Source organism: Polynucleobacter sp. AP-Capit-er-40B-B4 (assembly GCF_018882245.1).
In the GTDB taxonomy this organism is placed as follows: Bacteria; Pseudomonadota; Gammaproteobacteria; order Burkholderiales; family Burkholderiaceae; genus Polynucleobacter.
In genome coordinates this window covers 915,797-972,614 of record NZ_JACVOV010000001.1, presented here as the reverse complement: position 1 = coordinate 972,614, position 56,818 = coordinate 915,797, and the positions used below count along the sequence as shown (strand labels likewise).

General features: G+C 43.8%; 60 protein-coding genes, 1 tRNA gene and 1 pseudogene (2 of these 62 cut by a window edge). 28 read left to right on the top strand and 34 right to left on the bottom strand.

The annotated features are described in order from the left end of the window. The 3 genes from ICN19_RS04970 to ICN19_RS04960 form a co-directional block, all read right to left on the bottom strand. A protein-coding gene (locus ICN19_RS04970) for an MFS transporter (RefSeq protein ID WP_216245976.1) crosses the window boundary here: on the bottom strand, nt 1-678 show its 5' portion. 510 nt of this gene lie to the left of the window's left edge; 678 of the gene's 1,188 nt are visible here — the first part of the coding sequence; its start codon is at nt 676-678; its stop codon lies beyond the left edge, outside the window. Nucleotides 679-989: 311 nt separating this feature from the next. After that, complete coding sequence (locus ICN19_RS04965) at nt 990-1,775, bottom strand: hypothetical protein (RefSeq protein ID WP_216245975.1); 786 nt, start codon at nt 1,773-1,775, stop codon at nt 990-992. Between the two features lie 444 nt (nt 1,776-2,219). Beyond that, on the bottom strand, nt 2,220-2,657 hold the full coding sequence (locus tag ICN19_RS04960; RefSeq protein ID WP_216245974.1) for a DUF4118 domain-containing protein: 438 nt from the start codon (nt 2,655-2,657) through the stop codon (nt 2,220-2,222). A gap of 94 nt (nt 2,658-2,751) precedes the next feature. Between ICN19_RS04960 and ICN19_RS04955 the strand changes: the two genes are divergently transcribed. Then, nucleotides 2,752-3,570: a carboxylesterase gene (locus ICN19_RS04955; RefSeq protein ID WP_216245973.1), complete on the top strand. Its 819-nt coding sequence runs from the start codon at nt 2,752-2,754 to the stop codon at nt 3,568-3,570. Between the two features lies 1 nt (nt 3,571). Here the strand turns inward: ICN19_RS04955 and ICN19_RS04950 are convergent, their stop codons facing one another. Next, on the bottom strand, nt 3,572-4,363 hold the full coding sequence (locus ICN19_RS04950; protein WP_216245972.1) for a MipA/OmpV family protein: 792 nt from the start codon (nt 4,361-4,363) through the stop codon (nt 3,572-3,574). Between the two features lie 64 nt (nt 4,364-4,427). On the opposite strand from ICN19_RS04950, the gene ICN19_RS04945 reads away from it, so the two are divergent. Further along, nucleotides 4,428-4,892, top strand: a complete 465-nt coding sequence (locus ICN19_RS04945; protein ID WP_216245971.1) for a DUF2147 domain-containing protein — start codon at nt 4,428-4,430, stop codon at nt 4,890-4,892. A 252-nt stretch (nt 4,893-5,144) separates the two neighbouring features. Here the strand turns inward: ICN19_RS04945 and ICN19_RS04940 are convergent. From ICN19_RS04940 to ICN19_RS04920, 5 genes are all read right to left on the bottom strand, one after another. Beyond that, nucleotides 5,145-5,220: transfer RNA gene (locus ICN19_RS04940), tRNA-Phe, on the bottom strand. 203 nt (nt 5,221-5,423) lie between these two features. Then, on the bottom strand, nt 5,424-5,708 hold the full coding sequence (locus ICN19_RS04935; protein WP_216245970.1) for a hypothetical protein: 285 nt from the start codon (nt 5,706-5,708) through the stop codon (nt 5,424-5,426). Nucleotides 5,709-5,726: 18 nt separating this feature from the next. After that, entirely contained in the window at nt 5,727-5,891 is a 165-nt protein-coding gene (locus ICN19_RS04930; RefSeq protein WP_216245969.1) for a hypothetical protein, read from the bottom strand. Between the two features lie 2 nt (nt 5,892-5,893). Beyond that, nucleotides 5,894-6,040 (bottom strand): hypothetical protein, encoded by a 147-nt coding sequence (locus ICN19_RS04925; RefSeq protein ID WP_189241313.1) that lies wholly within the window; start codon nt 6,038-6,040, stop codon nt 5,894-5,896. A gap of 45 nt (nt 6,041-6,085) precedes the next feature. Then, on the bottom strand, nt 6,086-6,526 hold the full coding sequence (locus tag ICN19_RS04920; RefSeq protein ID WP_216245968.1) for a DUF6641 family protein: 441 nt from the start codon (nt 6,524-6,526) through the stop codon (nt 6,086-6,088). Nucleotides 6,527-6,910: 384 nt separating this feature from the next. Between ICN19_RS04920 and ICN19_RS10145 the strand changes: the two genes are divergently transcribed. The 4 genes from ICN19_RS10145 (at nt 6,911) to ICN19_RS04900 (ending at nt 9,836) form a co-directional block, all read left to right on the top strand. Further along, the gene (locus tag ICN19_RS10145) at nt 6,911-7,366 is read left to right on the top strand and encodes a hypothetical protein (protein ID WP_216860614.1); all 456 of its coding nucleotides are present in this window, start codon (nt 6,911-6,913) and stop codon (nt 7,364-7,366) included. A 309-nt stretch (nt 7,367-7,675) separates the two neighbouring features. After that, the gene (locus ICN19_RS04910) at nt 7,676-8,242 is read left to right on the top strand and encodes a site-specific integrase (protein WP_216245967.1); all 567 of its coding nucleotides are present in this window, start codon (nt 7,676-7,678) and stop codon (nt 8,240-8,242) included. A 246-nt stretch (nt 8,243-8,488) separates the two neighbouring features. Further along, nucleotides 8,489-9,442, top strand: a complete 954-nt coding sequence (locus tag ICN19_RS04905; RefSeq protein ID WP_216245966.1) for a hypothetical protein — start codon at nt 8,489-8,491, stop codon at nt 9,440-9,442. A 79-nt stretch (nt 9,443-9,521) separates the two neighbouring features. Then, nucleotides 9,522-9,836 (top strand): hypothetical protein, encoded by a 315-nt coding sequence (locus tag ICN19_RS04900; protein ID WP_216245965.1) that lies wholly within the window; start codon nt 9,522-9,524, stop codon nt 9,834-9,836. Here ICN19_RS04900 and ICN19_RS04895 read toward each other — a convergent pair. The 3 genes from ICN19_RS04895 to ICN19_RS04885 all read right to left on the bottom strand — a co-directional run bounded on the left by ICN19_RS04895 (nt 9,833) and on the right by ICN19_RS04885 (nt 13,324). Beyond that, nucleotides 9,833-11,047: a tyrosine-type recombinase/integrase gene (locus tag ICN19_RS04895; protein ID WP_216245964.1), complete on the bottom strand. Its 1,215-nt coding sequence runs from the start codon at nt 11,045-11,047 to the stop codon at nt 9,833-9,835. The two genes, ICN19_RS04900 and ICN19_RS04895, sit on opposite strands and share 4 nt — an antisense overlap. A gap of 91 nt (nt 11,048-11,138) precedes the next feature. Further along, on the bottom strand, nt 11,139-12,266 hold the full coding sequence (locus tag ICN19_RS04890) for a CsgG/HfaB family protein (RefSeq protein WP_216245963.1): 1,128 nt from the start codon (nt 12,264-12,266) through the stop codon (nt 11,139-11,141). A 353-nt stretch (nt 12,267-12,619) separates the two neighbouring features. Beyond that, the gene (locus ICN19_RS04885; RefSeq protein WP_216245962.1) at nt 12,620-13,324 is read right to left on the bottom strand and encodes a hypothetical protein; all 705 of its coding nucleotides are present in this window, start codon (nt 13,322-13,324) and stop codon (nt 12,620-12,622) included. Between the two features lie 112 nt (nt 13,325-13,436). Between ICN19_RS04885 and ICN19_RS04880 the strand changes: the two genes are divergently transcribed. Both ICN19_RS04880 and ICN19_RS04875 read left to right on the top strand, forming a co-directional pair. Then, nucleotides 13,437-14,129, top strand: coding sequence for a TetR/AcrR family transcriptional regulator (locus ICN19_RS04880; RefSeq protein WP_216245961.1), 693 nt, complete (start codon nt 13,437-13,439; stop codon nt 14,127-14,129). Between the two features lie 109 nt (nt 14,130-14,238). Beyond that, the gene (locus ICN19_RS04875) at nt 14,239-14,427 is read left to right on the top strand and encodes a cysteine-rich CWC family protein (protein ID WP_216245960.1); all 189 of its coding nucleotides are present in this window, start codon (nt 14,239-14,241) and stop codon (nt 14,425-14,427) included. A 23-nt stretch (nt 14,428-14,450) separates the two neighbouring features. On the opposite strand, the gene ICN19_RS04870 is transcribed toward ICN19_RS04875, so the two are convergent. From ICN19_RS04870 to ICN19_RS04850, 5 genes are all read right to left on the bottom strand, one after another. Then, nucleotides 14,451-14,903, bottom strand: a complete 453-nt coding sequence (locus tag ICN19_RS04870) for a hypothetical protein (protein ID WP_216245959.1) — start codon at nt 14,901-14,903, stop codon at nt 14,451-14,453. Further along, nucleotides 14,878-15,564, bottom strand: a complete 687-nt coding sequence (locus ICN19_RS04865; protein WP_216245958.1) for a hypothetical protein — start codon at nt 15,562-15,564, stop codon at nt 14,878-14,880. Before ICN19_RS04865 ends, ICN19_RS04870 begins: the two co-directional genes overlap by 26 nt. After that, nucleotides 15,564-16,310, bottom strand: a complete 747-nt coding sequence (locus tag ICN19_RS04860) for a TIGR04255 family protein (RefSeq protein WP_216245957.1) — start codon at nt 16,308-16,310, stop codon at nt 15,564-15,566. Before ICN19_RS04860 ends, ICN19_RS04865 begins: the two co-directional genes overlap by 1 nt. 542 nt (nt 16,311-16,852) lie before the next feature. Then, nucleotides 16,853-16,999 (bottom strand): hypothetical protein, encoded by a 147-nt coding sequence (locus ICN19_RS04855; protein WP_179945968.1) that lies wholly within the window; start codon nt 16,997-16,999, stop codon nt 16,853-16,855. A 47-nt stretch (nt 17,000-17,046) separates the two neighbouring features. Continuing rightward, nucleotides 17,047-17,487 (bottom strand): DUF6641 family protein, encoded by a 441-nt coding sequence (locus ICN19_RS04850; RefSeq protein ID WP_071539888.1) that lies wholly within the window; start codon nt 17,485-17,487, stop codon nt 17,047-17,049. A gap of 144 nt (nt 17,488-17,631) precedes the next feature. On the opposite strand from ICN19_RS04850, the gene ICN19_RS04845 reads away from it, so the two are divergent. Continuing rightward, nucleotides 17,632-17,973, top strand: a complete 342-nt coding sequence (locus ICN19_RS04845) for a hypothetical protein (protein ID WP_216245956.1) — start codon at nt 17,632-17,634, stop codon at nt 17,971-17,973. A gap of 372 nt (nt 17,974-18,345) precedes the next feature. After that, on the top strand, nt 18,346-18,687 hold the full coding sequence (locus ICN19_RS04840; RefSeq protein ID WP_216232156.1) for a hypothetical protein: 342 nt from the start codon (nt 18,346-18,348) through the stop codon (nt 18,685-18,687). 8 nt (nt 18,688-18,695) lie between these two features. On the opposite strand, the gene ICN19_RS04835 is transcribed toward ICN19_RS04840, so the two are convergent. After that, nucleotides 18,696-19,697 (bottom strand): HD domain-containing phosphohydrolase, encoded by a 1,002-nt coding sequence (locus ICN19_RS04835; RefSeq protein ID WP_216245955.1) that lies wholly within the window; start codon nt 19,695-19,697, stop codon nt 18,696-18,698. A gap of 350 nt (nt 19,698-20,047) precedes the next feature. Between ICN19_RS04835 and ICN19_RS04830 the strand changes: the two genes are divergently transcribed. After that, the gene (locus ICN19_RS04830; protein WP_216245954.1) at nt 20,048-20,632 is read left to right on the top strand and encodes a site-specific integrase; all 585 of its coding nucleotides are present in this window, start codon (nt 20,048-20,050) and stop codon (nt 20,630-20,632) included. 124 nt (nt 20,633-20,756) lie between these two features. Here the strand turns inward: ICN19_RS04830 and ICN19_RS04825 are convergent, their stop codons facing one another. The 9 genes from ICN19_RS04825 to def form a co-directional block, all read right to left on the bottom strand. Continuing rightward, complete coding sequence (locus ICN19_RS04825; protein ID WP_216245953.1) at nt 20,757-21,443, bottom strand: hypothetical protein; 687 nt, start codon at nt 21,441-21,443, stop codon at nt 20,757-20,759. A gap of 44 nt (nt 21,444-21,487) precedes the next feature. After that, entirely contained in the window at nt 21,488-22,702 is a 1,215-nt protein-coding gene (locus ICN19_RS04820) for a tyrosine-type recombinase/integrase (protein WP_216245952.1), read from the bottom strand. A 331-nt stretch (nt 22,703-23,033) separates the two neighbouring features. Further along, on the bottom strand, nt 23,034-23,717 hold the full coding sequence (locus ICN19_RS04815; protein ID WP_216245951.1) for a response regulator: 684 nt from the start codon (nt 23,715-23,717) through the stop codon (nt 23,034-23,036). A gap of 2 nt (nt 23,718-23,719) precedes the next feature. After that, on the bottom strand, nt 23,720-26,029 hold the full coding sequence (locus ICN19_RS04810) for an ATP-binding protein (RefSeq protein ID WP_216245950.1): 2,310 nt from the start codon (nt 26,027-26,029) through the stop codon (nt 23,720-23,722). Beyond that, the gene (locus tag ICN19_RS04805; protein WP_255536930.1) at nt 26,026-26,607 is read right to left on the bottom strand and encodes a DUF4390 domain-containing protein; all 582 of its coding nucleotides are present in this window, start codon (nt 26,605-26,607) and stop codon (nt 26,026-26,028) included. Before ICN19_RS04805 ends, ICN19_RS04810 begins: the two co-directional genes overlap by 4 nt. After that, nucleotides 26,604-27,920, bottom strand: coding sequence for a 16S rRNA (cytosine(967)-C(5))-methyltransferase RsmB (gene rsmB / locus ICN19_RS04800; RefSeq protein ID WP_216245949.1), 1,317 nt, complete (start codon nt 27,918-27,920; stop codon nt 26,604-26,606). The genes ICN19_RS04805 and rsmB overlap by 4 nt, the downstream gene beginning before the upstream one ends. A 1-nt stretch (nt 27,921) precedes the next feature. Next, nucleotides 27,922-28,788 (bottom strand): zinc metalloprotease HtpX, encoded by an 867-nt coding sequence (gene htpX, locus ICN19_RS04795; protein WP_216245948.1) that lies wholly within the window; start codon nt 28,786-28,788, stop codon nt 27,922-27,924. A gap of 2 nt (nt 28,789-28,790) precedes the next feature. Continuing rightward, on the bottom strand, nt 28,791-29,789 hold the full coding sequence (gene fmt, locus ICN19_RS04790) for a methionyl-tRNA formyltransferase (RefSeq protein ID WP_216245947.1): 999 nt from the start codon (nt 29,787-29,789) through the stop codon (nt 28,791-28,793). A gap of 8 nt (nt 29,790-29,797) precedes the next feature. After that, the gene (gene def, locus ICN19_RS04785; protein WP_216245946.1) at nt 29,798-30,313 is read right to left on the bottom strand and encodes a peptide deformylase; all 516 of its coding nucleotides are present in this window, start codon (nt 30,311-30,313) and stop codon (nt 29,798-29,800) included. A gap of 71 nt (nt 30,314-30,384) precedes the next feature. Here def and dprA point away from each other — a divergent pair, with 71 nt between their 5' ends. Next, complete coding sequence (dprA, locus tag ICN19_RS04780; protein ID WP_216245945.1) at nt 30,385-31,086, top strand: DNA-processing protein DprA; 702 nt, start codon at nt 30,385-30,387, stop codon at nt 31,084-31,086. Between the two features lie 196 nt (nt 31,087-31,282). After that, nucleotides 31,283-33,961, top strand: a complete 2,679-nt coding sequence (locus ICN19_RS04775) for a DNA topoisomerase III (protein WP_216245944.1) — start codon at nt 31,283-31,285, stop codon at nt 33,959-33,961. Here ICN19_RS04775 and mnmC read toward each other — a convergent pair. From mnmC to rpmH, 7 genes and pseudogenes are all read right to left on the bottom strand, one after another. Then, nucleotides 33,931-35,022 (bottom strand): annotated as a pseudogene (gene mnmC, locus ICN19_RS10200) (FAD-dependent 5-carboxymethylaminomethyl-2-thiouridine(34) oxidoreductase MnmC); the annotation flags it as partial. The gene ICN19_RS04775 and the pseudogene mnmC overlap by 31 nt on opposite strands. 48 nt (nt 35,023-35,070) lie before the next feature. Continuing rightward, nucleotides 35,071-36,936 carry a phosphoenolpyruvate carboxykinase (GTP) gene (locus ICN19_RS04770; RefSeq protein WP_216245943.1) on the bottom strand — a complete coding sequence of 622 codons (1,866 nt, stop codon included), beginning with the start codon at nt 36,934-36,936 and terminating at the stop codon, nt 35,071-35,073. Nucleotides 36,937-37,026: 90 nt separating this feature from the next. Then, a complete protein-coding gene (gene mnmE / locus ICN19_RS04765; protein WP_216246049.1) occupies nt 37,027-38,388 on the bottom strand; it encodes a tRNA uridine-5-carboxymethylaminomethyl(34) synthesis GTPase MnmE in 1,362 nt (453 codons plus the stop codon). A gap of 42 nt (nt 38,389-38,430) precedes the next feature. Next, nucleotides 38,431-40,104 (bottom strand): membrane protein insertase YidC, encoded by a 1,674-nt coding sequence (yidC, locus tag ICN19_RS04760; protein WP_216245942.1) that lies wholly within the window; start codon nt 40,102-40,104, stop codon nt 38,431-38,433. A gap of 10 nt (nt 40,105-40,114) precedes the next feature. Beyond that, the gene (yidD, locus tag ICN19_RS04755) at nt 40,115-40,336 is read right to left on the bottom strand and encodes a membrane protein insertion efficiency factor YidD (RefSeq protein WP_216861292.1); all 222 of its coding nucleotides are present in this window, start codon (nt 40,334-40,336) and stop codon (nt 40,115-40,117) included. Between the two features lie 19 nt (nt 40,337-40,355). Further along, nucleotides 40,356-40,673 carry a ribonuclease P protein component gene (gene rnpA / locus ICN19_RS04750; protein WP_255536929.1) on the bottom strand — a complete coding sequence of 106 codons (318 nt, stop codon included), beginning with the start codon at nt 40,671-40,673 and terminating at the stop codon, nt 40,356-40,358. Between the two features lie 8 nt (nt 40,674-40,681). Next, nucleotides 40,682-40,816 carry a 50S ribosomal protein L34 gene (rpmH, locus tag ICN19_RS04745; protein ID WP_011903922.1) on the bottom strand — a complete coding sequence of 45 codons (135 nt, stop codon included), beginning with the start codon at nt 40,814-40,816 and terminating at the stop codon, nt 40,682-40,684. 222 nt (nt 40,817-41,038) lie between these two features. On the opposite strand from rpmH, the gene dnaA reads away from it, so the two are divergent. The 15 genes from dnaA to ICN19_RS04670 all read left to right on the top strand — a co-directional run. Further along, a complete protein-coding gene (dnaA, locus tag ICN19_RS04740) occupies nt 41,039-42,463 on the top strand; it encodes a chromosomal replication initiator protein DnaA (RefSeq protein WP_255536928.1) in 1,425 nt (474 codons plus the stop codon). 263 nt (nt 42,464-42,726) lie between these two features. Then, the gene (gene dnaN / locus ICN19_RS04735) at nt 42,727-43,842 is read left to right on the top strand and encodes a DNA polymerase III subunit beta (RefSeq protein ID WP_216245940.1); all 1,116 of its coding nucleotides are present in this window, start codon (nt 42,727-42,729) and stop codon (nt 43,840-43,842) included. A gap of 11 nt (nt 43,843-43,853) precedes the next feature. Next, nucleotides 43,854-46,352, top strand: a complete 2,499-nt coding sequence (gene gyrB / locus ICN19_RS04730) for a DNA topoisomerase (ATP-hydrolyzing) subunit B (protein ID WP_216245939.1) — start codon at nt 43,854-43,856, stop codon at nt 46,350-46,352. Between the two features lie 2 nt (nt 46,353-46,354). Then, nucleotides 46,355-46,849, top strand: coding sequence for an SET domain-containing protein (locus tag ICN19_RS04725; protein WP_216245938.1), 495 nt, complete (start codon nt 46,355-46,357; stop codon nt 46,847-46,849). 8 nt (nt 46,850-46,857) lie between these two features. Beyond that, entirely contained in the window at nt 46,858-47,073 is a 216-nt protein-coding gene (locus ICN19_RS04720; protein WP_216245937.1) for a DUF3717 domain-containing protein, read from the top strand. A gap of 106 nt (nt 47,074-47,179) precedes the next feature. Beyond that, nucleotides 47,180-47,947: an ABC transporter ATP-binding protein gene (locus ICN19_RS04715; RefSeq protein WP_216245936.1), complete on the top strand. Its 768-nt coding sequence runs from the start codon at nt 47,180-47,182 to the stop codon at nt 47,945-47,947. Further along, nucleotides 47,944-48,648 (top strand): ABC transporter ATP-binding protein, encoded by a 705-nt coding sequence (locus tag ICN19_RS04710; RefSeq protein WP_216245935.1) that lies wholly within the window; start codon nt 47,944-47,946, stop codon nt 48,646-48,648. The genes ICN19_RS04715 and ICN19_RS04710 overlap by 4 nt, the downstream gene beginning before the upstream one ends. 22 nt (nt 48,649-48,670) lie before the next feature. After that, complete coding sequence (locus tag ICN19_RS04705) at nt 48,671-49,897, top strand: ABC transporter substrate-binding protein (protein WP_216184962.1); 1,227 nt, start codon at nt 48,671-48,673, stop codon at nt 49,895-49,897. A 16-nt stretch (nt 49,898-49,913) separates the two neighbouring features. After that, nucleotides 49,914-50,834, top strand: coding sequence for a branched-chain amino acid ABC transporter permease (locus tag ICN19_RS04700; RefSeq protein ID WP_068320040.1), 921 nt, complete (start codon nt 49,914-49,916; stop codon nt 50,832-50,834). Between the two features lie 2 nt (nt 50,835-50,836). Next, nucleotides 50,837-51,766 (top strand): branched-chain amino acid ABC transporter permease, encoded by a 930-nt coding sequence (locus ICN19_RS04695; RefSeq protein ID WP_216245934.1) that lies wholly within the window; start codon nt 50,837-50,839, stop codon nt 51,764-51,766. A 124-nt stretch (nt 51,767-51,890) separates the two neighbouring features. After that, a complete protein-coding gene (locus ICN19_RS04690; RefSeq protein ID WP_216245933.1) occupies nt 51,891-52,628 on the top strand; it encodes a TSUP family transporter in 738 nt (245 codons plus the stop codon). Nucleotides 52,629-52,734: 106 nt separating this feature from the next. Then, nucleotides 52,735-54,657: a tRNA uridine-5-carboxymethylaminomethyl(34) synthesis enzyme MnmG gene (gene mnmG, locus ICN19_RS04685; protein ID WP_216245932.1), complete on the top strand. Its 1,923-nt coding sequence runs from the start codon at nt 52,735-52,737 to the stop codon at nt 54,655-54,657. Further along, a complete protein-coding gene (gene rsmG / locus ICN19_RS04680; RefSeq protein WP_216245931.1) occupies nt 54,650-55,318 on the top strand; it encodes a 16S rRNA (guanine(527)-N(7))-methyltransferase RsmG in 669 nt (222 codons plus the stop codon). Before mnmG ends, rsmG begins: the two co-directional genes overlap by 8 nt. Nucleotides 55,319-55,336: 18 nt before the next feature. Next, nucleotides 55,337-56,107 carry a ParA family protein gene (locus ICN19_RS04675; RefSeq protein WP_216245930.1) on the top strand — a complete coding sequence of 257 codons (771 nt, stop codon included), beginning with the start codon at nt 55,337-55,339 and terminating at the stop codon, nt 56,105-56,107. Nucleotides 56,108-56,130: 23 nt separating this feature from the next. Continuing rightward, nucleotides 56,131-56,818: the 5' portion of a ParB/RepB/Spo0J family partition protein gene (locus tag ICN19_RS04670; protein ID WP_216245929.1), read on the top strand. The gene runs 203 nt beyond the window's last position; the window shows 688 of its 891 coding nt (coding positions 1-688); its start codon is at nt 56,131-56,133; its stop codon lies off the right edge, out of view.

Here is a 56,818-nt window from a genome sequence, read left to right as displayed (position 1 = left end):
ATTGGCTAACGCAAAGATACCAGCCACCACAAGGTATCTTTTAAATTGATCTGGCATACCCTGAAGAGACCAGCTAAATTTACTGGCTTGAGGAACGGCCTCCTTTTGCGGCTCTTTGATACACAAAGCTAGCGTAAAAGTAATGATTGCCGGAACTATGGCCCAAAGAAAAATGTCTTTAAGTGGTGTGCCTATGGATAGAAATATTGCGGCCAATAATGGTCCAATCACTGCTCCTGCGTTATCCATCGAGCGATGTAAACCAAAAGTAACACCTCGTTGATTCTCATTCACACTTTCTGCCAACAAAGCATCTCGAGGAGAACTTCGAAGACCCTTACCCATGCGATCAGTAAAGCGAATTGCTAACACCCATATCCATGAATTGGCGATTGCAATCAAAGGCCTGCCAATACCAGCAAGTGTGTAACCTAAAACAATCCAAGGTTTTGCTTTCTTGGTGCGATCAACAATGACGCCTGAAACTAATTTGAAAATGCTAGAAGTAGCTTCGGCAATACCTTCAATAATGCCAAGTGCTTTTGGCCCTGCCATTAAGACCGATGCTAGATATAAAGGCATTAATGGATAGAGCATCTCGCTGGCAGAATCATTCACCAAACTAATCAGACCAATAAGCCAAACTGCGCGAGGAAGGGCGAGGATTGTTTTAAGCATTACACACTCAATTTACTCTTGTTTTGTCGTTTTAAACGACATCAACTGACGCAGGGATGAATAATTGATTCGTCCTTATAAAAGACATTTTGCGAACTAGATACCCCAGTCCAGACACAGAGCGGCTGAATCCTGATTGACGGATTAAATCATTGGGGAGAGACTAACTACCCTAGGCACAAGGTCTAAGCACCATTAGACACTTCTAATAAAAATAGCCCAAGCAGTGGGCCATTTAGATTCTTGGTGGCCTGGGGCAGAATCGACCAGGATCCAGGACCTCAGATCCTTATATTCAAATAGAGTAGCAATTACGGCAAGGGAATAGACAAAATTGCCTTGAGTGTTGTTTGGTCAGCGCCATGGCTAATACCCTTACCAATACCTGCCTGAAAGGCAATTGGTTTGCCATCAAAATACATCATGGCATAAATCACGTTATTCATATTAGGATAGACAATCGGCTGATTTACTTGATTCATATTGGTGTAGAGTTCGCTCCCTAAGGCCCAGTCGGTAGTGACATTACGCGATACTCTCGTAGCCGTAGCAAATATTGGCCCCTGATGTACCTGAGGCTGAGATAGTGCCTGGTCAAAAATAGGGTTAAAAGCTACTAACCATTCATCAATATGCTTACCAACAATAAATCGCACTTCTCCGTTGTAACGCGATGGTTCGTAAGGATATGGCGTATCTGCAACCTCAAAATTAATGCCAGCAAAAAATGGATCGCCCTTTTCCTCTTGATAAGGCAACCATTTAAGCCTTGCTTTGACGCCAGCGTAATTAAATGAATTATTGTTATTTGAGTAGCTCAAATAAAAGCCCGCCTCAAGATCATGTCCCAAACCATAGGCAAGCTCAGGCGTCACGCGAGTATTGTTGTTATTCACAACCTCCCCTGGATAGCTTTGTTGCTGATTGCCTCTTGGGGTCGTGTTTAGATGTAACTCAAGACTATATTCACCCTTAGCATTAATTTCATCATCGTAAATTTGAATTTCATCTTGTAGGTATGCGTAAGCAATGGAAGGGACTAAAAGAGCGAATACACATAGCATTGTGGGCGTCAATATGACGCGGTGAATTTTCATTTGAAGCAATCATAAACAAATACCTGCGCGTTTGTATGCCACGCCACTTGTTTTGATTAATGAATCGCCTTCGTTGGGACAAATGAAAAAACCACCCGAAGGTGGTTTTGGTGTTTCTTGGTGGCCCGGGGCGGAATCGAACCACCGACACAAGGATTTTCAAATATCCTCCGATAGACCGCTTTCGCTTTGATTTCAAGGGCTTGAGTCACCAGTTTGGACTTGTCTAAAAATTGTGCGTCCTTGTGCTGGTCAAATTTAGCAATGAAATCAGAATCTTGCGAGGGGCAATTTTTCTGTGTGTACGGATTGTGTTGCCATTCCTACGCCAACAACCATAGTGTCTTGTAATGTCGTTTTAAACGACGCTTAAGTTAATTTGTTGTCATGGGCGGCTAACGACCCATAGCAGTCTTAGGTGCGGCATGCCTCAGCCCTGAGACTTTAAGCTAGTGGTTTTATACCGGCACTTAATTTCGCCATTATTTGCATTCTTGAATCAGAAACTCTGGCAATCAGTACAGCCCTGTATCGCTCACGTTGTAATTTTTCAATTAAATAAATAACCGTAATGAATAGAAGCGAATAGATACTGAGATTTAGAATATCGAGTAAGGAAGGTAACTCAAAACTATTAAATGGCGGTATAAAAAAATAATAGGCCAATATCATCCCAATAATGGCGCTCATCGATGCTGGCTTCCAGCCGAACTTGTAAACAATCAAAGTAGTGTTAAACAGAAAAAATAATATTGGGAACTGGGCCTGCATTAATGGATGGAATTGATAGCGCATGAAAAATGCAGCCAGGGTTCCAAGCAATGCATATCCATAGACAGAAGGAATATTAGGCGCCCATGCCCGTGAATTTTTTATTTGCATTTGGATTACACTCTTTTAAAGCTAACTACCAATTAAAACCATGTCCAATGAAGTGAATGATCTTTTCGAGGAGTTTACCCTAGGAACTTCAGGTATGGCAGTAGTATTCCTGCCTGGCCTTCAGGGCTCCATGTTGGAGTTGGGATCGATCCCCAAAGCAATCAAAAAATTAGGGCATACCTCTTGTATTCCCAGAATTCATGGCTACTCTGCTCAAAGTGGCTTTGATACATTTGATATTTGGCTCTCTGAATTAGATACGGTAGTCAATTTACTGCTTGAAAACCACGATCAAGTTTGTTTAATTGGCTTGAGCATGGGTGCAACACTAGCAATAGCCTACGAGGCTGATTATCAAAAGGGTATACCAGTAGTCGCCCTCTCACCCGTTTTTGCTTTTGATGGTTGGAGCGTACCCTGGTACTACCCACTACTTTATATTGTCTTCAAACTTGGCATTACGAATTGGCACTATAAAGAATCTCAACCTTACGGCTTGCGTAACCCTGAAGTGCGTCGTCGTGTTGCCAAACAAATTTTAGAGCAAGAAACTACAGAAGTGGGATCAGCCTCGCTCTCAGCAAAACATTTATATCAGTCCTTACGCCTGATTGAATTTGCAAAAAAAATTCTTCTTGATTTTCGATCTGACTTAAAAATCATTTGCTCTATTGATGATGATGTAGTTGCACCAACAACCATTGATTGGCTCTCTAAGAGCATCAGATCTTCAACTTGTAAGATTATTTGGCTTGGCGGCTCTTACCATATCATCACTTTAGATAACGAGCGTGAAATAGTAGTTAATGAATCCGTAGAATTCATTCAAGAAGCATTTTTTAAGCGCAAGGCAATAGTTGAGTACAGCAACGATGCTAAACAATTAATAATTCGTGCTCGCATCATTGATTAATCTATTTAAAACGATAGGCAAGCGCCATAAACACCGTATCCTGAAATGAACGAGTGAGGACTGGGCTGTTATTGACTCCAGAACCTAGCCATTTTCGTTTTCCGTATAAATTAACGTACCAATCATCTGCTACTGGTATTTCAAGTAAAAAACCTGCCAATGGGTTATTTGAAGCAGAGGCTGTATATGCTCGATACCCAGTAATTTGAGCCTCCCCAGGTGTAACACCATAGTAGTAGTTCGCAAAAGAGCCTGACTGGCGCTCCATGCCTACTTGTGGGTAGAGGACTACTTTGCTAATCAATTCGATTTCTGCAAAATAATTAACCTCAAGGAGATTGCCTTTCGATTGACCAAAGTCATGATAGGCATTCAAAAAGAATGCTCCAATAGGTGTATCTTGAAATGTTCCTAGGCCAATAGGTACTTGGTAACCTTTGTTAATCGTTTGACTGTTAATGGTTGACTTGACCTTAAAGGAATCAGGATCTACCTTACCTACGATTTCAAGAAACCCAAATCCGACAGGCAAAGTTTTAAAGGCCAACTGATCTATGCGCATGGCAAAGCGCTGGTAGTCAAAAAATCCATAGGGCAAGGCCATTGATTGGCTACCAGAGCTACCAATATTCAGATTAGTGCTGTACACAGCAGCTCCGATATCACCCACAATACGATCTGGAATCCCGTTTGGAATATCAGAATCTATACTGTTTGCAGAATAAGCTACAGAAATGCTTGATATAAAACAAAGTAATATCAGGTTTGCGGTTAGTTTTACAGATTTAATCATGGCGTCAATCTAACATGAAAGACGGCTATCTGTACTAGTAGCTAAACCACTCAATGGAAGTAATATGACTAACCCATTACAAATCGTTACAAAATTTGCCCAATACATAGTGTTGAGCGCTTTTCTTTTTGTAAGTTATGGCAATGCACAATCGACAGACCCAGTAATTGGGGTTTGGAAAACGATTGATGAGAAAACAAATCAACCCAGTTCATTAATTCGATTGGAAGAAAAAAATGGTGAATTAATCGGCACCGTTACTGAGCTAATTCCTACCCCTGGCGAAACGCTAGTAACCCACTGCAACTTATGTAAAGATGAGCGAAAAGGTAAACCCATAATCGGTATGATGATTATGAAAGGCCTCAAAAAATCTAGTCCAGGGGTTTGGTCGGGTGGAGAAATTCTAGATCCCGAAGAAGGTGAGATTTATAAGGTAAAAATTAACATGGTCAACGATAAAACTTTGGATGTAAGGGGCTATATTGGCATCCCACTGTTGGGCAGAACTCAAACTTGGGTTCGCTGAGGTACTTTTCAAGCCCCAAAAAATCTCTTGAGGTCTGGCACCTCCATTGCTTAAAGTCTACTGTTGGCCGTTAGCAGACATTGGATAGGCATTATTAAAAAGAATTGTTTTGTCGTTTTAAACGACATCAACTGACGCAGGGATGAATAATTGACGTGTCCTTTTAAAGGACGGTTCATGATGGGGGTATCTGAGACTAGGGGGGTCCAAGCCACAAATAAAAAACCACCCGAAGGTGGTTTTGGTGTTTCTTGGTGGCCCGGGGCGGAATCGAACCACCGACACAAGGATTTTCAATCCTCTGCTCTACCGACTGAGCTACCAGGCCAAGACTTGGAATTATAAATGAAACTGAAAGTGGGCTTGTTAAATGTGCCTACTGTTGCCAACTCTGCTTGATTTTGCTGGACTCTACGGTGAGTGGGGATGTTCTATCCTGCCGACGGTGGCGACTGGTAGAGATATGGGAATCCTCTGCTCTATGAGCTTTGCAAAGCCTTGAATTTAGTTTAAGGCCTTATGAGCCAACTACTAACCCTCAATTCTTCCCTCAAAAGTCTCGTTTGATGAATCTAAAAAGACCTCCTCTACGCCTAAATCATTAGACGCCAAAATATCAAATAATTCCGCATGCAATTCTTCATTGCCAATAAAGCAGTCGATAAACTTCTTTTGCGAGCTTACATCAACATCCTCGCATCGCCCTTCCTCCTGGACGGACTCAATTTCCGCCTTTATTCGCTTCCAATTAGAGGCATTGAGATCAATCTCAATTTCATTAACTGAGGCGACGATTTTAGAAACTATTAATTTCATGTTTTAAGCCCTTAAAAGTCATAGCTCAACTTTACCAAGTTCTTGCTGTCCAGCCTTTATCTTTTGCCTCACACGCTCAGCTTTTACAGCCTCTTGATCTCGCTTGACACGATCCCGCATTGATTTAAGTCTTGCTTGCTCGGGGCTTAGGGCTTTAATTGGGGCTATTTCATCGAATCTCATAGTTAACCAATCTGTAGTGGTTGATGTGGAACATTACCGCTCCCGAAGATTGCCTTGAAGAGTGCATAGGCTTGAGCTTGATTCTGTGCATAGAGAATTGTCTCTACCCACATTCCTGCTGCATTGACTGTTGCCTTATATCGCTTCATACAAGTATTTAGCGTCCAGCGTCTAGTAGCTGGACGCTTATGTTGCTATCGCTTAAATCCACTCCTCAAGCTAGCACTAGCTGTTTCTATTTGGGCGTCGAGCTCGCCAGCTTCAACAGCCGTCTTAATAGATTCCAATGCTTTGACAAGTTCTGCTCCGCTAGCCACTTCCACACTGGGTTTGCCTTTTGCCAGCTCAATAGTCCAACTTCCGTATTTGACTGAAACGCAGACTTTGCCTTGTTCTGACTGAAACCACCAAGGCTTTAGTCGTTTGGGCATCTCTACTTGTTTGCGTAAACCTGTTTCTTTGTCTTTAATGGTTTTGAACTTGGTAACAACAAAGGGCGTTCCGTCCATCTGACTCTTTGCTAACTGGATTTGCTCCCATAGCTTGCTAGAAAGCTTATTCCTACGAACCACGATTGCAGGCATATGGGTTGGTTTTTTAACTGCTACTAGTTTTAAGCTACTTAATGCGCTCATTGTTTTCTCCTATTAGTTAATGGGCATAAGCAGTTTGTTTTCGATCTCTTTATCTGGTCGACCTCTTTTTGCCAAATCACTTCTTTTGCCGCATTTTGGACAGGAAATTAGCGGTTTTTCTTTAAGAGAGATAAATATTTTTGCGAGTTGCTTGGTTACAAAGTAGATGTCGCATAAAGAAAAAGAAGTTGCAAGGTTGAGTTTGAGTAGTTGCTAGCTAGTTACTCGTAGTGGCAAATGAGTAACTCTGACTAAGCAACACAACTTCGTAACTTCTCTTTTGAGATCTGCGACTTTTACTGCAACTGATCTCTTCTGATCTCTCTTGTAACCAACAAAGCAACTAGCAACGAGAACTCAATTTAGAACACAAGGAGAATAAAAATGAGAGAAATAGCAATCAGAGGTTTTATCAATGAGAAGTACAACACCCCATTTGGCAAAGGCTTGTTTAGACGAGCCATCTATAACGGATCGGTAGAACTTCATAATCCAAACCAAAAGTATCTAGTGGACTTTTACGAATATGAACAATTTCAACATACTGCCAAATCAGACGATCAAATAAGAATACTTAAGAAATTAGATGCCTGCGGCATAGGCAGTACGCCAGATTTAGTGATTTCGTGGATTGTGCATTACGAACCCTTAACCAAATCTAAGGAACTAGTTGATGGTTATTGCATCTACTTACAAACAACAGGCGAAGTACATATTGAAATTAATGACGTTCTAAATGGAACAAAAGATGACTGGGACTTAAAAGCCTATCACTGCAAAGCTATAGGCGCCAATAAGCCCGTATTTGTTGCAAGCAATGTAGATCTAAATACCAGGTAGTTGTTAAGTAAAGTCGGTTCAAATCAGCCCTACAAGCAACGGTCTTCAAGCTTCACAGCGTCTAGTTGCCGGACGCCAATCAAACAGCGTGTAGGGCTTTTTTGACCCCAAACCCCAATTTGTCGTCTATTTCCCACGAAATACTCATAAATATTAATAACGCAAACCACATAAGAAAATCATACTTTTCTTATGTGGAGGCGTAAGTCATTGATTTTTGGAAGATCTTGTTTTGGCAAATTTTGGTCGACCATTTGGCAATAAGAAAACACACTAATAGAGCTTTTTTATTTATGAAAGGTTTTACAAATGGCTCAAGCAAAAACCCTTACCCAAGCAGAACTAGATCAAGTGCTGCGCTATGTATCTACCAAAAAATACCCCGAACGCGATAGGGCACTACTCATGACAAGCTTTCTTGCAGGACTTCGTGTTGCGGAGATTGCATCACTAACAATGGGTGATGTTTTAAATACAGATGGCACAGTCAAGGCAGAAGTTCGTCTATCTGCCGAACAAACCAAAGGCAAATATCCGAGGACAGTTTTCTTATCTACTAAATTACGCGCCGAACTGGAGGAATACTTAAAAACACGTCATGCCAAATATCCGGACATTCCACTCTTCCACACCAATACACGCCTAAGATTTACCGCCAATTCATTATGTCAGTGGTTCTATCACACCTATCGTAATGCGGGAATTAGTGGCGCAAGCAGCCACAGCGGAAGAAGGAATTTTCTAACCTCCTTAGCCTCAAAAGGTGTCGGTGTTCGTGTACTTGCTGCATTAGCAGGACATCGTAATATTGCCGTCACGATGAAATACATCGATGCTTCAGATGAAATGAAACGAAATGCAGTGGAATTAATTTGATAAAAAATCTAAGAATTAAATGGCTGCATTTTTTTAATCGTAAAAATGCAGCCATTTTTTACAAAAATATAATCGCCCGCAAAGCCTTTATTTATATGGCTCTAATTTTTCGTATTTTTGTGTCAAGGAAATAAAACAACGCGGTGATTTGTTCGAAAAATCGCAAAAATGTACAGTGACTCCATCAACAAAGCAAACAGACAATTTCGTCACTAACGCCAAGTTGATTTTTAAGGAGTTGTAAAAATGGAAAAAGTAATTGAAGTAAAAAAACAGTTGGCAAATCAATCAACAAATGAGGTATCCACACCCTCTGTTGATATTCGCAAGATGAATGCCAATATCATCACAGAAGATTCATCAACTTTTGATGAGGTATTTGAGGTGGAAGGCGAAGTAAAACCCTCGCCAAAATCTGTTAGTACAAGTCTTGTTCAGTACGAGCGCAAGCTCAGCTTGGAGGCTGCCACAGCAGATACAACAGCAATCATTCCAAAAGAGCGCAAAGAATATGTATCTGCGTTCAAAGCTGGTGTGGAGAAAACTGCTCGAAGTACTTTAGAGATGTGTCGCGTAGTATATGAAGCAGAGCAATCGCTAGATAGGTTTCAATTTAAAACCTTCTGCGAAGAAGTGGGGCTTAAGGACTACAGCAGTACTGTTCGTAAGTTCTCTGCTATTGGTCGGGTATATCCACGCTTTATTCAATATGTGGATCAGCTACCAGCAAGCTGGACAAATATCTACCTAATTACTCAAATTCCAGCAGATGCATTTGAGGAATGCCTAAAAAAAGGTTATGCCTTAAATAAGCTGACAGGCGCAAAGCTAGATGAGCTAGTCAAAAGCACAAAGGACATCAACAAGATTGAAGAGCCCCTAAGCTTTGATAGCAAAAACTCTGGGTATGTATTTGCCAAGCTCTTGTTTACCAAAAAACCTGATGACACTGATTGGCGTGCGATGGAAAAAGCATTAGCTGAAATCTCCGCCCGCCTACCAATCAAGTTTGTTATCAACAAAGAAGCTGGGGAGTTTGTGCAAGCTCGTCGTGAACAACGCTATGAGCAAATCAAGCAAAGCAGCAAAAATGTTGATCTCAAGCCTGATTTATGGGATCTAGGTGCAGAAGCTAATGCCGTTTATAAAGTCGCGGAACGTGTAACCAAGCCCGCCGACAAGGCGGTTATTACAGTTTAAAAACGACCGCTACCACTGCAGGGGTAGCTGTTGTTCCAAATAGAACAATTTCCTCAATTCAATTAAGAAAGAAATTCAAATGAAAAAACTATCTACAACCATGATTCCACACACATCAACTAAAGCTCAAGTAAGTAAGCTACAACATGTCCAAGATGTCTTTGCCATTGAGGTTATCAATGCCATGTATCGGGGCGCCAAATTTAGCGGTGTGATTCAACTGGTCAACGGCTCAGACAGTATTCGTAAGTTCAAAGGTGCTTATCGTGCTAACGCTAAGTTAGCATGGTTCGGTACAGAGCTTAAAAAGCGCAATCCCTTTATCAATCTTGCTAACGCAGAAGTAACACTATTACCTTGCTATACAGGTGATGTTATTGCCTGCTTGGGTTAAGCCAACTTCTCAGCATTCATCATCGGAGTGAGTTTTGAATAATGTTGCTCAATCATGCCAACACTAGTGCCCATTTGCCTAGCCAGAGTGTGGATATCAACCCCTCTTGCTAAGGCGAATGTGGCATACGTATGACGCAAGCTATACAAGGTTCTATTTTGACCGCCTCCATCAACCCTCATGTTGCTACGAACCATTAAGTTACGAAAGATATTTTCCATGTTGCTAATTTGCTCGCCTGTTGGCAATCTAAATATCAAAGCATCAAATTTAGCCTCAATCACTGCGTTGAGCCCCGAGTAAGGCAACTTCTGCCACTTCATTACTCGTTCTAATACCTTCACCACAGCAGTTCTTGCTATCAAATATCTTGGGCCCGTTTTGCCTGATACCCAAATCCTTAAGTATTTCTTCTCCCCAATCCAATGCCATTGCAAATGCCTCCACCTTATCGGCAATGCCTCCGTTCCATGTCGAATACCTGTATTAACCAAAAACTCTATGTAATAGGCGCATAGCGTTCTCATCAATGCTGTTCTCGCCGTATAGGAGCTCTTTTGCCAAGTCTCTGTGTAACTTAATAACTCCTTAATCTCTTCTGCCGTGAAAGCAGGGCGGGACTGACTTTTCTTGCCTTTGCTATCTAACAATGGCACGGCTTGATTTAATCCAATATAGCCACGATCACGGGCTAGATTAATCACGCGGATATACGCACTAGCGTGATTACGCTTGGTGCTTGCCATGGGAATCTTGCCCATTTGTGAGATGCGCCAAGACTCAAAGTCACCCAATAGTTCATTGGTAATTTGACCAATCTCATATTGCCCAAAAAAGGGAATGAGGTATTTGTTAATAGCAAAGGCATAGTCACGATAGATACGCTTACCCAGCTTATTGTGTAAAGCCTGCGCCATATTGGCTAGTTCATCCAAAGCCACTTGCTTAAAAGTTTTGGTGACAACAGCTAAGCCCGCACCAACTTTAACTTTGACAGTTTCGTAAATGGCGATTGCTTGTGTTTGAGCTAGATCAGAATCTTCTGTATTGGTTGAAGCTGCATGCCATTGCCCATTGGGTAGCTTAAAACGGCATTGCCATTTATTGCTTTTGGGGCGCCGAAACAGAGTTAATTCACCACGCAACAATGAAATTGTTTTGGGTGAAGCTTGGTTTGTATTGGCAGGGAAGAGCTGATTAAAGTTTTGCAAGTCGAGCGTCTAGTTACGGGACGCTTACTAGCTTAAATTCAGATTAGGGTTTGGGCAATTTATTACAAATTATTAATTTACCAAAAATATTTTACTTAGAAAACTGGATAATTTCTTGTTTATTCATTAAGTAAGTTGTGCCAGCCTCACTTGGAGTTAAGTCTTTCAACGGGGCATTTTTAAATTGATTAGTAGCCTTTGCTTCTGGTTTAACAGTCTTTTGTATTAATGGATCACTTAAGTCAACGGCTGGGGTTGTTAACCCCTTTTGATTGAAGTTTGGCTGTGATTGGATGCCTGAAGATTCGATTAAGCTATTTTCATAGTCCTTTACCAGCCTTGAAGTTTTAGTGTTCTCTATGGTGCCATCATTAACCGAGTCGATTAATTTACGACACTGAGAATAGGCCCCAGGATTCATGACCTGCGTTAGAAGCTCAAAGGTAGACAGATTAATCATTTGCCGTAGAGCAAAATGAATTGCCTCTCTCTCTTTGTATCCAGAATTAACATTGAATAACGTAGTACCAATAAAATTACCCATTGCAACATTAAAGTCCGTTGCAAAAATTTGTTTTTGTAACGCCACATTTGCAACTATCTGGCTTGTCTTAGTGCTTGTCATAGAGAGGTCTATACCAATCAACATTCTCATTTGAGTATAAGTTGGTCCAACACCCCCAATTTCAGCCTGAAAACCTCCTCCAGGCATAATGTCGAGACTATTAATGCTCCCCGTAATGTAATAGTCTGTCGGAATCAGAAGTCGCTGATCTTGTAGCCCCCACTTTAATTCAGCCTCAATGATTCTCGGGTCTCTGCGATTTAGTAGACTAACACCGCCCTCGTACAAAGCTGACTGAAGCATATCTCCAGCCCCTTGCGTTACAAATTTTCCTAATCCACCATCTGTAAGTTGTTCTTTTCCAGTTTGATCTAAAACTGCGCCAACAGAAAAGGTGATGTTTTTATTTACGCGGTCTCTAAGGCAAATTAATGCCTTATTAAAAGGTGTGACAACGTCACGTATTGGGGGACCTTTTGTTAGAGGGGCATCTTCTCCTCGATTGGTTGTGATGAAGCTATACCCTTGACAGCCCGAGAGAATCATTAGAAGCAAAATATATAAAAATAGCCTACACAAAAGCATTTGCGGCAGCACTAATTTATTGACGGTTAATCGTACTTTGCAGGGAACCGCTACTTGAGGTTGTTCCACTAGAAGAAATGCTATTGTTACTTCCAGTTACTGTCGAATTTGTAGTATTCATCGAACCAACAGAAGTAGTGCTAAAGCTGTTGACGTTTTGATTGGCAATGTTTGAAGTGCTTGTATTGGTAGAGTATTGGGTTGAAGATACATTGGCAGGCCCAAAACTGCTGTAATAGTCAGATTGCCTTAATGCAATTGCGTTTGCTTGTTGAATCATTACAGCCCGCGCAGCAGAGTCTTGACCAGACCATGCGCTATTCCATTGATTGGATACACTTTCAGACTGAGAAGGCTTAACAACACTGCACGTTATTGCTGTAAAAGCGAGGAGATTGACCAAGGCCCGCACAGACGTACTCCTAACGTCTTGAAGAAGATGCTGTTGGAGGAGCTGTAACAGAAATATTTCCCGTATTCATTGCACCAACAGCAGCAGCTGAAATACTTGTGTTGTTTATTCTTAAACTCTCTACTGCAGAAATTGTTACTGCAGATGTAATATCGCTTGTGTTTACAGCAAGGTTAGCAACAGAAGGATTGTAGGTTGACAAACCCCCAAGGCCAGAACGCTGTGCTTGGGTTAAGTCCACATTTCCGGTATTCATGGCTCCAATAGCAGTTGCAGAAATCGAGTTAGCCAATGCAATTGCAGAAATATTCGCCACAGCATTTGAATTAGCTGTTGCAATATTTTCTGTTGTATTTGTAACGGCAGTTGTTAAGTTAGATTTGGTAGTGTTGTTGTTTTGATTTATTTCGGAGGAAGATGCATTAATGTTGGAGGATGTAAGATTTTGTGTAACTGCTACGGACACTGTAGCAGGCGTACCTCCAAGTTTAATTTTTTGCCCCGCTAGATCTACAGTTGCCAAAATGTCACTACTATTGACAGCAATATTGCTAAAGGAGCCGCCCTTGTAGGATGCATCTGAAAGAAGATCGGTAACCTCATCCACCACATTTTTGATTAAACCCCTATTGCCCCCACCATAGTATGGCTGACCATATGTGAGTTGGCTTACTGTCAGTAGCGAAAGTATGATTAGTGTGTTAAAAATTTTCATGTTGAAACTTAGTCCTTTTAAAGTTGGTTAAAGAAAAATTTACTCTTGGTTTCCTCTCACTGCAACTCTATTTTTTTAACAAAGCGGTCGGTCTAAAAAGGACTAGGTATAAATGTCAACCCCTACCATCAAACGTAATGCTCTTTCGAAAAAAAACTCGCCAGTGGTAGTTACAGGACTAACTAGTCAACCCAAAAAACGACTAAGCAATGCCAAAGTAAATGACCTTGCAGTCGGTAGGGATAAAATTTTAATGGCGGCCAGGGTCTGCTTTCAGGAGCAAGGCTTTGTGGGCACATCTATGGCCGACATACAAAAAGCTAGCGGCTTTTCACGGGGAAACCTTTATCATCATTTCAAAACTAAGGAAGAAATCATTCAGATAATCATTGCTCAAAATCTTGGGCGCTTTGGTGAAAGAATTGATTTAATCCTCGCCCTGGCTTGTCAACAAGAGCTCTCTCTTATTGCCACAATCACAGAGCTTGCTGCCTTTGCGGAAGAAATAACGACTGGGCCAGGCAAAGGCATCGCCTTTCATGCCTGGTCTCTTGCTATGGTTGATAAAAATATACGCCACACTATGACCACCTTTTTTGAGCGAATTCGTGGCGCATTAGAGTGCTACATCCTAAATTTGCAGAAGCATGGTCAGCTTCCTCAAAAGTTAAACGCTTTAAATTTATCCGTTGCTCTATTTGGCATTGTCATCCCGGGATTTACTTTACAAAGCGTATTCATGGATGAAAAATCAATTAACGCAAAAGAATATGCCCAATGTTTAAGGCTGCTATTGAGAAACTAAAGCTTATTAGCTAAGCTGAGCGTCCCATAACTAGACGCTGAATAAATTTGTTCCATCTGGAACAGACAGAAACAAACCCCCTATCTTTCCAACCCCGTAGAATCAGGCCATGAAAACGGAAGATATTGGAAAAATTTGCCCAGCTTGTGGAAGAGCCAATGACTGCCAAATGGGTGGCGATAAAAAATGTTGGTGTTTTGAAGTGCCAGTAGACAAGGCAAAGCTCGAACAAGCACTTGAAGACAAATCAAAAGATCAATGCTTGTGTAGGGACTGCTTGAAGAAGTTAAGCGTCTAGTTACTGGACGCTGAATCACTCCTTTATATGGAGCGAACCTGTCTAATGTCGGCAAATCCTTCTGTTGCCAAGGCCTCTAAGAGCTGTAATTCATCATTATTAATGTTATGAATCAATGAATGCGCTTTATTTGTTCCATTTGGAGCGTAGGAAATTCGTAAATTAATACTTGAGGCATTCCGTGCGGCTGTTTTTATAGCCATCACATTGCCTAAGGCTAGCGCACTCTTTTTTCCAATACCTTTGGATGCTTGCAATCCCTGCAGGACGGCCTTTAATTTCTCGTCTCTTGTGCCATCATAATAATCGAGCCAATCGACAGAAAGCTGAGGCTCATCTTTACGCAATGCATAGGCGTGCGGAAATATTCCGATAATATTTTCTTGCTCATCAAATATTATTTTTTGATAAGGAACATGACGAACAACCTCGTGCTCATCTGGTATCAAATTACCCCTTTTGGTGGGTATTTTCATAAAACCATTTATTGGGCTGATATGGCAAAAGATTGAGGAGCAATCTTGAAACCTTTGTAACTCCAGCGGCACGATCTATTTCGCCATCAACCAGCGTCGAAAGAGTCCATCTAATATTATCGTTTGGCAAAAATTCTGTGGTTAATCGGTCCCCACCAACTATCCACGCTGCCAGCAGAAAACCTTTATCAGAAAGCCCCAGTCCTGGGTGCTTATTTGGCTTTAACGAAATCACAAGCTTTAAAAAAGTTTTATACGACTCCTTTTGGATTGGGCTTGTATCAGCATCCCACTCACTGATATCGTGCATGTTATCCAGCCGCTTGAAAACCCGATCTCTCCACTCGCGAGTTAAATACATCGAAACTTGAGATGTAAGGATCTTCACTTCTGATGTTGCGTCGTATAGCTTTTCCGAAAGTGTTTTATGTTCGCTAATCGCTTGAGTAGAAGGCGATTTAATGCTCACCAGACTTTGAATAGATTTTTGAAATTCACTCGTTGTATGACTGACTAAATTTTCGCCAAGCCCTCCAAGTGCAGAGAAAACTTTTTGATTGGCCATTTGCTCCGAAAAAAATGTTAAAGCAGCCCTGTCCTTCGCCAATAGGACATTAGGAAATTGCTTAACTTCAGTCTTTTTTAATAGAGCTCTACTCATTAACCAAAAAGCTTTCTTGCACGATTACTAATGCACTGTTCAAAGACTTTGTTTTTCTTGTTACGAATTTCATTCAATAAATTGTAGATGTCCTGATCACTTTGAGGCAAATCTTCAACCCTAAAGATGTCTAAATCCAACATAAAACTGGCATGATCAAGAATTGGGGAGGGAGCAGCGGCTGAATTAATCAGCAAATCACAACCAATGTCAGGCAACTTCAAGGCCGACTGAACTGCAAACGCATGCAGCGGAGTTAAGGAATTGGGCAGCTTTGGAAAAATATTTAGGTATTTCTCATGCTCAACAATATCGCCTGTCACTGGTATATCAATTCGATTGATATACCGAACGCCGATACGAGCAATTTCTTTTTGCCCAATATTCCGCTTAAATTTCTTCCAATCACGCATAAAACGCTCTAGGAAAGTCTCCCATCCGACATACGGGGCCAACTGTGAAATGGTAAAGGATTGCGGCCACAGAACCAAAATCTGAGTCATATCATTTGAGGAAAGGCGCCATCCTTTTTGGTTCTGTGTATTTTTGGGAATCGGAACTCCACCCTCTCCATCAACATCCACAGTGAAACTTAGATTTGAAACTGCCTGTGATTGGGGATATTCTTTTTGATATTTTTTGCTGACTGAAGTTAAGTCATCAAATCCAATAGTAGATTTGAAATTAATTGCTATTACAGCTTCTGTAATTGGTGGGTGAATATAATTTTTGCTCGCCTTAGCCATTTACAAATAATACCCTTAGTCGAGACCCTCAATGCAAAACTGTTGATGCCATTCGGGAAATATTTGAAACCGCTGCGAGCCACGAGATTCGGTGCTTGTAGGGCGGTGGGTCGCAACCAGCTTAGACCCAATGTGCAGAACTGTTTTAGTCCTCTATCCTACGTTTTCAATCCTCTGCTCTACCGACTGAGCTACCAGGCCAAGACTTGGAATTATAAATGAAACTGTAATCAAGCTACACAAATGTGTGCAACTGTACTCAATCGCCTTGTATTTGCTTAATCCTACGGCAGTTAAGGATGTTTAATCCTGTTTAACGGTGTTCTGCTTTTCCTGCTTACGCAGACATTGCCTTCGTTAAATTCTGCTGTGCTTTTGCCACCTTCTGCCGCTTACGCTCCGTGTCTAACGCTCGGCTGACATTGTCTTTCTGCGTTTTTAATGCGTCTAAGCGTGCTTGTTGTGGTGTGCGAGGCTTGCTAGGGTTGGGCACGCTGTAACTAATCCTCTGTTCAACTTCTCTAATAAGCATATAGGCTTTCTCAAGTAATTTGTTGCGGCTGGTGGGGCACGTTGGCGGCACCGAAGATGGACTTAAACAATGCGTATGCTTGTGCTTGATTTTGTGCAAACACAATTGTTTCTGTCCATAGTCCGCTTGCTTTAACTGTTGCTCGGTATTTGTGCATACAAGTATTTAGTAGTACCGTGCCAAGCACGACACTACAGCGAGAATTTACTTTCCAAATCCTTTACGCAAATTCACGCTTGCTGTTGCAATCTGCGTATCAAGCTCACCCAACTCCACAGCCGTTTTAATTTGCTCTAACGCTTTAATTAAACCTTGTGCTGTGTCGCACTCTACGCTGTGTTTACCTTTTGCCAACTCAATAAGCTGACTGCCATATTTAATGCTGACGCAGACTTTGCCAGCATCATTTTTAAACCACCACTCTCTCAACCTTTTGTTTACTTCCACACTTTTACGCAAACCAGTTTCTTTATCCTTTACTGTGCGAAACTTTTTAACAGCAAAGCTAGTGCCGTTGATTTGGCTCTTAGCAAGCTCGATTTGCTCCCAAAGTTTATTAGACAGCTTATTGCGACGAAATACGACTGCTGGTATATGTGCTGGTTTTTTTGCTGTGCTAAGTTTTAATCCATCTAATGTACTCATATCAATCTCCTTTGTAAGTAAGTTCAATTACTGTAGTTTCGGAAACGCTACGAGAACAACCTGAATTTGCCGTGCAATACCCAGTCATATGTAAGAAATGGACAGCAAATATTAAGGAATATTTGGTTGTTGATAAATATTTGTATGCGTAATGACGAACAAGTAGCAAATGATTGGTTAAAGCAAAACGGTATTGCAATAAAGCATATGGACAGAGTGGACTTATGCTTACAGCAAGCACAGATAGTTGCGACAAACTTACTCAAACATCACGCAGAATGGTTAAACAGCGACGAACGCGATTTACTAACGACATATACAAAAACCGTGCAGATAAGAGCAAGACAGAACAAGGCTTGTAGAGCTATGGCTTACAAGGTGCTCAATTTAGGCAAACGGACGAACAGAAAATTATTTAGACAGCACACGCAAATAAGTCATTGCGATAACAAAGGACAAAAACACGAAGTGGAATATAACGGCTAATGACTTCGTGCTCGTATTGCAATTGCTGTAAAGGTTGCGATACATATGAGCGAGCCGCAGAATTACTGTTTAGCAAATCAATGCGAAAACTGGTTGAGAGTTTTAATACATTCGTCTCTCGTTAAATTCTTTTACAGTTGTATGCGATGGAATCAGAACATTACATACAAGCGACGACTATCAATGCTACTTCTTTAAGTCGCATATAGCCGTTGTTTACTCCAAAATCAGTCAAACAACAAAGCAAAAGCAAATCAATAATGAGCCGAAGGAAATGTGACGAGCGAAAGCGATAGCTTTAGCGAAGACACAGCAAGCAACGAAGTAGCTTGCTTCGAATAACTGAGTTACTATGAAAGAAAGGAGTTTCATATGACTGAAAATCAAATTAGTGAATATACCCAAAAGCTATTAGATAGAGTAGTTGCTCTTACGCACGAAGTAGAGAATCTACGCACATCATATGGGATAGTGCGAGATAGATTAAATATGAACGCTGAACAGCTATTTGTTTTGGCAAAAGGATTTACTGACGAAGCAAAACTCATAGAACAATTTGCCACACTATCCACACAAGCCGCAAGCATTACTGCGGATATGGCAATGCTTACTAAGAATGAAGCACTTATTATGTGTGCTAATGCTTCTCACCAAACAGCAAAAGATTTAGACGAGCTTATTGCCAAGTTTAAGCAAGGACATTTGGATAACTAGCATTAGAATTATTTAGTATGGGGGGGGGGGAATTGATAACCATCTTCTCTAAACAACTTTAAGCAAGCATCAACAACCTCAGCATCAAATAGCTTTCCTTTGCCATTCTCAATTTCTTGCAATGCCGCATCTATACCAATTGCAGGACGATACGGACGAGCGTGAGACATTGCTTCAACAGTATCAGCTACAGCTAATATTCTTGCTTCCTTAATAATGCTATCGCCTTTTAAGTGATTGGGATAACCACTGCCATCAAGTCGTTCGTGATGTTGATAGATGGTTTGTGCAAGTGCCCATTCGAAGTTTATTTTCTTAACAATATCAAAACCAGTTTGTGCGTGTCTATGCAATGCTTCAAGTTCGAAAGATTCTAATTTGGTTGGCTTGCTTAAAATTTCTGCTGGCACAGCAATCTTGCCAATGTCGTGTATCAACGCACTTAGCTTTAATCCTTCAATCAGATTGATTGGTAAATTCATTTCTGTAGCAATTGCAACACACAAGTGTGCAACACTACATTGATGTTGGTAAGTGTATGCATCTCTCGCTACGATAACTTTAGTCAATGCCTCCACAACCTGATACATATTGAGTGCGAGAGCTTGTTGATAGCGGATTAAAGAACTTTCAGCATTCTTTCTGCTTGTAATGTCTCTAATGTTGCATTGAATAACTCTGTCGCCATTTACACCGTATACATTACTTACAAACTCAACGCTAATAATTTTTCCATCTTTTGTGCGTAATGGTAAATCGTTGTATTTAATATAGCCGTCCTTCTGTAATACAGCAAAGGCTTTAATGGACGCACTTTTATCAACCATTGCACCAATTTCCCACAACTCCATACCAACAAGCTCTTCTTTTGTATAACCAAGCATCTGTATTAGGTATGGATTTACATCTTCAATTTTTCCTGTTTCAAATTCCAATATCAAAATGCCATCTTGTGCAGTTTCAAACAAGCGTCTGTAGCGAAGATTTAAGTCAGTATTAGTGTTTGTCATATTTTTATACTCTGCCCAATCGTTTAATTTGTCAAACAGCACCTCAAACCCACGCTATAAACACTTAACGAGTGACAGTGAATAGCAATACAGCAGAGATGTGCTCAAACAGCGTATAGACGCTGTACGCAAGTCTGCGTATTTCTGTAGTCAAAATCCAACACTATCAATAAATAGTTATATGTAAGGAAATACAAAGAAGCTTTGGTTTCTCGTCAAAACCTACATATCTCATTGATTATTGGAAAGAATTTAATTTGACAGCATACACACACGAAACGGTCGCAGAAAGATACAAAAGAAAATACATTAAACGCTTAGCAAACATTTGGTTAAAGAAGGAAAAAGTTATGACTAAGCAAGCAAAGGTTCTAAACAGCACAGAAATCCGTAAAGTACTTGATTACTGTTCAACAAGAAAACACTCACAACGCAATAGAGCGTTAGTGTTAATTATGTTTAATACGGGAATGCGTGTCAGCGAGGTAGCAAGTTTGAGAATTAAAGATGTTGTTGATAGCGAAGGCAACATAAAGAATGAAATACGCTTATTGGCAGAGAATACAAAGACTAATGAAGCAAGAACGGTATTTGTGAACGAGAAGTTACGAAAAGAGCTACAGCAATACGTAAAGGTATATGCCAACTCAAATCCAAGCAATAAGTTCTTCTATAGTCAAAAGAAGGATAGCGACGGCTTTACGGCAAATACGCTTACACAGCACTTTCACTATTTGTATAAGCGTGTTGGGTTGGATGGAGCAAGCTCACATTCGTCGCGTCGTACCTTCATAACCACGCTTGCAAACAAAGGTATCGGCGTAAGAGTGATTATGGGATTAAGCGGACATAAAGCACTTAGTAGTGTGCAATGCTATATCGACTGCAATAGTGAGCTTATGAGAAACGCTGTGGAGAATTTGGCTGTGGTGTGATGGATTACTTGGTTGGCAAGGATTTGATGGTCAGGCACACAGTCGAAAAACATACATATAAAAGGCTTATGGCTAGTGGGCTTTATGTGTAGGTTTTTTAGCTGTGTAGTCAGCCAAACCATCCTTACTTGCCTTGCTTCTTCAAGTTAGCAAGCATTCCTTTTAACTTCTCTGCTTGTTGTTGGTTTTGTTTTAACTCTGCTTCAATTTCTTCTGCTGTGCGTTCTTGCTTTACCAATTCCTCTAACGCTAATGCCATTACATCTAACTTCACTTGTGCTTTTGTTTTCCATCCGTGCAATTGCTGTAATCGTCCTTGTGCCAAATTATTCGCACTCTTACTTGTAATCAAGCGTGGCATACCATCGCTATCTAAACTTATATCGCTGTCAAAACTAAAATCAATATCTCTGTCAAACCATACTGCCAATGTTTTGTCTTTGCTAATAATTTCTTGTAATTTTTCGTATGCTCGCTCAAATAAGCCGTCAGTCTTATTTTTAATCTCGTCTGCTTTTTTAATGCGATTGACAATTACTTTGCCAACTTTGGGATTGCGTCCGCTATAGCTATCCAATTTTCCGTGCCACATCACTGCTTCTTGTAGCATTTGCTCATACTCTTTTACTTCTTGCGGTGGTTTTATTTCACGCAACTCTTGTTGCTCAGCCCAACGCTGTTTGTATAGTTTTGCAAAGTCTTTGCCAACCGCATTATTAAAGTCACGCGGCGAAACATCCAATCCTTTTTCCAACATACGCATTAGCTCTTTAATACGCTTCTTGCGTGTCTCGTTATTAAAGCGTGCCATAAGTCACATATATAAAAAGTAAGCAGATAACCAATATTACATTGTTATGCCAATCTCTCTGCTGCCATTGTTGCTGTCATTTTGCTGTAGTGCCGTTCAATCATATTCACGCTAGTTCCCATTTGCTTAGCAAGCGTATGTATATCAATGCCGCTTGCTAACGCAAAAGTAGCGTAGGTATGACGCAAGCTATACAGCGTTCGGTTTAAGCCACCACTATCCTTACGCATACTGCTTCGCACCATTAAGTTTCTAAATATATTTTCCATATTGCTTATCTGCGTGTTGTCAGGCAAACAAAAGATGGCTTTGTCTAACTTAGCTTCAATTAGTCCATTTAAGTTTGTGTAGTCCAACTTATGCCAACGCATTAGACGCTCAAATACTTTGATTACTTCGTGCTTAGCAATTAGGTAGCGTGGACCAGTCTTGCCACTTACCCAAACACGCAAATATTTTTTATTGCCTATCCAATGCCACTGCAAGTGTTTCCAACGCAAGCGTAGTGCTTCTGTGCCGTGTCTAACTCCAGTGTTTACCAAAAATTCTATGTAAGCAACACACAGCGTTCGCATTAGTTTTGTGCGTTCTGTATAGCTACTCCTTACCCAAGTCTCTGTATAACTTATCAAATCAATAATTTCTTCTTTACTAAAAGCTGGGCGAGGCTGACTACGCTTGCCTTTGCTGTCTAACATTGGCACAGCACGATTGTGTGCAACATAGCCACGCTCTCTCGCTAAATTCACAACACGAATATATGCACTTGCGTGATTGCGTTTCGTGCTTGCCATCGGTACTTTATTCATTTCAGTAATTCGCCACGCATCAAAATCTGCAAGCATCTCTGTTGTAATGTTTTCTATTTCGTAGGCGCCAAAAAAAGGAATGAGATATTTATTGATTGCAAAAATATAATCTCTATAACAACGACGACCAATGTTGTTATTCAATGCTCTACTCATATTTGCAATTTCATCTAACGCAATCTGCTTAAATGTTTTCGTAGTGATTGCCAAGCCAGCGTCTGTTTTTATTTTTACTGTTTCATATATTACAATCGCATTTATCTTTGCTTGCTCTATGTCAGTAGTATTTGTTGTCGTGCTATGCCACTTGTTGTTTGCCAACTTAAATCGCACTTGCCACTGTGATGACTGCGGACGCTTATACAGCAAGGCTTTGCCGTCCATCAGCTTTACTTGTTTAATAGTGTTTGCATCAAACTGTGTTGTGAATAATTGTTGTAGCGAACTCATACACGCAAGTATGTTTTCAAACGCCTACTTGGACGACGATTAGTTTTTTATCGTCGCAAAAATCCCACGCAATACTCTGCGAACAAAATTATGTGTGTGATTTTTTTATTGAGTGCCGCAGATATTTCTGCGAATTGAACGGCGCTGTGAAGAGAAGCTTTGAGCTAATGTTTACAACTGTCAAACATCGAAAAATATTTTTTTCAATCCTCTGCTCTACCGACTGAGCTACCAGGCCAAGACTTGGAATTATAACGAATTTGCTTTAAGCGCCCTTGATTTGGGGGATTTGCCTAATTTTATGGGCTGCATGCCCTTGGATAACAGGGGTCTAGCTCTCGCCTTTGTTCCGCGATGTATCTATTCCTAGCGCCTTAAGCTTGCGATACAAATGGGTGCGCTCAAGACCTGTGTACTCGGAAATCTTGGTCATGCTGCCGCCCATGATTTGCATTTGATGCTCAAAATACGCTTTTTCAAAGAGATCCCTAGCCTCTCTTAATGGGAGGTCGAAATACGTTTTTGCTATTCCGCTGATGTATTCACCTTCGGCAGGCGCAGGAGCCGACTCAACAATCACCTGCTTTGGTGTTGCCACTGCGTTTGTGCTGGCCTGAACAGCGCGCTCTTGTTCAGGTTCAACATATTTTGGAGAGCTCTCTAAAGCCTTGCTAACTGTCTTCAAAAGCTTTTGTAATGCAATCGGCTTTTCTAAAAAGTTTAGAGCGCCAATTCGAGTTGCTTCAACAGCGGTATCAATTGTTGCGTGGCCAGACATCATCACCACGGGCATAGTGAGCTGGCCGGTGTTAGACCATTCTTTTAATAAAGTAATGCCGTCGGTATCTGGCATCCAAATATCGAGCAGCACCAGATCAGGACGCATTTGTTCGCGAATGGTGCGTGCTTGTATCGCACTCTCTGCGGCGTACACAGTATGGCCCTCATCCGTCAGAATCTCATTGAGAAGCTCACGAATTCCCATCTCATCATCAACAACCAAAATACTAGCCATGCTTAGGCTGCCTCTTTTGCTAGATTCATAAACAATATTGATACCTGCGCACCAACTACTTCATCGCCCTGCATACGATTTCTAATTTCAATTTTTGCAGCGTGATCATCAACAATTTTTTTCACTACTGCCAAGCCTAATCCAGTACCTTTGCTCTTTGTTGTTACATACGGCTCAAAGGCTCTTGCCAATATCTTAGCTGGAAATCCAACTCCACAATCACTTATTGTTAATCGCACTGCATTTTGAACTACGCCATTATGCTCACCGTAAGGCACCAACTCTGTTTTCACCTCAACTGGGCTGCTAGGGTTCGGGCCCTCAAGAGTGGCATCTTGGGCATTTTGGAGTAAGTTATGAATCACCTGCCGCAACTGGGTTGGGTCACCCATAATATTTGGGCAAGATGGATCCAATTTCGTTTTTAATGGGCTTCCTTCATAAAGACCCAAAATCTCTGAAGTGAGCGTATTAATTGATACCGGCTTCAATTGTGGGGTTGGCGTCTTAGCAAAATCCCTAAAGTCATTCACCATTTCTTTCATGGCCTGCACCTGACCAATAATGGTTTCAGTGCTGCGATTGATCATTTCTTCTTGCTCTGGACTCAGCTTTCCAGCGAGCTTATGTTGCAACCTTTCGGCGGAGAGCTGAATAGGTGTTAGAGGGTTTTTAATCTCATGGGCAAGGCGTCTTGCCACTTCGCTCCATGCAATCGATCTTTGTGCGCTCACCACATCGGTAATGTCATCAAAAACAACCATGCGTAAATCACCAGTCAACTCTGTGCCACGCACAAATAAAGTAACGCCTAGTTCATTTTCAAACTCATTAGTGCTGTGTAGCTGAATTTGTTTCTGCCACACAGGAGCATTGGTTTGTTTGGTATTTTGCGCTGCATCGCCCTCGCTAACCACAGCAAGCTTCATGGTCGCAAAGCCCTCTTTAATCGCGCCCTCAAACTCTTGCAAAGCAGGACTGCTACTCAGGGGTTTTCCGTCAAGCTGAGTGAGGTCTTGACCAAAAATTCGGTCCGCCCCTGCATTGCTAGATACAACGTTATAGTTTTTATCAAAAATGCATACGCCTGCAGTAAGGCTCCCTAGAACGCGCTCTAAGAATGCCTTGGATTCTTGTAAAGAGGTGCGAGTATCTGCCAGCTGCCTTGTCATGACATTAAATTGACGTGTAAGCATCCCTAGTTCATCGCCAGTATCCAACTCAGGCTTAGGTGATAAATCTCCCTGGGCAACCGCTTGCGTGCCCTTCAACAGCATTAAGAGTGGGCGAGCTAACTGCCTACCCAGCATGAGTGCCAAGGTAATCGCAACAAATACTGCAAAGAAAAGTGTAAGGGTTAGGGTGCCCACAAACATCTTCCGCAGGCCTGTGCGCCCTAACGATTTTTCTTGATACTCACTATAAGCAGACTCAACCGCAAAAATGTTTTTAGCCAATGGGGTTGGAATATAGCGCACGAGTTGTAAAAAATATTTATCGTCCGCATCTTTGCCAGAATCTAATTTGCTATGAATAGTTTTTTTACGAACAACCGGAATAATTGCCCTAATTCGATAACCGCGCTGCCCGCCATCCATTTCAATTTGATCTAGAAAAGTTATCCCTTTCTTTTTAAATGCCTCAGCAACCACCTCTGCACTGGGCGCGGGAAAATATTTTTTAGGCTTTAGCTCGCTAGTAACAATCAAGTTCCGCTGCATAGTGAAGAGGCTTACCTCTTGGATGCCGAATTGGTTGCGAATCTTCATAATCGTGGCGCCAACCTGATCAGCTGTTGCACCCGAAGGGGCTTGAACAATTTGTTCTGCAATAAAGTTGCCCTCACCCAAAATCTCTTCCTCGGCGACCCGCAGAGTCACTCGCCCTAATTCCAAGCCGGAATTTAATGCTGACTCTACCTTCACATCAAACCAAGTTTCAATGCTTCGGGATACGAACTGCAAAGATACGCCGTACAAAATTAATCCGGGAACAATACCAACCAAAGCAAAAATCATCGCCAGTTTGGCAATCAAGCGGGTGCCAAAATGGCCTCGATACCAGCGTACCGCGATCACGCCTACTAGAGTCAAAATAACTAAAGTCAAACAAACGCCAATGACTACATTCGCGGCGTACAGCCAAATGAAATAGTTATCAAAAAATTCTGTATTGGATGAGGCTATTGCCAATAGAACCAATAGTAATAGAGCGAATAAGCCAATTAATCCAATCGTGATTGGCACAACTTTTTTGCCCAACGCTTTTGATGTAAAAAAGCCTGAGTCCAGCAGGGTTGCTATAGATCTCATCGCTTAATCAGATTAGGGCCGTTTGAGGAAAATGGGAAACGATACCAATCACTAGAAACATTCCAATCGCGGTTGTTCAGAGCATTGACCTGAAACGGCTTTGGCAGTTTGCTAAGGTCTAAGGTCATACGCATACTTGCTGTATATGACTTCCCTGGGTCTAGCTGTGAATTCTCCATTACACGCCATCCACCAATGCTGCCTACCGCTTGCAATGCTTCAGACATTGATTTAGCTGAGAAAGTAAAACCTTCGGAGGCAATGCGGTACTGCTGCGTTAAGGGCTGATATGACAAGCGGGTTTGCCTTTGAATAAGGGCTGGCTTTTCATCGAACCAATACCAACGTGATCTCGTTAGATCAAACTCGGTTTGGAAGTACAGCACTACACCTTTTTGTACTGCGTCTTCTAGTCCTGGAGACAGTTCGATCTGAAACGTGGCGCTCAATAACCAGTCGTTATCGGACCTTTCCAGCTCAAAGGATTTGATCTTGATGCCTTCTGCACTAACGGTAGTGGAGATCATCCCCATAACCATTAAGAGCAAGAAGAGGAATTGTTTAATTCTTCGGCTCATGGCCCATTTTTCTTAAACAAAGCATAATAAAAACCGTCATTTAGTTCGCCCGGCAAAAGCTGGCCTGGAGCGTCTAATCGTACCGCATCGGAATGCTGCTCAGCAAACCAATTGGCTTGATCCTCGCCCTCTTCGACAAATATTGAGCAAGTTACATACAAGAGGGCGCCACCCGGCTTGAGCATCTTCCACGCCTGATTCAGAATACCGCGCTGTCTTTCTTGCAGCGCTTTTACATCCGCCTCACGTCTTAAAAATGGAATATCTGGATGTCGAGACACAATTCCCGAGGCAGAACAAGGCGCATCAAGCAAAATTTTGTCAAAAAGAACCCCATCCCACCATGCGGCTTTAGACGCATCTCCACGCAACACTCTTACCTTTTCAGAATGCAGGCGAAGGCGATCTAGATTGCCGCTAATTTTTCCAATCCGCTCGCCATCTAATTCCAAGGCCTGCATTGAACAATCGGCAAGCTCCAATAAATGTGCGGTTTTTCCGCCAGGAGCAGCGCATGCATCTAGCACTAATTCGCCCTCCTGTGGGCTCAACAAAATCGCAGCTAGTTGTGCTCCCGCATCTTGTACAGATACAGCGCCACTATAAAAACCAGGCAAATCAGAAACGGGCACAGCTTCTGGAACTAAAAGTGCACAAGGCAATTGAATGCCAGCCACTTCATCTATTGGTTTTGATGGAATGCCGGCATCAGACAATAGTGATTGATATTGCTCGCGCGTGTATTGCCGTTGATTAACACGCAAAATTAATGGTGCGCGCTTGGCCTGCTGAAACAAAATCGATTGCCAATGTTTTGAGTAATTACGTTTTAAATTTGCGCGCCACCATGCAGGCACATACATTGGAATCGGGTCGGGTGGATAACGTTTCTCGCCTTCGGGCGGCTGCACTAAGAGGCTTACCTTGCGCAGCACTGCATTCACCAATCCCTTGGCGTACATAGTCTTGTCATATTCGCCACATGCCTTCACAGCCTGATCAACAATGGTGTGTGCCGGGTAGCCTTTGCCTTCCGCTGCATCCTGCAAAAATAAAGCGATTGCCACGCTTAGTAAGTGCTCTGTTTCAGGCGGCGGAGTCTTTGGAATAAATTGCTTGATTAATTCATGAGAGCGCACCCACTTTCGAAGCGCATCAAAACTGAGGCTTTGAACGATTGGGCGCTCATGGGGCTCTAGTTGATCCAAGACCTCTGTAAGTGACCTTCCGCTCATTACCTCGCTGATTGCTTGTGCTGCAATAGTGATTGCTTCTGAAAGCGGGAGACTGCGTGGTGTTTTTTGGTCGGTCAAATTAATTTGCTCCGGGGTATGCCCCGTTTTTAGCCATATGCATTAAGCGTGCCACCCGCTCTTCAGTAGGAGGGTGGGTTGAGAAAAGTTGCGCAAGTCCGCCAGCAGTAAGAGGATTCAGAATCATCATCTGCGCTGTTTCTGGATGCTGCTCGACAGCCTGAAACGGAATGCCTTGAGCATAGTTATGAATTTTTTCTAGTGCGTGTGCAAGCGCCTCAGGATCAGAGCTAATTTCTGCACCGCCGCGATCGGCCTCGTATTCCCGCGCGCGCGAAATGCTCATCTGAATCAAGCTTGCCGCTATTGGTGCCAATATCGCCACCATCAAACTCGCAATTGGATTGTTAGGTCTGCCCTCAGAATCGCGTCCGCCAAAAAACATCGCAAAGTTAGCTAATGCTGAAATTGCTCCTGCCATAGTTGCAGCCACCGTTGAAATCAAAATATCTCGATGGCGGACATGTGCAAGCTCGTGAGCCATAACGCCGCGCAACTCACGATTCGAGAGGATTTTTAAAATCCCAGTTGTTGCCGCAACGGAGGCATTTTCTGGATTGCGCCCTGTTGCAAAAGCATTTGGGGCATCCTCGTTAATCAAAAATACTTTAGGCATCGGCAAGCCAGCCTTCTCGGCCAACTCCTTCACCAATCCATAAAACTGGGGCGCAGATCTTTCGTCGACCTGTTGTGCATTAGTCATCTTCAACACCATGGTGTCTGAAAACCAATAGCTAAAGAAATTCATGCCGACAGCCATCAACAAGGCCATCAACATCCCCTGCTCGCCACCCAGCATGCCACCAACCACAATAAATAATGCGGTAATTGCTGCCATCAAAACAGCAGTCTTTGCAAAATTAAACATTTCTACCCCTTTGACAGAAAATGCAACTGTTTTTGACCAACGCCAATTGACTGTAGACAGGTTTTGGCGTCTATTTTTTTGCCGCCAGGTTTTTGCATATGCATCACCTCAAGGATGCCCTCGCCACACTGAATATATACGCCATCACAACTAAACCCAAGAACATCACCAACGCTTCCGGTTGAGCCTATCACCCCCATCTCCGGAACCCTGGAATCCCAAAGCTTCACTACCAGCCCATTAACCTGACTGGTGGCCCCAGGGAAAGGATTAAAAGCCCGAATACGTTGATCAATTTCTGTCGCACTTAAAGACCAATCAATTTCTGCTTCGCTCTTTAGTATTTTTTCAGCATAAGTAATGCCTTCATTTAATTGTGGCGCCCGAATCAAATCATTACCTTGCTGCAAGGTATCTAAAGTTTTAACAATCAAATCAGCGCCAAGCTGTGCCAATCGATCATGCAAGCTGGCGCTTGTTTCATCGCGCGCAATAACAATCTCAGCATCCAAAACTACATCACCAGTATCAAGGCCCGCATTCATTTGCATAATGCACACGCCCGTCTTTACATCTCCGGCTTCAATCGCACGCTGAATTGGTGCGGCACCACGCCAACGAGGAAGCAATGAGGCATGAATATTAAAACTGCCAAACCTTCCCGGTCGCTCGCTAATATCTAAAATTTCTTGGGGCAAGATCAGCCCATATGCAACAACAACCATCGCATCAAACTCAGTTGAGGAGAGGTGCTCATAGGCTTCCTCGGCTTGTGCTTTTTTTTGTGGATCAGCACTGGTGCATCTTAATGTTTCTGGCTGTAATACAGGAATATTGTTTTCTAAAGCAAACTCTTTAACCGGGCTTGCTTGCAGATGCATGCCCCTGCCAGCACGGCGGTCAGGCTGAGTGAAGGCCAAAACAATTTCATGCCCAGCAGCGTGGATTGCACGCATTGCTTCCGCAGCAAACTCCGGGGTTCCAGCAAAGACAATTTTCATTGGGGCGCTTAGCGCTGACCTACTAATTCTTTAGCGCGCTTCTTCATTTTTTGTGAGATACGAGTTCGCTTGAGAATTGATAAATATTCAACAAATACTTTCCCTTGCAAGTGATCTAACTCGTGCTGTAAACAAACGGCCAACAAGCCATCAGCATTTATTTCAAACTCTTTACCGTCAACATCTAATGCCTTAACTCGAATTTCTGCTGGTCTTTCAACTTCGTCATAAAACTCAGGGACAGACAAACAACCTTCGCGCCAAGATTTTGTTTCCGCACTTGCCCAAATAATTTCCGGATTAATAAAAACCATCAACTCGTTTTGCTCATCAGATACATCGATCACTACGATGCGCTCATGAATATCTACCTGAGTTGCCGCCAAACCAACGCCGGGCGCCTCATACATAGTCTCAGCCATATCAGCGACAATTTTTTTAATGCGCGCGTCAACCTGCGCAACCGGTTTTGCAACCTTATGCAAGCGGGGATCTGGATAACAAAGAACGTTTAACAAAGCCATATAAGAATTATCCAACAGAGCTATCAGTCTGTCCTGATTGTTCTAATTCCCCTATGGCACAAAATTGATTTATGCAAATAACGCCTGTGCCGACTAACGCCATCCGCATCGATCGTGAAAGTGGTGACTATCCACGCCGCCTCTACGATTTAAACGACCCTCCAGACTCGCTCTATATATATGGAGACCCCGCTCTTTTAAAGAAGCCCATGATTGCCATCGTAGGCTCAAGAAACGCCAGCCCCGAGGGTTTAAAAAATGCCCGTCAACTTGCGCAGGAATTGGCCCAAGCTGGGGCGCTTATTGTTTCTGGGATGGCCCTGGGCATTGATAGCGCAGCACACCACGCCGTTATTGAGCTTGGGCCTGGCCACTTTACCGCCGCCATACTTGGCACTGGCATAGACCTTGTTTATCCCCGCCAAAATATCAGCCTTTCACAGGCTATTGGACAACAAGGGCTGCTGGTGTCGGAACTACCCATGGGGACAGGCCCCAAAGCATGGCACTTTCCCAGGAGAAATCGCATCATTGCGGCTCTATCGCTAGGCGTTGTAGTCATAGAGGCGGCCAAGAGGTCGGGCTCCCTCATTACGGCGCGTTTGGCTGCAGACCTGGGAAGAGAGGTTTTTGCCCTTCCGGGCTCTATAAGTAACCCCAATTCAATAGGATGTCACCTGCTGATTCAACAAGGCGCAAAACTGACCTTTAGGCCAAGCGACATACTTGAGGAGCTCAATATTTGCTTAAAACCCTCATTTAAACGGCTTTAAAGCAGGTTTTTGCTATAACAATAGGCAATCTGTTGCTTCCAAAATAGGTGAAAAATGGGTGTTTTTGGACTTTTCTTAATTTATCGGTTAATAATAAAAAAGGGGCATGTAGTTAGCTGGGTCCTATTTAAATATAAATCGACCCTCAGTTTTACCCCGTAAAACATCATTTTTAGCTCAAATTTAGGCAAAACGCGTGGCAACTAAAGCAACTACCAAAAAAAGCAGTTCAAAGACTACCGCAGGGGACCACCCGAAGGCGCTCATCATTGCGGAGAAGCCCTCTGTTGCCAACGACATTGCCAAAGCCCTAGGCGGCTTTACAAAATATGAAGATTATTTTGAAAGCGATGAATTTCTAATTTCTTCTGCTGTAGGCCATTTGTTAGAAATCGCTGCTCCAGAAGAGTTTGACGTAAAACGTGGCAAGTGGTCTTTTGCCAACCTTCCAGTGGTGCCCCCTTATTTTGATTTGCGTCCGATTGCCAAAACAGAGTCACGCTTAAAGGTTTTACAAAAGCTTATTAAACGTAAAGACGTCACCGCACTGATTAATGCATGCGACGCGGGGCGCGAAGGCGAGTTGATTTTCCGTTTGATTGCGCAACATGCAAAAGCATCGCAATCCATTAAACGCTTATGGCTGCAATCGATGACACCAGCAGCAATTCGTGATGGCTTTGCCAACTTACGAACCGATGAAGATATGCAACCTCTTGCAGACGCAGCGCGTTGCCGTTCTGAAGCCGATTGGTTGGTTGGCATTAACGGCACGCGCGCCATGACTGCATTTAATAGCAAGAGTGGTGGTTTCTTTTTAACTACGGTAGGTCGTGTTCAAACCCCAACACTCTCCATTGTGGTTGAAAGAGAAGAGCTCATTCGGAAATTTATTTCTAAAGACTACTGGGAAGTGAAAGCAGAATTCATTGCTGCAGCAGGCGTCTATGAAGGCCGCTGGTTTGATCCGAAATTTAAAAAAGATGCTGCCGAGCCAGATGCGCGTGAGAATCGCCTATGGAGCGAAGCAGCTGCGCAAAGCATCGTAGCGGCATGTCGCGACAAAAAAGCAAACGTAACCGAAGAGGCCAAGCCAGCCACACAGCTTGCCCCGCAGCTATTTGACTTAACTAGTTTGCAACGCGAAGCAAATGCACGCTTTGGCTTCTCTGCAAAAAATACATTAGGTCTTGCACAGGCTTTATATGAGCGTCATAAAGTATTAACGTATCCGCGAACTGATGCAAAAGCGCTGCCAGAAGATTATCTGGATACGGTTAAACAAACTATGGAGAATCTTTCTGAGAATTCTCAAGACTATCGTGCATTTGCGAAACAAATTCTGCAAGGCGATCCTAAGGATCCAAAAGCCAAGGCAGGCTACGGATGGATTAAACCGAACAAGCGTATTTTCGATAACTCCAAAATTTCCGATCACTTTGCGATCATTCCAGCACTAGAAACGCCAAAGAATTTGAGCGAGCCCGAGGCAAAGCTCTACGATTTGGTAGTGCGTCGTTTCCTGGCGGTCTTTTATCCTGCTGCAGAATTCCGCGTTACTACACGCATTACTGAGGCGTCTGGACACCACTTTAAAACTGAGGGGCGTGTTCTCGTAAACCCAGGCTGGCTAACGGTCTACGGCAAATCTAATCAGGCGGATGATGAGCTAGTTCCCGTTCAAGAGGGCGAATCGGTCCAAACAGAATCTATTGCTGCCGTGCCATTAAAAACAAAGCCGCCAGCACGCTATACAGAAGCAACATTGCTCTCTGCAATGGAAAGCGCTGGTAAGTGGGTAGATGATGATGAAATGCGCGAAGCCATGGCTGAAAAAGGCTTGGGCACTCCAGCAACACGCGCGGCAATTATTGAAGGCCTGCTGGCTGAAAAATATATCGTGCGCGAAGCGCGTGAGCTAATACCAACAGCCAAAGCATTTCAGCTGATGACTTTATTGCGCGGTTTAGATGTTGAAGAGCTTACTCGCCCCGATTTAACTGGCAGTTGGGAGAACAAACTTTCTCTCATCGAGCAAGGCAAGATGAATCGCGATACCTTCATGCAAGAGATCGCGCAAATGACTCAGCGCATCGTTAAACGCGCTAAAGAATACGATAGTGACACTATCCCTGGCGACTATGCCACCATGACCACGCCATGCCCGCACTGTAAGGGTCCGGTAAAGGAAAACTACCGTCGTTTTGCTTGCGAAAAGTGTGGCTTTACTATCAGCAAAACACCGGGTGGACGTGCATTTGAATACCCTGAAGTTGAAGAGTTACTGCGCGAAAAAACAATTGGCCCTCTGCAAGGATTCCGCAGCAAAATGGGTAGGCCATTTGCAGCAATTATTAAGTTGAGTGAAATTCCAGAGGACGATAAAGACTATCCAAATGCTGGTTTCAAACTAGAGTTTGATTTTGGTAACGCACAAGATGACGAAACTGAAGCGGTAGATTTCACAGGCCGCCAAGCTTTAGGGGTTTGCCCAAAATGTTCTGGTGCTGTTTATGAAGATGGCATGCGTTATGTTTGCGAAAACAATACTGGCCCAAGCAAGTCATGTGACTTCAAAACAGGGAAGGTTGTTTTGCAACAAGAAGTGTCTGCAGAACAAGTTCAAAAATTATTGAAAGAGGGCAAGACCGATCTTCTGACCAACTTCAAGTCGAACCGTACTGGGCGTGGGTTTAAGGCCTACTTAGCCTTAGATTCGACGGGCAAAATTGGCTTTGAATTTGAGGCCAAAGCACCCAAAGCGGAGGGTGTCGCTAAGGCCCCTGCAAAGAAGCGAGCAGGCGCAAGTGCAGCAACCAAATCAGCTGCAAAACCAAAGCGCGCAAGTAAAGCAAAGTCATCCTCTAGTAGCTGAGCAGTAATCAGCTTAGCCGCTAGAGCGGACCACAAAATTCCTCGCGACCCCAAGGCAGTTGCCAGAAATATTCCCGGGCGCTGAGCGAGGGCGCCGATGATAGGCAATCGATCGCCGGCAACGCAGCGAACGCCCACAAATTCACCAACTTTCACCAACGAGCAAAGATCGCCATCTTCATAGGCTATTAGGCCCCGGGCCTGCTCACGATTAAAGTCATCGCTTTCATCTCTCGGCGCAAGATCGTCCTCACCCTCGTCAAAACTGGAGCCCACAATCCATTGATAACTGCCGTCCTCAAAACGTGTCGCGGGCAAACAATATCCATCACCCGAAATACCAACGCTTGGCAACCTTTTAGCCCAAGGATCTCCTTCTTGAACCGAGAAAATGCTGAGTTGTCCACGTACAGGCCTTAAAGGCAGGCGAATATCAATGCTGATCATTAACGACTTGGCTGCCATGGCGCAAGCTATAACCACCTTGTCTGCCGAGGCGATCATCTGGTTTTGTGCATCAAATAAATGCCACGTATTAACGCTCTTTTCAAGGCGAGTAATGCGCGTATTCCAAACGGAAGTTAGCCGATCGTGATGCTTCAGTAGTTGTTTACTTGCTTCGTTTAAATTTAAACCGGCACCTCGCGGCAACCAAACACCGCTTTGCTCAATTCCACAAACTCGCTGCGCCTCTTTAGCATCCATGGCCATTGCCATATCGACATCAAGATCTAAGGAGTGAAGATACTCCATCGTTTGTGCGCGATCAAATACTTTGTCTTTTTTGGTCGGCTGAAATATTCCATGCTGTTGCCATACATTTTTCCAGCGCGCTTCCGCAAGCAAAAATGCAATGCGCGTTAGACGCAATAAACGTGGAGAGCCTTTGCCAATATGGGGATGAGCAATCGCATAAGCATGGCTGGAACAAGCGGTAGCTGGCGATGCGGCGGCGTCAATAATACAAACCGCTTTGCCCCGCTCGAGCAACTCATTTGCAATGGTTGCTCCAGAAATGCCTGCCCCAATCACCACTATTTCATGGTGTTGGGGTTTGGTCATTTAATAAATCTAGATAAAACGTTTGTGCTTGATAAAGACTGATCAGTATTAAGCATTCAAACGTTGTTCGATCTTAGAGCGAGTCTCTTTCAACTCTTTTGGCAAACGATCGCCAAGGTGTTCGAACAATTCTGTGTGAAGCTTAAGCTCATTCTTCCAATCATCAATTCCAACATTGATTGCTTTGGTGAACTTCTCCGCTGAGTAATCAAGGCCGCCCCAGTGCATATCTGCGTACTCTGGAGTAATGCCAAACGGTGTTTCTTTGCCGCTAGCTTTACCTTCGGCACGATTCAAAATCCAAGAAAGAACGCGCATGTTTTCGCCGAAGCCAGGCCATACAAACTTGCCATTTTCGTCTTTGCGGAACCAGTTCACACAATAGATCTTCGGCAATACAGCGCCTTCAGCTTCCAGTTTCTTGCCAATATTTAACCAATGCTGGAAGTAGTCACTCATGTTGTAACCAGCAAACGCAATCATTGCAAATGGGTCGCGACGCACAACACCAATTTGACCGGTAATTGCCGCGGTTGTTTCTGAGCCCAATGTCGCGGCCATGTAAACACCCTCAACCCAATCGCGCGCTTCGCTAACCAAAGGCACAGTGTTTGAACGGCGACCGCCGAACAAGAAAGCGTCAATTGGAACGCCTGCAGGATCATCCCAGTTCGGATCAACCGCTGGGTTATTGGTTGCAGCAACAGTGAAACGTGAATTTGGATGTGCAGCTTTACGACCAGCAGCGCCATCAGCAGGAGTCCAGTCTTTACCTTGCCAGTCGATCAAATGTGCTGGAGGAGTTTCTGTTAAACCTTCCCACCAAACATCACCATCATCAGTCAAACCAACGTTAGTGAAAATCACGTCTTGGTTCAATGAGTCGATACAGTTTTGGTTTGTTTGACGATTAGTTCCAGGGGCTACACCAAAATATCCAGACTCAGGGTTGATCGCAAATAAACGGGTTTTACCAGTGACAGGGTCTTTACGTGGCTTAATCCAAGCAATGTCGTCACCAATGGTAGTTACTTTCCAACCATCGAATCCTGCTGGAGGAATCATCATGGAGAAGTTGGTTTTGCCGCAAGCAGATGGGAATGCCGCAGCAATATGGTATTTCTTACCCTCAGGTGAAGTTACACCCAAAATCAACATGTGCTCAGCCAACCAACCTTGATCGCGACCCATGTTCGATGCAATGCGTAAGGCAAAACATTTTTTACCCAACAATGCATTGCCGCCGTAGCCAGAGCCAAAGGACCAGATCTCACGAGTTTCTGGGTAATGAACGATGTATTTGTTTTTGTTGTTAGGCCATGCAACATCTTTTTCGCCGGCAGCCAAAGGTTTGCCAACAGTGTGGATACAAGGAACGAACTCGCCGTCAGCGCCCAACTGATCGATAACTGCTTTGCCCATACGAGTCATCAACTTCATATTGATTGCAACGTAAGGGCTGTCAGACAGCTCAACACCAATGTGTGCGATTGGAGAGCCGATTGGGCCCATTGAAAATGGCACAACATACATTGTTCTGCCGCGCATGCAGCCATCAAACAATGGATTTAATGTTGCACGCATCTCGCTAGGCTCAACCCAGTTATTGGTTGGGCCAGCGTCTTCTTTCTTGGCAGAACAAATAAAGGTGCGGTCTTCAACACGCGCCACATCTTCAGGATCAGATAAAGCTAAAAAGGAATTTTTACGTTTAGCAGGATTAAGGCGCTTAAATACACCCGCTGAAACCAACAACTCGCAAAGCTCATCGTACTCAGCCTGTGAGCCATCACACCAACGAATGGCGTCAGGCTTGGTCAGGGCGGCAACCTCGCCAACCCACTCAATTAAACGCTTGTTTTTTACGTAAGCTGGCGCATTTACATTGATTTGGCCGCTGCTAGTTGAAGTCATATGTTTCCCTATGAAGATTGAATTTTTTAATCCAGCAATTTTATCATTTTGGGTGAATTTTTACCCCCGCCCCCACACCGCACAAACCCTTTACTTGCCAATACAGAATTGACTGAAGATTTTGCCCAAGAGGTCGTCCGGGAGCAGTTTGCCAGTGATTTCACCAAGGTGTTTTTGCGCTAAAGATAGCTCTTCTGCAAACAATTCAAGCGAATTGTTGCCATTTGAGGCAAATTGTTCTGATTTTTCAATATGTTCGGCGGCTCGCTCTATGCAGTCTAAATGCCTTCTGCGCGCCAAGATTGCGCCCTCTTGAGGGCCATCCCAACCCACGAGCTCCAAAATCTTCTGCTTCAACCGATCTATTCCAACCCCAGTTTTTGCGGAAATCAGCAAAGCTTGATCGGACGGCAATTTGGGAGACTCCGGCAACAAATCTGCCTTATTGACAACTTCCAGCACCGGACATTTAGAGGGTAATTCCTTCAAAATCTGGGCTTTTAGCTCATCTTCTTGGGTGCCCGCTTGGGCATCAGTTAAAAAAATCACCATATCGGCAAGGCGAATAGCATCCCAAGATCTCTCAATCCCCTTTGCTTCGACAATGTCGGATGTTTCCCTTAAACCCGCGGTATCAATGATGTGCATTGGGACGCCATCAACCGTGATGCTTTCCTTCACTCGATCACGGGTAGTTCCAGCAATGGGCGTAACAATGGCAACCTCTTCGCCCGCCAGCCGATTTAGTAGCGAACTTTTCCCAACGTTAGGAGCCCCAGCTAAAACCAGCTGGATCCCATCTCGCAAGATTTTTCCCTGTTTGGCGCCAGCCCGTAGGGTCTTTAGCTTTTCTTTTACAGCCACCAAACGTTGGCGCGCTTGAGCATTTTCTAAAAACTCAATCTCTTCCTCTGGGAAATCCAGGGTCGATTCAACCAAAATTCTGAGTTGTGTAATTTCTTCAATGAGATTATTAATATCATCGGAAAAAGCGCCCTGCAAAGAGCGCGCCGCTCCTCGCACAGCCGCTTCGCTTTGTGCATCAATCAAATCAGCAATTGCCTCTGCTTGAGTTAAATCGATCTTATTATTTAGATAAGCGCGCAAAGTAAATTCGCCAGGCTCTGCAATAACAAGCCCCTCGTCTTTTCCCAACTCAAGGCAGCGCTTTATTACCAACTCAAGTAGTTGTGGCCCACCATGACACTGAAGCTCTAAAACATCTTCGCCTGTAAATGAGGCTGGTCCAGCAAAGTAAATAGCAATAAGCTGATCAATTGCATCGCCCTGTTCGTCACACAGCGTTAATAGGTTAGCTTGACGCGGTGAAAGTGTTTTTTTAAAAAGAGAGTTTGCAATGGGCTGTAGATTTTGTCCGCTGATGCGAACAACGCCCACGCCAGCTTTACCTGGTGCGGTTGCGACAGCAATGATAGGCAATTTTCTCGTCATCATTGCTGTCTACTTATTACAAAGTTTTATGCAGCCCGCAAATTACTTAGCGGGCTTTTTTCCAAACATTTGGTTAATTTGCCACTGCTGTGCAATTGATAACAAATTATTTACTACCCAATATAAAACCAAGCCGGCAGGAAAGAAGAAGAACATGATTGAGAAAACAATTGGCATGTACATCATGACCTTCGCCTGAATTGGGTCCGGTGGCGTTGGATTCAATTTAGTTTGCACAAACATTGAGACGGCCATAATGACTGGGAGGATGTAGTACGGATCCGGCACAGAAAGATCGTGAATCCACAACACCCAAGGCGCCCCGCGCATCTCAACTGAAGACAACAAAACCCAATACAAGGAAATAAACACTGGGATTTGGATCAGCACTGGCAAGCAACCGCCCAGCGGGTTGATCTTTTCCTTGCGATACATCTCCATCATGGCTTGATTGAGTTTTTGTGGCTCACCCTTGTACTGCTCTTTCATGGCTACCAAACGGGGCTGCACTTCTTTCATGCGCGCCATTGATTTGTAGCTTGCAGCGGATAACGGAAAAAACACTAATTTAATTAAGATAGTCAAAAGAATGATTGACCAGCCCCAGTTACCAACATAAGAATGGATGTTATCCAAGAGCCAAAAAATTGGTTTGGCCAAAATAGTTAAGTAGCCATAGTCTTTCAACAACTCAAATCCAGGGGCGATAGTTTCTAAAACACGCTCTTCTTGTGGGCCAACAAATAACCTGGCCTTTTCCACAACCGAAGAACCTGAGGCAACCACACCAAGGGGAGTTTGCATACCAATTCGATAGAGACCATTGTCGATTCTGCCAGCGTAAATATCGCGTGCAACCTTGTCGGCAGGAATCCATGCGCTTGCGAAGTAATGCTGGACCATTGCAATCCAGGCTGGCTCACCAGCAGCTACTTGCGTAGGGATGGTAATTTTATTTTTATCAATTGCTGTGAACTCAAGCTTATTAAACTTTTCTTTATCCGTGTAGGCAGCAGGTCCAGTAAAGGTACTAGCAGAAAAGGCGCCATCAAAGGGTCCGATTTTTTGCTCTTGTGATCCGTCACGCACAATCTCCGTGTAAAGAACGAGTGGGTTTGGATTGTTTGTTGACTGGGTAACGCGATGCCCAACATCAACAACGTAGCTGCCCGGATTAAGAATGAATGTTTTTTCCAACTTAACGCCATTACGCTCACCAATAAAAACAGCAAACGGTCTGCCCGAGCCATCTTTGCCAGATTGAGCCAACTTAAATGCGCTGGTGTGGTTTGGAAGATCATTATTTCCAAGGGAAATTAATCCTGAGCGAGCAAAGTATTTATGTGTTGGCGTGTATTGGAATAATTCAACCGGCTTATTTTCTGCGGTCAAAGATTTCAATAGCTTTGCATCAACAACGTTTGCGCCGCTTGCGCTGATCTCTAACACCAAAACATCGTTCTGTAACGTGAACTTTTCTGCGCCTTCAATCGCGCCACCGCTTACGGCAGGTGTTGCAGCAACAGTTGGCGATCCTGAGATTTGAGCAGGAACATCAACCTTGTTGGCTACAGCTGATTTATCGGCAACCGCTGGGGCGCTGGCTGGAGCGCCACCAAATAAAGATGGCTTGCCTTCATGGACCTGCCAATTGTTGTAGAGCATAAGACCCGACATCGAGAATACAGCCCAAAGAATTGTTTTTTTAAAGTCCATTTACATTCACTTAAGTTGATGTTTTTGTATCTTTTAAAGCAGGATCGTAACCACCATGTGACCACGGGTTGCAGCGCAAGATGCGCCACACCATTAATCCAAGGCTTTTTAAAAATCCGTAATGACTAAAGCAGTCACAAGCATATTGCGAACAACTGGGTACGTATTTGCAGTGCATCCCTACATATGGACTTAATGTTAGTTGATAAATTTTTACCAACTTTATTGCCACATTGTTTAAAACACGCACCTTAAATTAACCCTGAAATTTGAGTGCGCAGAATTTCTTTTTCTTTTTTTCTAAGTCTGCCTCGCGTTTCGCGACCGATTGGCTTTTTAAGCTTAACAACAACATCTTTATTTAATGTGTTGGCTTGAGCCGCCCAAACCAATTCGCGAATCATTCTCTTGAGGCGGTTTCGGTCAACCGCTCTTTTGGCCAACTTCTTTGCTACAGCAACCCCCAAGTCAGGCTTGGCGCCCTCTTGGGTAGATGCAGCATATACACCCCAGTACAAGCTTGTCTGGGGACGTATTTTTAGTAATTCAGAAATCCTAGCGCTATTCAATGGCTAAATTAAACAGCCAAACGCTTGCGGCCTTTTGCACGACGTGCGTTTAAAACTGCGCGTCCGCTTTTGGTTTTCATACGAATACGAAAGCCGTGAGTGCGCTTGCGACGTGTTACTGAGGGTTGGTAAGTTCTTTTCATGATCGATCCCTGGAAAACCAAGTATTTTCCTTGTTGCAGAGCAAAAGGTCAATCTATCTTGATGAATATGTAGGTGTTTTTCTCTATTTTTGTCTAAATTTCTCTTAAATCATTAATTTAAATAGAGAATTTTCTATTATTCACAAGTTATCCACAGGTTTTCCACGTTTTTGTAGCTTGTGGATAACTTTGGGGGATCGCTACAATGGATCCTCCAAAAATATGAGCAACTTACACAATCCCCCCGCCTTGAATTCAATTAGCCCACTGGGGTTTTGGGATGATGCCGTTGGCATTTTATCTCGCGAACTGTCACCCCAACAGTTTAAAACATGGATTCAGCCCCTTACGCTATTATCTTTTGTTGAAAGTGATGACTCACTAACAATAGGGGCTCCAAACCGCTTTAAGTTGGATTGGATTAAGAAGACTTTTGCCGACCGCTTTCAAGAGTTGGCGTCTCAATACTTTGGTCGCCCCATAAATGTAGGATTTACATTGGCGACCGAGGCAAGTCCGGAGAGCAAAACAACCATCGCGCCCGAGGAGGCACAACAAAAAATTGTTGCTCCAGAAGTTTTGGAGCCTGTTATTTCTGTCGAGGAAGGGAATTTTGAGATTGAGGACCACTCGAAGCTAAACCCAAACCTCACATTCGAGACATTTGTAACCGGTAAAGCAAACCAATTGGCAAGAGCTGCGTCAATTCAAGTGGCTCACAATCCAGGCACTTCGTACAACCCGATGTTTTTATACGGTGGCGTTGGTTTAGGTAAAACGCATTTAATCCATGCGATTGGAAACCACCTTCTTAAAGAAAAACCTAACGCTCGAATTCGATACATACACGCTGAGCAATACGTTTCTGACGTAGTGCGGGCCTACCAACAAAAGGCTTTTGACCGCTTTAAGCGCTACTACCATTCGCTAGACCTACTACTAATTGATGATATTCAGTTTTTCAGTGGTAAATCGAGGACTCAGGAAGAATTTTTTTATGCCTTTGAGGCCTTGCTGAGCAATAAATCTCAAGTCATTATTACCAGCGATACCTATCCCAAAGAAATGGCGGGAATCGACGATCGCCTTATATCGCGCTTCGACTCAGGGCTAACAGTTGCGATTGAACCGCCAGAACTAGAGATGCGGGTTGCCATTTTGATGAAGAAGGCAATTAATGAGGGCATCCCCATGAGTGAAGATGTGGCCTTCTTTGTGGCAAAGCACCTTCGGTCAAATGTTAGGGAGCTGGAGGGGGCTTTAAGAAAAATATTGGCTTTTGTGCGCTTTCATGGCAAAGAGGTAACTATTGAGGTTGCTAGAACGGCCTTGAAAGATTTGCTTTCCATTCAAAACCGCCAAATTTCTGTAGAAAACATCCAAAAAGCTGTTGCTGATTTTTACAGCATCAAGGTTGCGGATATGTATTCAAAGAAGCGCCCAGCAAACATAGCCAGACCCCGCCAAATAGCGATGTTTATGGCTAAAGAGTTGACACAAAAAAGCCTTCCGGAGATTGGGGAGTTGTTCGGCGGCAGGGATCATACAACGGTTTTACATGCGGTTCGAAAGATTGCAGATGAGCGTGCGCATGACAGTCAGTTGAACCATGAAATTCACGTTATTGAACAAACCTTAAAAGCTTAATTTTGGCTTGTGGATAAGGCTGTGGACAACCCTAGGGATAAGTTTGGGGATTACATGTGGATAAATTGTGGAAAGTCTCAGCTTCATGCAAAAATAGGGTATTGATGAAAAGTTATCCCCGTTTTATGCAGTGCTTATACAAGAGTTTTCCACAGGTTTTTTAGCGTTTAAGGTGTTGTTTTATAGAGGGTTTTTGACTTATCCACGGATTTTCAAACCCTTATTACTATTACTACTAAGATATATACAAGGATTTAAAAGCAATGCAACTCGTTAACACTTCACGCGATAACTTACTAAAACCTCTTCAGGTTGTTAGTGGAATTGTTGAACGCAGACATACATTGCCAATTTTGGCAAATCTATTGTTTAAAAAAGTTGGTGAGAAAGTTTCTTTTATCTCTACTGATATTGAGATACAAATTACAACTAATGCCAATTTTGGTGTTGGTTCTGAAGATGTAACAACTACTGTTGCCGCAAGAAAATTGTTGGATATTTTGCGTGCTTTGCCTGAAGGCCCAGTTTCTTTAAATTTAAAAGATAACAAGATGGTGGTTCAGAGCGGTAAGAGTCGCTTCTCTTTGCAAACACTGTCTGCAACCGAGTTTCCTGTAATGCAAAGCGTTGGTGAAGTTACTGCTGCATGGAAAATGTCTCAGAAGAGCTTCCGTCAACTGATTAGCCAAGTGCATTTTTCAATGGCCCAACAAGATATTCGTTACTACTTGAATGGTATGTTGTTGGTTGTTGAGGGTAAGGATGTTGTTGCTGTTGCTACTGATGGCCATCGTCTTGCCTATTCACAAGTTGAGTTAGCTGAGGCACCATCTGGTTCAGGTCAGAAACAAGAGATCATTATTCCACGTAAAACCATTTTGGAATGTCAACACTTGTTGGAAGACTCTGATGAACCTCTTGAGATTAGTTTGACTGCAAACCAAGTGAAGTTTTCTTTTGGTGATATCGAGTTAATTTCAAAATTAGTTGAGGGTAAGTTCCCAGATTTCCAAAGAGTGATTCCTAAAGGGCAGAAAAACTCATTAGTGGTTGGTAGGGATGCATTGCAATCAGCTTTGCAACGTGCTGCCATTTTGACAACCGATAAATTCAAAGGTGTTCGTTTCTCTTTATCCCCCAATCGCATCACAATTCAATCAACTAACGCTGAACAAGAAGAGGCGCAAGAAGAGATTGAGACTGAGTACACAGGTGATGCAGTAGAGATTGGTTTTAACGTAAGTTACTTACTTGATGTTTTATCAAACCTTAAAAATGAAAAGATTCAAATTAGTTTGGGTGATGCGAACAGTAGTGCTGTAGTTACTCTGCCTGGCTCAGAGAGCTTTAAGTATGTTGTGATGCCAATGCGTATTTAACTTAGAAAAAAATGACTGAAGAAAAAAAAGTAGTAGAGCAGTACGGCGCTGCATCGATTCAAATCCTAGAGGGTCTTGAGGCTGTTCGTAAACGTCCTGGTATGTACATTGGAGATACCTCTGATGGAACCGGCTTACACCATCTCGTTTTTGAAGTGTTGGATAACTCAATTGATGAAGCTTTAGCAGGGTATTGCTCCGAAATTACCGTAGTTATTCAAACTGATAACTCAATTTCTATTGTTGATAACGGGCGCGGTGTTCCTACAGGCATTAAATACGACGATAAGCATGAGCCCAAGCGAAGTGCTGCTGAAATCGTTATGACTGAACTACATGCTGGTGGTAAGTTCGATCAAAACAGTTATAAAGTTTCTGGTGGTCTACACGGCGTAGGTGTTAGTTGTGTAAACGCATTATCCAAATGGTTAAAGTTAACTATTCGTCGTGACGGCAAAGCGCATTACATGGAATTTGCGCGCGGTGTTATTCAAAACCGTAATGTTGTTGATGAAAATGGTGTTTTAGTTTCCCCAATCACCGTTACAGGTGATACAGAGCTTTCTGGAACTGAAGTTCACTTCTTAGCTGATGAAGAAATTTTTGGAAACGTAGAGTTCCATTATGAAATTTTGGTAAAGCGCATTCGTGAGCTCTCTTTCTTAAATAACGGCGTTCATATCAAATTGATTGATCAACGCACAGGTCAAGAAGAAGACTTCGCCTTCTCTGGCGGTGTTAAAGGGTTTGTTGAGTACATCAATCAAACTAAAAACGTTTTACATCCCAATATTTTTTATGCAGAAGGTGTTCGTCCCTCTGATCTCGGTGGGCAAATCACTGCCGAAGTCTCAATGCAGTGGAATGACAGCTTTAGTGAACAAGTGCTTTGTTTTACTAATAACATTCCGCAACGCGATGGCGGAACCCACTTAACTGGTTTGCGCGCAGCAATGACTCGTGTCATTAATAAATATATTGATGAAAACGAAGTTGCTAAGAAAGCAAAAGTAGAAATTTCAGGTGATGATATGCGCGAAGGCTTGGCCTGCGTTTTATCAGTAAAGGTGCCAGAACCAAAATTCTCCAGTCAAACCAAAGATAAGTTGGTTTCAAGTGAGGTTCGTGGACCAGTAGAGGAAATTGTTGCTGAGGCTTTAAGTGCTTATTTGCAAGAGCGCCCAGCAGACGCAAAGATTTTGTGCGGCAAGATTGTTGACGCAGCCCGTGCTCGTGAGGCCGCGCGCAAAGCGCGCGATATGACTCGTCGCAAGGGCGCATTAGATGGACTGGGTTTGCCTGGAAAGTTAGCTGATTGCCAAGAAAAAGACCCATCAAAATCTGAATTATTTATTGTTGAGGGTGATTCTGCGGGTGGATCTGCTAAGCAGGGGCGCGATCGTCGCTTCCAAGCAATTCTTCCTTTAAAAGGCAAAATTCTTAACGTTGAAAAAGCCCGCTTTGACAAAATGCTTGCAAGCCAAGAGGTAGTTACCTTAATAACCGTTCTTGGTACGGGCATTGGGATTGAAGAATACAAAGCAGACAAACTCCGTTATCACCGTATCATCATCATGACCGACGCGGACGTTGACGGCAGTCACATTCGTACGCTCCTATTAACCTTCTTCTATAGACAGATGCCTGAGTTAATTGAGCGCGGCCATATTTATATTGCTCAACCACCGCTTTACAAAGTGAAGTTTGGTAAGAGCGAGCAATACATTAAAGATGACAATGAGCTAAACCAATTGTTATTGAAGATTGCTCTTGAAACCGCCTCTCTACAAACACCTTCCGGCGAAGTTATTGAAGGCGACGCATTAAATGAGTTGGCAAAACACTATCAAGTGATCCAGTCGATTGTTGACCGACTATCGCGCACCATTGATGAAGACGCCTTGCGCGCCATTGCTTCGGGCACTTCGTTAAATCTGGACACTGAAAAATCTGCAAATGAATCCGCTGATCGTTTAAGACAGGCTCTTGCTGATTCCTTAAACCCGTTGGCTGTGGCACCAGAAATTATTGTGCAAAAGGAAGACCGCACAGAGCGTTTCCGGTTACTACTCTCCCGCCGAATTCATGGAAACCTAAAACTGTCTTCCATCAACTCTGACTTTGTGCATGGCGATGATTACCAAAGCCTTGCAAATGCGGCCGCCGTTTTATCTGGCAAAGTTGTTTCGGGATCCAAGGTTCGTCGCGGTGATCCAGATAAAAACCAAAAAGAGCAAACCATTAGCGACTTTAGGGCTGCTTTTGCTTGGTTGTTGTCTGAAGCAGAGCGCGTATTAAGTCGTCAACGCTACAAAGGTCTTGGCGAGATGAATCCATCGCAGCTATGGGAAACCACCATGGATGCAAGCTCAAGAACGCTTTTGCAAGTAAAGATTGAAGATGCGATTGCTGCAGACCAAGTCTTTACAACATTAATGGGGGATGAGGTTGAACCTCGTCGTGCGTTTATTGAAAAGAACGCCCTGATTGCTCGTAACTTAGACGTTTAAAAATGGCTGACAAAAAACAAAAACCGCCAAAGGTGGATAGATCTTCTATTGTTGTTAAATCCTCCCCAATTCATGGCAAAGGTGTTTTTGTTGCGAAGCCAATTAAAAAGGGTGAAGCAATCATTGAATATAAGGGTGAGCGCATTAGTTGGAAGTTGGCTGAAAAGCGTCATCCACATGATCCCAAAGACCCCAACCATACCTTTTACTTTTCATTAGAAGATGGTCGCGTTATCGATGCCAAGTATGGCGGCAATGCTGCGCGTTGGATCAATCACTCCTGCAAACCCAGTTGCGAAACCCGAGAAGATGCTTTCGATGGCGAGCCAAGAGTGTTTATTTACGCAAAGCGCGCCCTCAAAGTTGGCGAAGAGTTGTTTTATGACTATTCACTAGATATTGAGGGAAAAATTACCAAGCAAATGAAAAAAGACTATGAGTGCCGTTGTGGTGCCAAAAACTGTCGCGGCACCATGTTGGCAACAAAAGAGAAGTAAAAATTCCTATGCTGTTTGTAACAATTCAAGAGTTAGAGGCGGCAATCAATTATTGGCGTAGCCAACCACCTTCAGAGGGTGACGAGTTGCGACTTTGTCCTGAGGCCTCAGCTCTAGCTAAGCCTTATGCGTTGATGATTGTGCAGGGCGCTCAACGGGTCCCGGTTGATGTTCTCGATGACATGGCTCGTTCTGCAATTCAACAATTTCAAAAAATAGCTTAAACATTTTTTGTTTGTCTTCCCCAAGCCGTTTAGGGTTATTGCTATATATAGCGAAGCTATCTTGGAGTATCCTCGTATTCTTGCTCCCAAGTAGGGGGTAGAGGGTATGAGATTGCAAGAAATAATATTAAAAACAATTGGACTGGGAAAATCATTTAAGGGGTTTTCTGCGGTCACCGATGTGAACCTGGACGTCACCCGGGGAACCATTCATGCTTTGATTGGGCCTAATGGCGCCGGCAAAACTACCTGCTTTAACTTGCTCACTAAATTTTTAGAGCCTAGTAGCGGCCAAATCTTATTTAATGGTTTTGATATTACTAAAGAGGCCCCAGCTCAAATTGCACGACGCGGCGTCATTCGATCCTTTCAAATTTCAGCGGTTTTCCCGCACCTAACAGTCCTTGAGAATGTTCGTGTTGCACTGCAGCGAGGATTGGGAACCGAGTTTCATTTTTGGAGGTCTGGCAACTCTTTAAATGTTTTAAACGAGCGCGCCCTGGAGCTTCTTCATGAGGTTGGGTTGGAAGATTTTGCGCACGAAGAAACCTTAAATCTGGCTTATGGCCGCAAGAGGGCGCTCGAAATTGCAACCACATTGGCTATGGAGCCGGAGCTAATGCTCTTGGATGAGCCAACCCAGGGCATGGGCCATGAGGATGTGGAGCGCGTAACCGAATTAATTGATCGTGTGGCCAAAGGGCGCACCATCTTGATGGTCGAACACAATATGAAAGTTGTTTCCTCTATTGCAGATCGAATCACAGTGTTGCAGCGCGGCTCAGTTTTGGCCGAAGGTTCTTATCACGAGGTTTCTAACAACCCATTGGTTGTTGAGGCCTACATGGGAAGCCATGGGGGAGACAACCTATGAGCACCATGGCATTAGAGGTTAAAAATCTAGAGTCTTGGTATGGCGAATCACACATTTTGCACGGCGTAAATTTTGCCGTTCGAGATGGAGAGGTGATCACCTTGCTTGGAAGAAATGGTGCCGGAAGAAGCACCATTCTCAAAACCATTCTTGGCTTAACCAGCAAGAGAACTGGTTCGATAGAGATTTATGGCACACAAACGATTGCGATGCCCACCTACAAGATCGCGCGCTTGGGTGTAGGTTTTTGCCCCGAAGAAAGAGGAATTTTTGCAAGCTTAAGCACCGAAGAGAATTTGTTGCTTTTGCCGGAGATCGCTCCTGGCGGCATGGGTTTGGATGAGATTTATGAGATGTTCCCAAATCTTTACGAACGACGCAATAGTCCGGGCACTCGATTGTCGGGGGGCGAGCAGCAAATGCTAGCAATGGCTCGCATTCTGAGAACCGGCGCAAAACTTTTGCTGCTTGATGAAATTACCGAAGGTTTGGCTCCGGTTATTGTGCAAAAGCTTGGCGAAGTTGTAACCAGTCTGCGCAACAAGGGCTTCACCATTGTTTTGGTTGAGCAGAATTTCCGTTTTGCGGCACCTTTGGCTGATCGCCACTATGTTGTTGAGCATGGAAATGTGGTTGAGGTTGTAAAGCAGAATGAGCTTGCTGAAAAAGCAGCTTTATTAAATGAGTATCTTGGTGTTTAGTGGATTTCTATAGGAGATGGCAATGAAGTTAAAGCAAATAACCGCGTGTCTGGTTGCGGCGACCATGTTTGGTTCAAACCCAGTGTTTGCGCAAAGCGCACCGAAGGTTAGTGGCGATGTTATTAAGATTGGTGTGTTGACCGACCTTTCCTCAACCTATTCTGACTTGGCTGGTCCAGGCGCCGTAATTGCAGCAAAGATGGCGATTGCTGACTTCTCAAAAGACGGCACTGTTATTGGTAAAAAGATTGAGCTTGTTAGCGCAGATCACCAGAACAAAGCTGATATTGCCGCAAACAAGGCTCGCGAATGGTATGACAAAGATGGTGTTGACGTTATTGTTGAGTTGGTTTCAACCAACGTTGCGTTGGCTGTAATGGAAGTTGCTGAACAAAAGAACAAGATTACTTTGGTTTCTGGCGCAGCTTCTTTGCCAATCACCAACGAGAAATGTACTGCCAATAACGTTCATTGGACCTACGACACCTATGCGCTTTCTAACGGCACAGCTAAAGCAGTTGTAAAGCAAGGCAAAAAGAATTGGTACTTCCTTACTGCTGACTACGCATTCGGCGCGGCTTTGGAAAAAGACTCAACCAACGTTGTTAATGCGAACGGCGGCAAGGTTTTAGGAACCAGCAAGCACCCATTCCCAAACAGCGACTTTTCTTCCTACCTATTGAAGGCGCAAGCTAGTGGTGCTGACGTAGTTGCTTTGGCAAACGCCGGTCAAGACACCATCAACAGTGTTAAGCAGGCCTCTGAGTTTGGTATCAATAAAAAGCAAACCGTTGTGCCTTTGTTGATGTTTATTACCGATGTTCACTCTTTGGGCTTAAATGCTGCTCAAGGCATGTACCTCACAGAAGGTTTTTACTGGGATAAAGACGACAAGACTCGTGCTTTTGCAAAACGCTTTATCTTGCAACATAAGCGTATGCCTTCCAGCGTTCAGGCTGGTGTTTACTCATCCGTTCTTGCTTATTTGAATGCTGTACAAAAAGCTGGCACCGATGACACCCAGGCGGTGATGAAGGCTTTGAAGTCTACAAACATTGATGATGGTTTGTTCAAAGGCAAGATTCGTGCTGACGGCAAGTTTGAGCATGATATGTATTTGCTAGAAGTGAAGAAGCCGGCTGACTCTAAGAGCCCATGGGACTATTACAACGTTAAGGCAGTTATTCCTGCTGCTGAAGCAACTCAACCACTTTCATTGTCACGATGCAAGCTGGTTACTAACAAGTAATTGATCTCTATTAAGTATGTTTGAACTTCTTGGAATTACCCCTCAAGGGCTGGTTGCCCAGCTCTTGGTGGGGCTTATTAATGGCTCTTTCTATGCCATATTGAGTTTGGGATTGGCCATTATTTTTGGCCTTCTCAACATCATTAATTTTGCGCATGGTGCTCAGTACACCATGGGTGCATTTATTGCTTGGATTGGTTTAACTCAAATTAGCCAATGGCTTGGCTTTCCTGAGCTATCAATCAATTATTGGTTTGCATTAATTGTTGTTCCGCTGGTTTTGGCGGGCTTTGGTTTAATTCTTGAGCGCACCATGTTGCGCCGCTTGTATCACTTAGACCATCTATATGGTCTTTTGCTGACCTTTGGTCTAGCACTCATTATTGAGGGCATGTTCCGTCACTGGTACGGAATCTCTGGTGAGAGCTATCCAGCCCCAGAGATGTTGCAGGGCGCCATTCCGTTGGAGTCTCTCGGTATTATTTTGCCGAAATATCGTGTGTGGGTGGTAATTATCTCTCTCGTAGTTTGTTTCTCCACTTGGTATGTCATTGAAAGAACAAAGTTAGGCGCCTATTTGCGCGCCGGAACCGAAAATCCTAAATTACTACAGGCCTTCGGTATTAATGTTCCCTTAATGATTTCTTTGGCTTACGCCTATGGCGTCGGCTTGGCTGGTTTTGCTGGTGTTTTAGCGGCCCCTATTTTTCAAGTAAACCCACTAATGGGTTCCAATCTCATCATTGTTGTTTTTGCGGTGGTGGTGATTGGCGGCATGGGCTCTATCATGGGCGCCATCTTGACTGGTTTGGGTTTAGGCTTGATTGAAGGTTTGACCAAAGTCTTTTATCCAGAAGCTTCTGGCGTTGTGATTTTTGTGATCATGGCAATTGTTTTATTGGTTCGTCCTGCTGGACTGTTTGGGCGGGAGAAATAAGCATGAATCCAAAAACAAAATTACTTTATGGAATTTTGGTCCTTATTGGACTGTTATTGCCGTTCCAAGATTTTATTTACCTCGTGTTTGCGATGAAGGTTTTATGTTTCGCATTGTTCGCATGCGCATTTAATTTACTTCTAGGTTTTACAGGTTTGCTGTCATTTGGCCACGCTGCATTCTTTGGAACAGCTGCTTACATCACCGCTTACTTTTGCAAAGAAGCAGGCCTTTCTCCTGAGTTGGGCATTATCTTGGGCGTTCTTGGTTCCGGAGTTCTGGGTTTCTTAATTGGTGCTCTGGCTATTCGTAGGCAAGGAATTTATTTCGCGATGGTGACCTTGGCGCTTTCGCAAATGATTTATTTTTTAGCCGTTCAACTTCCCTTTACTGGTGGTGAGGATGGTATTCAGGGCGTACCTCGCGGAATGCTATTTGGTCTGATCGACTTAAAAAATGACGTTGCGATGTACTACTTTGTGCTGGCCGTTTTCTTGTTTGGTTTTGCTTTGATCATGCGCGCGGTTCACTCCCCATTCGGTCAGGTGCTCAAAGCTATTCGTGAAAATGAGCCGCGTGCAATTTCTTTGGGTTATGACGTCGATCGATTTAAATTAATGTCGTTCGTTATTTCTGCGGCGCTAGCTGGCCTCGCTGGTTCAATGAAGTCTTTAGTGTTTCAGTTGGCAACGCTTACTGACGTTCATTGGCACATGTCGGGTGAAGTTGTGTTGATGACTTTGCTCGGAGGAATGGGAACCATTCTTGGCCCAGTAGTAGGCGCAGGAATTGTGGTTGGTTTGCAAAATTATCTAGCCAACATTGGATCTTGGAGCACAATTGCTACCGGATTTATTTTTGTAATTTGCGTTCTAGCCTTCCGTCGTGGCGTTGTTGGTGAAATCGCTGCGCACTTCAAAAACAAAAACTAATTTTTGTTTTTTCCTTTTATTATTTGGTTTTAGTGTGACGTCAATTTTTAATTGCGTCATACTCATTTAATTAAAAGAGACTCTCATCGAATTTTCAATTTACATCTGGCCGTTGCTTCTAGCGATGGCTTTTTTTGCCGGGCTGGTTGATGCGGTGGCTGGCGGTGGCGGCCTCATTCAGGTCCCCGCCCTTTTTGCAGCCTATCCAGATGCGCCACCAGCAACCTTGCTCTCAACCAACAAGGTGTCAGCAGTTGGCGGCACGCTCAACGCTGCGCGTAGATATTTACGACATGTGTCTTTGCCTTGGGCTGTTGTTGGGCCTGCAATTGTTGCGGGTTTTGTTGGTTCGTTGTTGGGTGCTAATGCGGTAAGTAACTTTCCCGCAGAGCCGCTTCGTAAGGCTTTGCCATTTGTATTGTTATTTCTGTTGTTGTACACCTGGTTTCAGCCTTCGCTCGGTGAGGCTCATGCGCCAAAAATCCTCGGACGTTTTCAGCAGCTTAAAGCGACAATTCTTGGTTTAACTATCGGTTTTTATGATGGCTTCTTTGGTCCCGGCACGGGCAGCTTCTTATTGTTTGGATTTGTTCGATTCTTCAGCTTTGATTTTTTGCATGCTTCTGCTGCAACAAAGCTGGTGAACGTTGCAACCAATCTGGCGGCTATTTTGATGTTGGCAAGCCTGGGGCAAATTAATTGGGCCCTTGGGTTTGCCATGATGGTTGCCAATATTGCTGGCAGTCAGTTTGGAAGTCGTTTGGCAATCAAGCATGGCAGCACCTTTGTTAGAAAGGCTTTTTTAGTTATCGTGAGCGTACTAATTTTGAAGTCTGCCTGGGATGCTTATTTTTCCAATTAAATCAATTACTTAGAAATAAACGTTTTGATTTTCTAGAAATTTATGATGTTTTGTTTCACGTGAAACAAACAAAATGCTATGATCATCGCCCTATCTGAGGCAAATCATGCGTTATTCCAAAAATTTCGATGTCATTGTGGTTGGTGGCGGTCATGCTGGGACTGAGGCTGCCCTTGCCTCAGCTCGCATGGGTTGCGACACGCTACTAATTACCCATAGCATCGAAAACTTGGGGGCGATGAGTTGCAACCCCTCCATCGGCGGGATTGGTAAAGGCCACTTAGTAAAAGAGATTGATGCAATGGGTGGTGCGATGGCTGCCGCCACAGACGAGGCTGGCATCCAGTTTCGAATCCTGAATTCAAGCAAAGGCCCTGCTGTAAGGGCCACCCGTGCCCAGGGCGATCGTGTTCTATATAAAGCTGCCATTCGCCGTCGCCTAGAAAATCAACCCAACTTAAGCCTATTTCAAGCTGCTGTTGATGACCTGTTGGTTAAGGGCGATGAGGTGCAGGGCGTTGTTACGCAAATGGGTCTGGAGTTTATGGCCAAAAAGGTGGTGCTTACGGCGGGTACCTTTTTGGATGGCAAGATCCACGTTGGATTAAATAATTATGCTGGCGGTCGTGCAGGTGATCCGGCAGCGCTTTCTTTGTCGGCTAGGTTAAAAGAGCTAAAACTTCCTCAGGGCAGGCTAAAAACTGGCACCCCACCCCGCATTGACGGCAGAACAATCGATTTCTCAGTGATGCTGGAACAGCCTGGGGATTTGGACCCGGTTCCGGTGTTTTCGTATTTAGGCCGCCCTGAACAACATCCTAAACAGGTTCCTTGCTGGATTTCACACACCAATGAGAGAACCCACGACATTATTCGGGGTGGTTTGGACCGCTCACCGATGTATACGGGCGTGATTGAGGGTGTTGGTCCGCGCTACTGCCCTTCCATTGAAGATAAGATTCATCGCTTTGCCTCTCGAAACAGTCATCAGATCTTTCTAGAGCCGGAGGGCTTAACAACCAATGAGTTCTATCCAAACGGCATCTCCACTAGCCTGCCTTTTGATGTGCAGTGGGACTTGGTTAGAAGCATTCGGGGCATGGAGTCTGCGGTCATTGTGCGCCCTGGCTATGCCATCGAGTACGACTTCTTTGATCCGCGCCAGTTGCGCCATAGTCTGGAGACTAGGGTTATTGGCGGCCTTTACTTTGCAGGCCAGATCAACGGCACCACAGGTTATGAAGAGGCTGCGGCGCAGGGAATGCTGGCTGGCATCAATGCTGGATTGGCAGCTAAGGGCAAAGAGCCTTGGTTACCTAAGCGTAGCGAGTCTTATATTGGCGTTTTAGTTGATGATCTGATCACTCGCGGGGTTCAAGAACCCTATCGTATGTTTACAAGCCGCGCCGAATATCGTTTGAGCTTGCGCGAAGACAACGCTGATATGCGTTTGACATCCATTGGGCGAGAGTTGGGCTTGGTCGATGACTATCGCTGGGAAGTGTTTTGCAGAAAACAGGAGGCTGTTTCACGTGAAACATCCCGTTTGCAAAATATTTGGGTGGGCCCTAAGAGTGAGGCTGCCCCCTTTGTCTCCCAATTATTAGGGCAAGGCCTTTCCCATGAGTGTAGTTTGGCTGAACTTTTAAGGCGCCCAGGCATTACATATGAGGCAATTACTGCTCTTGGCGATGGAATGTGGGCCCCAGAATCTTTGGATGAAGATCTTGGGTTAGCTGCTCAAATCAGCGACCAAGTAGAGATTTCTGTGAAATATCAGGGCTATATTGAGCGTCAAGCGACCGAAATTGCCCGTCAAGAACACAATGAGACATTCCCTCTCCCGGAATCACTCGATTATTCGCATGTTGTTGGCTTGTCCAAAGAAGTGCAACAAAAGCTTAATTTGCATAAACCAGAAACTTTGGGCCAAGCTGGTCGTATTTCAGGTGTAACTCCCGCAGCCCTCTCCCTCTTGTTGGTGCATCTGAAAAAGGGCTTGGGGCGCACTCAAGAAACGCATGAGTGAGGGGCTTCTTGCTCTAGGAATTGAGGATCTTGGCCTCAAATTAAGCGCGAGCAATGTTGCCGATTTAGAGCTGTTTTTACAAGAAATGGGCCGCTGGAATCAGGTTCATAACCTCACTGCAATTGAGGGGGAAAACGATTCTATTAGGCTCCATCTCATTGATTCTATTGCAGTTTTACCAGTGTTGAGGCAGTTTTTAAAAGGCACTGCACCAAAGATTGCAGACCTAGGGTCGGGTGGCGGCTTGCCGGCGATCCCCATTGCAATTGTTCAGCCGAATTGGCAGCTTTCTTTGATTGAGGCCATACGTAAAAAGACGGCATTCCTGCAGCATGTGCGCGGAAAGCTAAAGCTGAAAAATATTGAAGTGCTCTGTGAGCGAGTAGAAGATGCTGCAGTGCAGCAACCAGCACAATTTGATGCAGTCATTTCTCGTGCATTTACCAATCTTGCACGCTTTTTAGAGTTGTCATTGCCATTTCTAAAGCCTGATGGCTTGGTATTCGCAATGAAGGCTAAACGCGCAGACGATGAAATGAAAGATGTTTCCATGGAGCAGTGGCGTTTGGTCGCCGATGAGCCCCTGCATATTCCCAATTTAGCGGTGGAGCGACGCCTTTTGGTGTTGGCCCCCGTGAGAAAATCCACCCTCACCCCTTAAGTAGACCCAAAAGTAGCTATGGCAAAAATATTCTGTATCGCAAATCAAAAAGGTGGCGTTGGTAAGACCACGACCGCCGTTAATTTGGCCGCAGGCTTGGCGGGGCTGAAACAGCGCGTTTTGTTGGTTGATTTAGACCCCCAAGGCAATGCAACCATGGGTTCCGGAGTTGAAAAGGCAGATTTAAATACCAGTGTCTATCAAGTTTTGATTGGCATGGCGTCGGTTAAGGAATGTGCGCAGCGTTGCGAAAGTTCGGGCTATGACGTATTGCCAGCCAATCGTGATTTAGCTGGCGCTGAAATTGAGTTGGTAGATTTGGATTTACGCGAAGTGCGATTGAAGGATGCGCTTGCGCAGGTCGCTGATGACTACGATTTTATTTTGATTGACTGCCCACCCGCTTTATCTTTGCTAACGCTCAATGGATTGTGCGCAGCAAACGGCGTGATTGTTCCAATGCAATGTGAATATTTTGCATTGGAGGGTTTGTCTGATTTAGTGAACACCATCAAACAAGTGCACGCAAATTTAAATCCAGATTTAGTCATTATTGGTTTGTTGCGCGTGATGTTTGATGCGCGTATGACATTGCAACAGCAAGTTTCCGATCAGTTGCTTGAACACTTTGGCGACAAAGTTTTTAAGACCATTATTCCGCGTAACGTACGCCTCGCCGAAGCCCCATCCTATGGGCTTCCTGGCGTTGCTTTTGATAAGTCATCACGTGGCGCAAAAGCCTATTTAGAGTTTGGCGCTGAGATGGTTGAACGTATTAAGCAGATGTAATTTTTAAAGAGAAAATAGAGAACATGGTTGCTATTAAGAAAAAAGGTTTGGGTAGAGGTCTCGAAGCCCTGCTTGGAGAAAAAACTCAACAAGCCAGCCCGTCAACCGACATTAACCGTCTGCCGCTAACCGCTCTTCAGGCTGGCAAATATCAGCCACGTCAAAAAATGGAAGCAGGCGCTTTACAAGAGTTGGCAGAAAGTATTCGCGAGCAAGGCGTGATGCAACCACTATTGGTTCGTTTGGTCGCCCCTGGCAAATATGAAATCATTGCAGGTGAAAGACGATTTCGTGCCGCTACTATTGCCGGTTTAAAAGAAGTTCCTGTTTTAGTTTCTGGCGCTGATGATCAAGCTGCCGCAGCAATGGCCTTGGTCGAAAATATGCAGCGCGAGGATTTAAACCCCCTCGAAGAATCTCAGGGTCTGGCTCGGTTGATCGAGGAGTTTGGCTTTACGCATGAGCAGGCCGCAAAGGCAGTGGGCAAATCCCGCAGCGCCATTACCAATTTGCTGCGCCTAGCCCAGCTGGCAAAGCCAGTCCAGGCCATGCTACTAGCTGGCGACATAGATATGGGCCACGCCCGTGCGCTACTCCCTCTCCCAGGCTCTAGCCAGGTTGCGCTAGCCCAAAGAATCTCTGCTCAAGGCTTATCTGTCCGTGAAGCCGAAAGAATGACGGCTGCTTTGGTGATTGCTGGCGGCCAAATAG

Bases quoted from the DNA above. Each gene is read 5' to 3' on its own strand.
- ICN19_RS04965 (WP_216245975.1), bottom strand. From the start codon at position 1,775: ATGAAAATTCACCGCGTCATATTGACGCCCACAATGCTATGTGTATTC.
- ICN19_RS04960 (WP_216245974.1), bottom strand. From the start codon at position 2,657: ATGCAAATAAAAAATTCACGGGCATGGGCGCCTAATATTCCTTCTGTC.
- ICN19_RS04955 (WP_216245973.1), top strand. From the start codon at position 2,752: ATGGCAGTAGTATTCCTGCCTGGCCTTCAGGGCTCCATGTTGGAGTTG.
- ICN19_RS04950 (WP_216245972.1), bottom strand. From the start codon at position 4,363: ATGATTAAATCTGTAAAACTAACCGCAAACCTGATATTACTTTGTTTT.
- ICN19_RS04945 (WP_216245971.1), top strand. From the start codon at position 4,428: ATGACTAACCCATTACAAATCGTTACAAAATTTGCCCAATACATAGTG.
- ICN19_RS04935 (WP_216245970.1), bottom strand. From the start codon at position 5,708: ATGAAATTAATAGTTTCTAAAATCGTCGCCTCAGTTAATGAAATTGAG.
- ICN19_RS04930 (WP_216245969.1), bottom strand. From the start codon at position 5,891: ATGAGATTCGATGAAATAGCCCCAATTAAAGCCCTAAGCCCCGAGCAA.
- ICN19_RS04925 (WP_189241313.1), bottom strand. From the start codon at position 6,040: ATGAAGCGATATAAGGCAACAGTCAATGCAGCAGGAATGTGGGTAGAG.
- ICN19_RS04920 (WP_216245968.1), bottom strand. From the start codon at position 6,526: ATGAGCGCATTAAGTAGCTTAAAACTAGTAGCAGTTAAAAAACCAACC.
- ICN19_RS10145 (WP_216860614.1), top strand. From the start codon at position 6,911: ATGAGAGAAATAGCAATCAGAGGTTTTATCAATGAGAAGTACAACACC.
- ICN19_RS04910 (WP_216245967.1), top strand. From the start codon at position 7,676: ATGGCTCAAGCAAAAACCCTTACCCAAGCAGAACTAGATCAAGTGCTG.
- ICN19_RS04905 (WP_216245966.1), top strand. From the start codon at position 8,489: ATGGAAAAAGTAATTGAAGTAAAAAAACAGTTGGCAAATCAATCAACA.
- ICN19_RS04900 (WP_216245965.1), top strand. From the start codon at position 9,522: ATGAAAAAACTATCTACAACCATGATTCCACACACATCAACTAAAGCT.
- ICN19_RS04885 (WP_216245962.1), bottom strand. From the start codon at position 13,324: ATGAAAATTTTTAACACACTAATCATACTTTCGCTACTGACAGTAAGC.
- ICN19_RS04880 (WP_216245961.1), top strand. From the start codon at position 13,437: ATGTCAACCCCTACCATCAAACGTAATGCTCTTTCGAAAAAAAACTCG.
- ICN19_RS04875 (WP_216245960.1), top strand. From the start codon at position 14,239: ATGAAAACGGAAGATATTGGAAAAATTTGCCCAGCTTGTGGAAGAGCC.
- ICN19_RS04870 (WP_216245959.1), bottom strand. From the start codon at position 14,903: ATGAAAATACCCACCAAAAGGGGTAATTTGATACCAGATGAGCACGAG.
- ICN19_RS04865 (WP_216245958.1), bottom strand. From the start codon at position 15,564: ATGAGTAGAGCTCTATTAAAAAAGACTGAAGTTAAGCAATTTCCTAAT.
- ICN19_RS04860 (WP_216245957.1), bottom strand. From the start codon at position 16,310: ATGGCTAAGGCGAGCAAAAATTATATTCACCCACCAATTACAGAAGCT.
- ICN19_RS04855 (WP_179945968.1), bottom strand. From the start codon at position 16,999: ATGCACAAATACCGAGCAACAGTTAAAGCAAGCGGACTATGGACAGAA.
- ICN19_RS04850 (WP_071539888.1), bottom strand. From the start codon at position 17,487: ATGAGTACATTAGATGGATTAAAACTTAGCACAGCAAAAAAACCAGCA.
- ICN19_RS04845 (WP_216245956.1), top strand. From the start codon at position 17,632: ATGCGTAATGACGAACAAGTAGCAAATGATTGGTTAAAGCAAAACGGT.
- ICN19_RS04840 (WP_216232156.1), top strand. From the start codon at position 18,346: ATGACTGAAAATCAAATTAGTGAATATACCCAAAAGCTATTAGATAGA.
- ICN19_RS04835 (WP_216245955.1), bottom strand. From the start codon at position 19,697: ATGACAAACACTAATACTGACTTAAATCTTCGCTACAGACGCTTGTTT.
- ICN19_RS04830 (WP_216245954.1), top strand. From the start codon at position 20,048: ATGACTAAGCAAGCAAAGGTTCTAAACAGCACAGAAATCCGTAAAGTA.
- ICN19_RS04825 (WP_216245953.1), bottom strand. From the start codon at position 21,443: ATGGCACGCTTTAATAACGAGACACGCAAGAAGCGTATTAAAGAGCTA.
- ICN19_RS04820 (WP_216245952.1), bottom strand. From the start codon at position 22,702: ATGAGTTCGCTACAACAATTATTCACAACACAGTTTGATGCAAACACT.
- ICN19_RS04815 (WP_216245951.1), bottom strand. From the start codon at position 23,717: ATGGCTAGTATTTTGGTTGTTGATGATGAGATGGGAATTCGTGAGCTT.
- ICN19_RS04810 (WP_216245950.1), bottom strand. From the start codon at position 26,029: ATGAGATCTATAGCAACCCTGCTGGACTCAGGCTTTTTTACATCAAAA.
- ICN19_RS04805 (WP_255536930.1), bottom strand. From the start codon at position 26,607: ATGAGCCGAAGAATTAAACAATTCCTCTTCTTGCTCTTAATGGTTATG.
- htpX (WP_216245948.1), bottom strand. From the start codon at position 28,788: ATGTTTAATTTTGCAAAGACTGCTGTTTTGATGGCAGCAATTACCGCA.
- fmt (WP_216245947.1), bottom strand. From the start codon at position 29,789: ATGAAAATTGTCTTTGCTGGAACCCCGGAGTTTGCTGCGGAAGCAATG.
- def (WP_216245946.1), bottom strand. From the start codon at position 30,313: ATGGCTTTGTTAAACGTTCTTTGTTATCCAGATCCCCGCTTGCATAAG.
- dprA (WP_216245945.1), top strand. From the start codon at position 30,385: ATGCAAATAACGCCTGTGCCGACTAACGCCATCCGCATCGATCGTGAA.
- ICN19_RS04770 (WP_216245943.1), bottom strand. From the start codon at position 36,936: ATGACTTCAACTAGCAGCGGCCAAATCAATGTAAATGCGCCAGCTTAC.
- mnmE (WP_216246049.1), bottom strand. From the start codon at position 38,388: ATGACGAGAAAATTGCCTATCATTGCTGTCGCAACCGCACCAGGTAAA.
- yidC (WP_216245942.1), bottom strand. From the start codon at position 40,104: ATGGACTTTAAAAAAACAATTCTTTGGGCTGTATTCTCGATGTCGGGT.
- rpmH (WP_011903922.1), bottom strand. From the start codon at position 40,816: ATGAAAAGAACTTACCAACCCTCAGTAACACGTCGCAAGCGCACTCAC.
- dnaA (WP_255536928.1), top strand. From the start codon at position 41,039: ATGAGCAACTTACACAATCCCCCCGCCTTGAATTCAATTAGCCCACTG.
- dnaN (WP_216245940.1), top strand. From the start codon at position 42,727: ATGCAACTCGTTAACACTTCACGCGATAACTTACTAAAACCTCTTCAG.
- gyrB (WP_216245939.1), top strand. From the start codon at position 43,854: ATGACTGAAGAAAAAAAAGTAGTAGAGCAGTACGGCGCTGCATCGATT.
- ICN19_RS04725 (WP_216245938.1), top strand. From the start codon at position 46,355: ATGGCTGACAAAAAACAAAAACCGCCAAAGGTGGATAGATCTTCTATT.
- ICN19_RS04720 (WP_216245937.1), top strand. From the start codon at position 46,858: ATGCTGTTTGTAACAATTCAAGAGTTAGAGGCGGCAATCAATTATTGG.
- ICN19_RS04715 (WP_216245936.1), top strand. From the start codon at position 47,180: ATGAGATTGCAAGAAATAATATTAAAAACAATTGGACTGGGAAAATCA.
- ICN19_RS04710 (WP_216245935.1), top strand. From the start codon at position 47,944: ATGAGCACCATGGCATTAGAGGTTAAAAATCTAGAGTCTTGGTATGGC.
- ICN19_RS04705 (WP_216184962.1), top strand. From the start codon at position 48,671: ATGAAGTTAAAGCAAATAACCGCGTGTCTGGTTGCGGCGACCATGTTT.
- ICN19_RS04700 (WP_068320040.1), top strand. From the start codon at position 49,914: ATGTTTGAACTTCTTGGAATTACCCCTCAAGGGCTGGTTGCCCAGCTC.
- ICN19_RS04695 (WP_216245934.1), top strand. From the start codon at position 50,837: ATGAATCCAAAAACAAAATTACTTTATGGAATTTTGGTCCTTATTGGA.
- ICN19_RS04690 (WP_216245933.1), top strand. From the start codon at position 51,891: ATGGCTTTTTTTGCCGGGCTGGTTGATGCGGTGGCTGGCGGTGGCGGC.
- mnmG (WP_216245932.1), top strand. From the start codon at position 52,735: ATGCGTTATTCCAAAAATTTCGATGTCATTGTGGTTGGTGGCGGTCAT.
- rsmG (WP_216245931.1), top strand. From the start codon at position 54,650: ATGAGTGAGGGGCTTCTTGCTCTAGGAATTGAGGATCTTGGCCTCAAA.
- ICN19_RS04675 (WP_216245930.1), top strand. From the start codon at position 55,337: ATGGCAAAAATATTCTGTATCGCAAATCAAAAAGGTGGCGTTGGTAAG.